At 61.6% G+C, this 54,799-nt stretch carries 57 protein-coding genes and 5 tRNA genes (1 of these 62 cut by a window edge); 47 read left to right on the top strand and 15 right to left on the bottom strand.

From position 1 onward, the window contains the following. The 6 genes from M5G11_RS01485 to M5G11_RS01465 form a co-directional block, all read left to right on the top strand. A protein-coding gene (locus M5G11_RS01485; protein WP_273911885.1) for a phage holin family protein crosses the window boundary here: on the top strand, positions 1 to 9 show its final stretch. 192 nt of this gene lie to the left of the window's left edge; only the last 9 of its 201 coding nucleotides appear in the window; its start codon lies beyond the left edge, outside the window; it ends in the stop codon at positions 7 to 9. Beyond that, positions 9 to 266, top strand: a complete 258-nt coding sequence (locus M5G11_RS01480; protein WP_137271131.1) for a DNA packaging protein — start codon at positions 9 to 11, stop codon at positions 264 to 266. Before M5G11_RS01485 ends, M5G11_RS01480 begins: the two co-directional genes overlap by 1 nt. 12 nt (positions 267 to 278) lie before the next feature. Next, positions 279 to 860 (top strand): lysis system spanin subunit, encoded by a 582-nt coding sequence (locus tag M5G11_RS27730; RefSeq protein ID WP_273911886.1) that lies wholly within the window; start codon positions 279 to 281, stop codon positions 858 to 860. Positions 861 to 898: 38 nt separating this feature from the next. Next, positions 899 to 2,608 (top strand): phage terminase large subunit, encoded by a 1,710-nt coding sequence (gene terL, locus M5G11_RS01470; RefSeq protein WP_273911887.1) that lies wholly within the window; start codon positions 899 to 901, stop codon positions 2,606 to 2,608. Between the two features lie 204 nt (positions 2,609 to 2,812). Then, on the top strand, positions 2,813 to 2,998 hold the full coding sequence (locus M5G11_RS27460; RefSeq protein WP_420793876.1) for a gp19.5 family protein: 186 nt from the start codon (positions 2,813 to 2,815) through the stop codon (positions 2,996 to 2,998). A gap of 317 nt (positions 2,999 to 3,315) precedes the next feature. Continuing rightward, positions 3,316 to 3,885 carry an elongation factor P gene (locus M5G11_RS01465; RefSeq protein ID WP_273911888.1) on the top strand — a complete coding sequence of 190 codons (570 nt, stop codon included), beginning with the start codon at positions 3,316 to 3,318 and terminating at the stop codon, positions 3,883 to 3,885. Between the two features lie 63 nt (positions 3,886 to 3,948). Here M5G11_RS01465 and M5G11_RS01460 read toward each other — a convergent pair whose 3' ends face one another. The 3 genes from M5G11_RS01460 to M5G11_RS01450 form a co-directional block, all read right to left on the bottom strand. Continuing rightward, positions 3,949 to 4,380, bottom strand: coding sequence for an organic hydroperoxide resistance protein (locus M5G11_RS01460; RefSeq protein ID WP_273911889.1), 432 nt, complete (start codon positions 4,378 to 4,380; stop codon positions 3,949 to 3,951). Positions 4,381 to 4,544: 164 nt separating this feature from the next. After that, positions 4,545 to 5,006, bottom strand: a complete 462-nt coding sequence (locus tag M5G11_RS01455) for a MarR family winged helix-turn-helix transcriptional regulator (RefSeq protein ID WP_273911890.1) — start codon at positions 5,004 to 5,006, stop codon at positions 4,545 to 4,547. 46 nt (positions 5,007 to 5,052) lie between these two features. Further along, on the bottom strand, positions 5,053 to 6,015 hold the full coding sequence (locus tag M5G11_RS01450; RefSeq protein WP_273911891.1) for a LysR family transcriptional regulator: 963 nt from the start codon (positions 6,013 to 6,015) through the stop codon (positions 5,053 to 5,055). Between the two features lie 108 nt (positions 6,016 to 6,123). On the opposite strand from M5G11_RS01450, the gene M5G11_RS01445 reads away from it, so the two are divergent. Beyond that, positions 6,124 to 6,873: a sulfite exporter TauE/SafE family protein gene (locus M5G11_RS01445; protein WP_273911892.1), complete on the top strand. Its 750-nt coding sequence runs from the start codon at positions 6,124 to 6,126 to the stop codon at positions 6,871 to 6,873. A 49-nt stretch (positions 6,874 to 6,922) separates the two neighbouring features. Here M5G11_RS01445 and M5G11_RS01440 read toward each other — a convergent pair whose 3' ends face one another. Next, positions 6,923 to 7,774 carry a LysR substrate-binding domain-containing protein gene (locus M5G11_RS01440; RefSeq protein WP_273911893.1) on the bottom strand — a complete coding sequence of 284 codons (852 nt, stop codon included), beginning with the start codon at positions 7,772 to 7,774 and terminating at the stop codon, positions 6,923 to 6,925. A 97-nt stretch (positions 7,775 to 7,871) separates the two neighbouring features. On the opposite strand from M5G11_RS01440, the gene M5G11_RS01435 reads away from it, so the two are divergent. Beyond that, complete coding sequence (locus M5G11_RS01435) at positions 7,872 to 8,105, top strand: DUF1127 domain-containing protein (protein ID WP_273911894.1); 234 nt, start codon at positions 7,872 to 7,874, stop codon at positions 8,103 to 8,105. 58 nt (positions 8,106 to 8,163) lie between these two features. Continuing rightward, positions 8,164 to 9,426 (top strand): winged helix-turn-helix domain-containing protein, encoded by a 1,263-nt coding sequence (locus tag M5G11_RS01430; protein WP_273911895.1) that lies wholly within the window; start codon positions 8,164 to 8,166, stop codon positions 9,424 to 9,426. On the opposite strand, the gene M5G11_RS01425 is transcribed toward M5G11_RS01430, so the two are convergent. Further along, entirely contained in the window at positions 9,363 to 10,715 is a 1,353-nt protein-coding gene (locus tag M5G11_RS01425) for a class II 3-deoxy-7-phosphoheptulonate synthase (protein WP_273911896.1), read from the bottom strand. The two genes, M5G11_RS01430 and M5G11_RS01425, sit on opposite strands and share 64 nt — an antisense overlap. 128 nt (positions 10,716 to 10,843) lie before the next feature. Between M5G11_RS01425 and M5G11_RS01420 the strand changes: the two genes are divergently transcribed. Both M5G11_RS01420 and M5G11_RS01415 read left to right on the top strand, forming a co-directional pair. After that, positions 10,844 to 11,599: a spermidine synthase gene (locus tag M5G11_RS01420; RefSeq protein WP_273911897.1), complete on the top strand. Its 756-nt coding sequence runs from the start codon at positions 10,844 to 10,846 to the stop codon at positions 11,597 to 11,599. A gap of 358 nt (positions 11,600 to 11,957) precedes the next feature. Beyond that, positions 11,958 to 13,625 carry a DEAD/DEAH box helicase gene (locus M5G11_RS01415; RefSeq protein WP_476453915.1) on the top strand — a complete coding sequence of 556 codons (1,668 nt, stop codon included), beginning with the start codon at positions 11,958 to 11,960 and terminating at the stop codon, positions 13,623 to 13,625. A 146-nt stretch (positions 13,626 to 13,771) separates the two neighbouring features. Here the strand turns inward: M5G11_RS01415 and M5G11_RS01410 are convergent, their stop codons facing one another. Next, the gene (locus tag M5G11_RS01410) at positions 13,772 to 14,539 is read right to left on the bottom strand and encodes a DODA-type extradiol aromatic ring-opening family dioxygenase (RefSeq protein ID WP_273911898.1); all 768 of its coding nucleotides are present in this window, start codon (positions 14,537 to 14,539) and stop codon (positions 13,772 to 13,774) included. Positions 14,540 to 14,641: 102 nt separating this feature from the next. Between M5G11_RS01410 and M5G11_RS01405 the strand changes: the two genes are divergently transcribed. After that, on the top strand, positions 14,642 to 15,292 hold the full coding sequence (locus M5G11_RS01405) for a thiopurine S-methyltransferase (protein WP_273911899.1): 651 nt from the start codon (positions 14,642 to 14,644) through the stop codon (positions 15,290 to 15,292). 47 nt (positions 15,293 to 15,339) lie between these two features. On the opposite strand, the gene htpX is transcribed toward M5G11_RS01405, so the two are convergent. Continuing rightward, positions 15,340 to 16,227 carry a protease HtpX gene (htpX, locus tag M5G11_RS01400; RefSeq protein WP_273911900.1) on the bottom strand — a complete coding sequence of 296 codons (888 nt, stop codon included), beginning with the start codon at positions 16,225 to 16,227 and terminating at the stop codon, positions 15,340 to 15,342. 216 nt (positions 16,228 to 16,443) lie between these two features. Then, the gene (locus M5G11_RS01395; protein WP_273911901.1) at positions 16,444 to 17,655 is read right to left on the bottom strand and encodes a pyridoxal phosphate-dependent aminotransferase; all 1,212 of its coding nucleotides are present in this window, start codon (positions 17,653 to 17,655) and stop codon (positions 16,444 to 16,446) included. Between the two features lie 163 nt (positions 17,656 to 17,818). Between M5G11_RS01395 and msrB the strand changes: the two genes are divergently transcribed. Next, positions 17,819 to 18,211, top strand: coding sequence for a peptide-methionine (R)-S-oxide reductase MsrB (gene msrB / locus M5G11_RS01390; RefSeq protein ID WP_273911902.1), 393 nt, complete (start codon positions 17,819 to 17,821; stop codon positions 18,209 to 18,211). 36 nt (positions 18,212 to 18,247) lie between these two features. After that, positions 18,248 to 18,733, top strand: coding sequence for a glutathione peroxidase (locus M5G11_RS01385; protein ID WP_273911903.1), 486 nt, complete (start codon positions 18,248 to 18,250; stop codon positions 18,731 to 18,733). Here the strand turns inward: M5G11_RS01385 and M5G11_RS01380 are convergent. Then, complete coding sequence (locus tag M5G11_RS01380) at positions 18,726 to 21,083, bottom strand: response regulator (RefSeq protein ID WP_273911904.1); 2,358 nt, start codon at positions 21,081 to 21,083, stop codon at positions 18,726 to 18,728. The two genes, M5G11_RS01385 and M5G11_RS01380, sit on opposite strands and share 8 nt — an antisense overlap. Positions 21,084 to 21,166: 83 nt before the next feature. Here M5G11_RS01380 and M5G11_RS01375 point away from each other — a divergent pair, with 83 nt between their 5' ends. Together M5G11_RS01375 and M5G11_RS01370 are read left to right on the top strand one after the other, a co-directional pair. After that, positions 21,167 to 22,054, top strand: coding sequence for an ATP-binding protein (locus M5G11_RS01375; RefSeq protein ID WP_273911905.1), 888 nt, complete (start codon positions 21,167 to 21,169; stop codon positions 22,052 to 22,054). Next, positions 22,054 to 22,536: a GAF domain-containing protein gene (locus M5G11_RS01370; protein WP_273911906.1), complete on the top strand. Its 483-nt coding sequence runs from the start codon at positions 22,054 to 22,056 to the stop codon at positions 22,534 to 22,536. The genes M5G11_RS01375 and M5G11_RS01370 overlap by 1 nt, the downstream gene beginning before the upstream one ends. A gap of 86 nt (positions 22,537 to 22,622) precedes the next feature. On the opposite strand, the gene M5G11_RS01365 is transcribed toward M5G11_RS01370, so the two are convergent. Then, entirely contained in the window at positions 22,623 to 23,390 is a 768-nt protein-coding gene (locus M5G11_RS01365) for a hypothetical protein (protein ID WP_273911907.1), read from the bottom strand. Between the two features lie 336 nt (positions 23,391 to 23,726). Here M5G11_RS01365 and M5G11_RS01360 point away from each other — a divergent pair. From M5G11_RS01360 to M5G11_RS01340, 5 genes are all read left to right on the top strand, one after another. Continuing rightward, positions 23,727 to 23,802 (top strand) — tRNA-Glu (locus M5G11_RS01360). Between the two features lie 5 nt (positions 23,803 to 23,807). After that, positions 23,808 to 23,883: transfer RNA gene (locus M5G11_RS01355), tRNA-Gly, on the top strand. A gap of 103 nt (positions 23,884 to 23,986) precedes the next feature. Beyond that, a tRNA-Glu gene (locus tag M5G11_RS01350) sits at positions 23,987 to 24,062 on the top strand. Positions 24,063 to 24,067: 5 nt separating this feature from the next. Continuing rightward, positions 24,068 to 24,143, top strand: a tRNA-Gly gene (locus M5G11_RS01345). A gap of 204 nt (positions 24,144 to 24,347) precedes the next feature. Then, a tRNA-Gly gene (locus M5G11_RS01340) sits at positions 24,348 to 24,423 on the top strand. A gap of 114 nt (positions 24,424 to 24,537) precedes the next feature. Here M5G11_RS01340 and M5G11_RS01335 read toward each other — a convergent pair. Together M5G11_RS01335 and M5G11_RS01330 are read right to left on the bottom strand one after the other, a co-directional pair. After that, a complete protein-coding gene (locus tag M5G11_RS01335; protein WP_273911908.1) occupies positions 24,538 to 24,948 on the bottom strand; it encodes a PA2817 family protein in 411 nt (136 codons plus the stop codon). 74 nt (positions 24,949 to 25,022) lie between these two features. Then, the gene (locus M5G11_RS01330; protein ID WP_273911909.1) at positions 25,023 to 27,470 is read right to left on the bottom strand and encodes an acyl-CoA dehydrogenase; all 2,448 of its coding nucleotides are present in this window, start codon (positions 27,468 to 27,470) and stop codon (positions 25,023 to 25,025) included. A gap of 184 nt (positions 27,471 to 27,654) precedes the next feature. On the opposite strand from M5G11_RS01330, the gene M5G11_RS01325 reads away from it, so the two are divergent. The 3 genes from M5G11_RS01325 (at position 27,655) to M5G11_RS01315 (ending at position 30,135) form a co-directional block, all read left to right on the top strand. Next, positions 27,655 to 28,278 carry a glutathione S-transferase family protein gene (locus M5G11_RS01325; RefSeq protein WP_273911910.1) on the top strand — a complete coding sequence of 208 codons (624 nt, stop codon included), beginning with the start codon at positions 27,655 to 27,657 and terminating at the stop codon, positions 28,276 to 28,278. 148 nt (positions 28,279 to 28,426) lie between these two features. Further along, positions 28,427 to 29,359 carry an ABC transporter ATP-binding protein gene (locus M5G11_RS01320; RefSeq protein ID WP_273911911.1) on the top strand — a complete coding sequence of 311 codons (933 nt, stop codon included), beginning with the start codon at positions 28,427 to 28,429 and terminating at the stop codon, positions 29,357 to 29,359. Continuing rightward, the gene (locus M5G11_RS01315) at positions 29,356 to 30,135 is read left to right on the top strand and encodes an ABC transporter permease (protein WP_273911912.1); all 780 of its coding nucleotides are present in this window, start codon (positions 29,356 to 29,358) and stop codon (positions 30,133 to 30,135) included. The genes M5G11_RS01320 and M5G11_RS01315 overlap by 4 nt, the downstream gene beginning before the upstream one ends. Here the strand turns inward: M5G11_RS01315 and M5G11_RS01310 are convergent. Next, complete coding sequence (locus M5G11_RS01310) at positions 30,103 to 30,642, bottom strand: DUF2062 domain-containing protein (RefSeq protein WP_273911913.1); 540 nt, start codon at positions 30,640 to 30,642, stop codon at positions 30,103 to 30,105. The genes M5G11_RS01315 and M5G11_RS01310 overlap by 33 nt on opposite strands. Positions 30,643 to 30,784: 142 nt before the next feature. On the opposite strand from M5G11_RS01310, the gene M5G11_RS01305 reads away from it, so the two are divergent. From M5G11_RS01305 to murB, 8 genes are all read left to right on the top strand, one after another. After that, positions 30,785 to 33,004 (top strand): DNA internalization-related competence protein ComEC/Rec2, encoded by a 2,220-nt coding sequence (locus M5G11_RS01305; protein ID WP_273911914.1) that lies wholly within the window; start codon positions 30,785 to 30,787, stop codon positions 33,002 to 33,004. A 62-nt stretch (positions 33,005 to 33,066) separates the two neighbouring features. Further along, on the top strand, positions 33,067 to 33,702 hold the full coding sequence (locus M5G11_RS01300; RefSeq protein ID WP_273911915.1) for a MotA/TolQ/ExbB proton channel family protein: 636 nt from the start codon (positions 33,067 to 33,069) through the stop codon (positions 33,700 to 33,702). Next, a complete protein-coding gene (locus M5G11_RS01295; RefSeq protein WP_273911916.1) occupies positions 33,699 to 34,130 on the top strand; it encodes an ExbD/TolR family protein in 432 nt (143 codons plus the stop codon). Before M5G11_RS01300 ends, M5G11_RS01295 begins: the two co-directional genes overlap by 4 nt. Then, on the top strand, positions 34,131 to 35,141 hold the full coding sequence (gene lpxK / locus M5G11_RS01290; RefSeq protein ID WP_273911917.1) for a tetraacyldisaccharide 4'-kinase: 1,011 nt from the start codon (positions 34,131 to 34,133) through the stop codon (positions 35,139 to 35,141). Between the two features lie 37 nt (positions 35,142 to 35,178). Continuing rightward, positions 35,179 to 35,364: a Trm112 family protein gene (locus M5G11_RS01285; RefSeq protein ID WP_003247142.1), complete on the top strand. Its 186-nt coding sequence runs from the start codon at positions 35,179 to 35,181 to the stop codon at positions 35,362 to 35,364. Further along, positions 35,361 to 36,125, top strand: coding sequence for a 3-deoxy-manno-octulosonate cytidylyltransferase (gene kdsB / locus M5G11_RS01280; RefSeq protein ID WP_273911920.1), 765 nt, complete (start codon positions 35,361 to 35,363; stop codon positions 36,123 to 36,125). The genes M5G11_RS01285 and kdsB overlap by 4 nt, the downstream gene beginning before the upstream one ends. Continuing rightward, positions 36,125 to 36,589, top strand: a complete 465-nt coding sequence (locus M5G11_RS01275) for a low molecular weight protein-tyrosine-phosphatase (RefSeq protein WP_273911921.1) — start codon at positions 36,125 to 36,127, stop codon at positions 36,587 to 36,589. Before kdsB ends, M5G11_RS01275 begins: the two co-directional genes overlap by 1 nt. Next, positions 36,586 to 37,605 (top strand): UDP-N-acetylmuramate dehydrogenase, encoded by a 1,020-nt coding sequence (gene murB / locus M5G11_RS01270; protein WP_273911922.1) that lies wholly within the window; start codon positions 36,586 to 36,588, stop codon positions 37,603 to 37,605. Before M5G11_RS01275 ends, murB begins: the two co-directional genes overlap by 4 nt. Before the next feature lie 107 nt (positions 37,606 to 37,712). Here the strand turns inward: murB and rne are convergent, their stop codons facing one another. Further along, positions 37,713 to 40,838, bottom strand: a complete 3,126-nt coding sequence (gene rne / locus M5G11_RS01265) for a ribonuclease E (protein WP_273911923.1) — start codon at positions 40,836 to 40,838, stop codon at positions 37,713 to 37,715. Between the two features lie 745 nt (positions 40,839 to 41,583). Here rne and rluC point away from each other — a divergent pair. From rluC to M5G11_RS01250, 3 genes are read left to right on the top strand one after another with little or no spacing between them, the layout of a single operon-like run. Further along, positions 41,584 to 42,540: a 23S rRNA pseudouridine(955/2504/2580) synthase RluC gene (gene rluC / locus M5G11_RS01260; RefSeq protein ID WP_273911924.1), complete on the top strand. Its 957-nt coding sequence runs from the start codon at positions 41,584 to 41,586 to the stop codon at positions 42,538 to 42,540. Next, a complete protein-coding gene (locus M5G11_RS01255; protein WP_273911925.1) occupies positions 42,530 to 43,207 on the top strand; it encodes an HAD-IA family hydrolase in 678 nt (225 codons plus the stop codon). Before rluC ends, M5G11_RS01255 begins: the two co-directional genes overlap by 11 nt. A 6-nt stretch (positions 43,208 to 43,213) precedes the next feature. Beyond that, positions 43,214 to 44,197 (top strand): S49 family peptidase, encoded by a 984-nt coding sequence (locus M5G11_RS01250; RefSeq protein ID WP_273911926.1) that lies wholly within the window; start codon positions 43,214 to 43,216, stop codon positions 44,195 to 44,197. 47 nt (positions 44,198 to 44,244) lie between these two features. Here the strand turns inward: M5G11_RS01250 and M5G11_RS01245 are convergent, their stop codons facing one another. Further along, on the bottom strand, positions 44,245 to 44,823 hold the full coding sequence (locus tag M5G11_RS01245; RefSeq protein WP_273911927.1) for a Maf family protein: 579 nt from the start codon (positions 44,821 to 44,823) through the stop codon (positions 44,245 to 44,247). A gap of 95 nt (positions 44,824 to 44,918) precedes the next feature. On the opposite strand from M5G11_RS01245, the gene M5G11_RS01240 reads away from it, so the two are divergent. The 12 genes from M5G11_RS01240 to M5G11_RS01185 all read left to right on the top strand — a co-directional run bounded on the left by M5G11_RS01240 (position 44,919) and on the right by M5G11_RS01185 (position 54,693). Further along, on the top strand, positions 44,919 to 45,446 hold the full coding sequence (locus M5G11_RS01240) for a YceD family protein (RefSeq protein WP_273911928.1): 528 nt from the start codon (positions 44,919 to 44,921) through the stop codon (positions 45,444 to 45,446). A gap of 13 nt (positions 45,447 to 45,459) precedes the next feature. Beyond that, the gene (rpmF, locus tag M5G11_RS01235) at positions 45,460 to 45,642 is read left to right on the top strand and encodes a 50S ribosomal protein L32 (protein WP_010223221.1); all 183 of its coding nucleotides are present in this window, start codon (positions 45,460 to 45,462) and stop codon (positions 45,640 to 45,642) included. A 3-nt stretch (positions 45,643 to 45,645) separates the two neighbouring features. Continuing rightward, positions 45,646 to 46,656 (top strand): phosphate acyltransferase PlsX, encoded by a 1,011-nt coding sequence (gene plsX, locus M5G11_RS01230; RefSeq protein WP_273911929.1) that lies wholly within the window; start codon positions 45,646 to 45,648, stop codon positions 46,654 to 46,656. A 126-nt stretch (positions 46,657 to 46,782) separates the two neighbouring features. Continuing rightward, positions 46,783 to 47,721 (top strand): ACP S-malonyltransferase, encoded by a 939-nt coding sequence (gene fabD / locus M5G11_RS01225; protein WP_273911930.1) that lies wholly within the window; start codon positions 46,783 to 46,785, stop codon positions 47,719 to 47,721. A gap of 16 nt (positions 47,722 to 47,737) precedes the next feature. Next, positions 47,738 to 48,478: a 3-oxoacyl-ACP reductase FabG gene (fabG, locus tag M5G11_RS01220; RefSeq protein ID WP_273911931.1), complete on the top strand. Its 741-nt coding sequence runs from the start codon at positions 47,738 to 47,740 to the stop codon at positions 48,476 to 48,478. Between the two features lie 206 nt (positions 48,479 to 48,684). After that, on the top strand, positions 48,685 to 48,921 hold the full coding sequence (acpP, locus tag M5G11_RS01215; RefSeq protein ID WP_016779952.1) for an acyl carrier protein: 237 nt from the start codon (positions 48,685 to 48,687) through the stop codon (positions 48,919 to 48,921). Between the two features lie 105 nt (positions 48,922 to 49,026). Further along, positions 49,027 to 50,271 carry a beta-ketoacyl-ACP synthase II gene (gene fabF / locus M5G11_RS01210; RefSeq protein ID WP_273911932.1) on the top strand — a complete coding sequence of 415 codons (1,245 nt, stop codon included), beginning with the start codon at positions 49,027 to 49,029 and terminating at the stop codon, positions 50,269 to 50,271. Next, positions 50,271 to 51,086: an aminodeoxychorismate lyase gene (gene pabC, locus M5G11_RS01205; protein WP_273911933.1), complete on the top strand. Its 816-nt coding sequence runs from the start codon at positions 50,271 to 50,273 to the stop codon at positions 51,084 to 51,086. Before fabF ends, pabC begins: the two co-directional genes overlap by 1 nt. Before the next feature lie 3 nt (positions 51,087 to 51,089). Continuing rightward, positions 51,090 to 52,223, top strand: coding sequence for an endolytic transglycosylase MltG (gene mltG / locus M5G11_RS01200; RefSeq protein ID WP_273911934.1), 1,134 nt, complete (start codon positions 51,090 to 51,092; stop codon positions 52,221 to 52,223). 21 nt (positions 52,224 to 52,244) lie between these two features. After that, entirely contained in the window at positions 52,245 to 52,877 is a 633-nt protein-coding gene (gene tmk / locus M5G11_RS01195) for a dTMP kinase (protein WP_273911935.1), read from the top strand. Beyond that, positions 52,870 to 53,856, top strand: coding sequence for a DNA polymerase III subunit delta' (locus M5G11_RS01190; RefSeq protein ID WP_273911936.1), 987 nt, complete (start codon positions 52,870 to 52,872; stop codon positions 53,854 to 53,856). The genes tmk and M5G11_RS01190 overlap by 8 nt, the downstream gene beginning before the upstream one ends. Before the next feature lie 42 nt (positions 53,857 to 53,898). After that, positions 53,899 to 54,693, top strand: coding sequence for a TatD family hydrolase (locus M5G11_RS01185; protein ID WP_273911937.1), 795 nt, complete (start codon positions 53,899 to 53,901; stop codon positions 54,691 to 54,693). The last annotated feature ends 106 nt before the right edge of the window (positions 54,694 to 54,799 follow it).

Genomic DNA, 54,799 nt, shown 5'->3' with positions numbered 1-54,799 from the left:
GAGGGTTAATGTCGCAATCCATTCTCGAACAACTACTTGAGGCAATCGACACAGAGACCGGTAAGAATCTATTGCGGGACCTAAAGAATCCCGAGTTACGAACCCCTCAACTGTACAACGCCATCGGCAAGTATCTCGACCGTCACAAGTTCACCATCGCTAAGTTGCAACCTGATGAGTCCCTCTTAGGTGACTTGGCGGCTGCGCTTAACGAAGTCCCCGAGTTGACCGACGAAGAACTCTACGGTCCAGCAACTCAACACTAAGGAGCCACAACCATGACATCCCTTACCAAGGGTCTCTTGGGGCTTCTGTGTGCCTGTCTGGTAGTCCTTGGCATTTACTTCAAGGGCTATCACGACTCTGACCAGAAACACCTCAAGGAGGACGCTGAGACAGCTTTAGTCTACAGACAGAAACAGGAGGAAGAACGTGAACTATCTCAAAAGGCGTTGGCAGATATTTCTTTGCAATGGCAAGCGTACCTTGCTGACCAGTCAAAACTGGCTCAAGGGACTATTGATAGGCTGCGTAATGATGGTGTCAGCCTGCGGGTCAAACTTGCAGATGCAACAGTGCGTTCAGTCACAAGTGCAGGTAGACCCGTCCCTGATGGTTACGCCGACTTATCAGAAGAAACTTCTCGATTCCTTGTCGAGCAAGCCCAGCGATGTGATGCCCAAGTAACGGGCTTACAAGGAGTAATTAAAGAACTGCAAGGGAGTAAGCAAATGATCATTAATTTTAAGGAGTACCGTGACAAGAAAAGAGAACAAGCTAAAGCAGAAGCTGAGCAAGCAGCCCTGGCTCGGATTCGGGAGCGCGCTAAACAGGTGAAGTGGCCGGGTGATCCTGAGTGACCCGAACTGTTCGCACTGGCGAGCAGGACATAGCGTTAATGAAAAGGTCCTTCGTGGCCTTTTTGTTTGTCCTGTGGCGCGCTCTAAACCTCCCTAAGCCCACTAAGTGCCAGATCGACATGGCACGTACCCTCAGCGACGGAAAGCAGCGACGGTTCATCCTGCAAGCCTTCCGAGGCATCGGCAAGTCCTTCATTACGTGCGCCTTTGTGGTCTGGAAGTTGTGGAACAACCCACAGCTGAAGTTCCTCATTGTGTCGGCCTCGAAGGAACGGGCAGACGCCAACTCCATCTTCATCAAGCGAATCATCGACCTGCTTCCGTTCCTTGCTGAACTGAAGACAGGACCCGGCCAACGGGATAGCTCCCTGAGCTTCGATGTGGGACCGGCCAAGCCCGACCACTCGCCCTCTGTAAAGTCTGTAGGTATCACCGGCCAGCTTGCGGGTTCCCGTGCTGACATCCTCATCGCGGATGACGTTGAGGTCCCGAACAACTCCGCTACACAGTCCGCAAGGGATCACCTGGGTGAACTGGTAAAGGAGTTCGATGCGATCCTGAAGCCGGGTGAGGCATCCACCATCATCTACCTGGGCACGCCCCAAACAGAGATGACCCTTTATCGTGAGCTGGAAAATCGTGGCTATGTCACCACCATCTGGCCTGCGAGATACCCGAAAGACCAGAAAGACCGTGAGAGCTACGGCCATCGTTTGGCACCAATGATTGCTAACGAGCTGGAAGCAGACGGCACCCTTTACTGGAAACCTACAGACCCTGTGCGCTTCGATGACACCGACTTGCGGGAACGTGAGCTGTCATATGGCAAGGGGGGCTTCGCTCTTCAGTTCATGCTTAACCCGAACCTTAGTGACGCCGAAAAGTACCCGCTGAAACTGCGTGACTTCATCGTTGGGCGTTTCAGTCTCGATACTGCCCCTACGACCTTGCAGTGGTTGCCTAACGGTAACAACGAAGCCAAGGGCCTTCCTAACGTGGGCCTCAAGGGTGATCGTTTCCACCGCTACGAGACTGTAGGTCAGGCGTCTGCACCTTACTCCGCGAAGATCCTTGTGATCGACCCAAGCGGACGCGGTAAGGATGAGACCGGCTACGCGGTCCTCTACATGCTCAACGGCTACATCTTCCTGATGGACTGGGGTGGATTCCGTGGTGGCTACGACGACAAGACCTTGCAGGCCCTGGCAGACATCGGCAAGCGCTTCAAGGTCAACGAGGTAATCATTGAAGGCAACTTCGGTGATGGCATGTACGTGAAGCTGTTCAGCCCTGTGATGACCCGTACGCATCGTTGTGCAGTCACTGAGGTGAAGTCTAAGGGCCAGAAAGAGCTACGCATCTGTGACGTGCTGGAGCCTGTGCTTGGCAGTCATAAGCTCGTGGTCTCCGAGGATGTCATTACGCGGGACTATGAGACTGCTCTGAACATCGACGGGACGACTGACATCAAGTACAGCGGTTTCTATCAGCTCTCAAGGATCACTAAGGAACGGGGCTCACTGGCCCATGATGACCGACTTGATGCTCTGGCAATCGGCGTTCAGTTCTTCACTGAGGCCATGGAGAAGGATTCTGAGGTTGGAGCCTCGGAGATGCTGGAAGAGTACCTAATGCATCACATGGAAGACCCGCTTGTGGGCTTCGAGGATCACCGGCAGATGATGATTGGTGACGTAATGATGCAGTACGAAACAGACGGAACGACCACCAACTATATGGGGTGGTGATTACTTACAGGGGCCTTCGGGTCCCTTATTTTTCAGTTTTGCCAGGGCTACAGACCACGTCCTGCAAGGGCTCCAAAAGCACCCACTATAACCATAGGGAGGCTTAAAGTTACTCTCTTAGAGATGCCTCTAAGACCTCCTGTGTGGGTGGTGGTTATCGCCATCTACCACCTTCTCTATTACCAGCTCAAAGGAGGCTGAAGCATGATCGTAATGACTACTCGCTGGCAGACCTTTGTGGCTGTCGCTAAGGCTCTGGCGAAGCACCGGGCCACATACAAATTCCTTGCGTTGCTCTTAGTGACTCTTGGGCTTACTAAAGGAGGGCCATTAGTAGAAGGCCTCGGGGACGTGGTCTGCGTTATAGTGACTGGCGGGTGTGCTGAATGACATCTTTAGGCCCTTTGAGAATCTGACAGAAAAATCTGAATGACCACCTCAACTGTTCTATGCCGCCAGTTCCCCCCCCCGTGGCCCTCCAGCCTCCTGGGGTCCTTATCGTGCGCCCAAGCGCCTCTGGATGTTGTGTTAGAGCCCTGCACCGAGTTTGGGCCAAGAGTGCGCCAAGGCTGGCACAAGGGCCTTTACGAGACCCAATGATCCCGCTACGATGGCCGCTCAGTTCTTTCATTGCCCAGTTTTACCGAAATTCGCTATGATACGCGGCCTCGATTTTTGTAAATCCATCCAAATTCGGATATCAAGCAATGAAAACTGGTAAAGAGCTGAAACCCGGTACCGTGATCCGGATCGACAACGACCCGTGGCTGGTCCAGAAAGCTGAGTTCACCAAGTCGGGCCGTAACAGCGCGATCATGAAGACCAAGCTGAAGAACCTGCTGACCGGCTACAAGACTGAAACCGTCTACTCGGCCGACGACAAGCTGGACGACGTGATCCTGGACCGTAAAGAAGCGACCCTGTCGTTCATCAACGGTGACACCTACACGTTCATGGACACCACCGACTACACCATGTACGAGCTGAACGCCGAAGACATCGAGGCCGTTCTGCCGTTCATCGAAGAAGGCATGACCGACGTCTGCGAAGCCGTGTTCTTCGAAGAGCGCCTGGTTTCGGTTGACCTGCCAACCACTATCGTTCGTCAGGTTGACTACACCGAAGGTTCCGCGCGCGGCGACACTTCGGGCAAGGTCATGAAGCCTGCCAAACTGAAAAACGGCACCGAGCTGAGCGTTGCTGACTTCATCGAAATCGGCGACATGATCGAGATCGATACCCGCGAAGGTGGTTCCTACAAGGGCCGCGCCAAGTAATCTTGGTGTTTCGCACAAAAAACCCGGCCTGAGCCGGGTTTTTTTATGCCTGCAATCTAGACTTCAGACGCTGACATGCAGGCGTACATCGACGTTGCCACGGGTGGCGTTGGAGTACGGGCAGACATGGTGGGCCGCGTCGACCAGTGCTTGCGCCTCGGCCTGATCCAGGCCTGGCAGGCTGATGCGCAGGTCGATATCCAGGCCGAAACCGCCAGGGATCTGGCCGATGCCGACTTCGGCAGTGATCGAGGTATCCGCTGGCAGCGCTTGTTTCTGCTGGCCGGCGACGAACTTCAGGGCGCCGATGAAACACGCCGAGTAGCCGGCGGCGAACAGTTGCTCAGGGTTGGTCGCCTCGCCACCGGCACCGCCCAGCTCTTTCGGCGTGGCCAGTTTTACATCGAGAATCTTGTTGTCTGAAACCGAGCGGCCATCACGACCACCGGTGGAAGTGACTTTGGCAACATAGAGCACTTGTGCTGGCTTGTTCATGGTGGAGCCTCTTGGTGATGGGGTAGCGCCGGCGGCGCTGGGTGAAGTACGAAATTAAATGTAGTGCGCAATTAGTTAGTGCGCAATATAAATTATCGTCTTTCTCCCGAACGGTCATCACGCCCCGGCCGCCAAGTTGGCCAGGGGTTGCGTGCTAGAGGCGTCTAGAGGCTTTTTTGCAGGTTGTCGCGCAGCGCGATCAATTCACTCTGCAGCTGTTGCAAACGCTCCAGCGACACGCCGCTGGCGCCGAGAATACACGGCGGAATGTTCTGTGCCTTTGCTTGCAGGGCGCGGCCTTGTTCAGTCAGCTCAACGATCACCACCCGCTCATCCTCGCGGCTGCGCGTGCGCTTGAGCAGGCCTTCGCCTTCGAGGCGTTTGAGCAGCGGGGTGAGCGAGCCGGGGTCGGTGAGCAGGCGATGGCTGATTTCACCGACGGTAAGGCCGTCACGCTCCCACAGCACGAGCATCGCCAGGTACTGTGGATAGGTCAGCCCGAGGGCTTGCAGCAAAGGCTTGTAGACCTTGGTCATGAGCAGCGAGGTGGAGTGCAGGGCGAAGCAGACCTGGTTGTCGAGCAGCAAGGTTTCGCAGTGGGCGGGAGTGTTGGCGTCGGCGTTCATGCGGGTCCTTTCTTCGGTGATCCTTGAAATGTTAGCACGCAGGCCTTTAGTGCGATTGCCAGCGCAGTTCGCTTTGCAGTGCCAGATCCCACGGCGGCACCGGGCTGAAACGGCTCTTGAGGAATTCGAGCAGCAAACGGCTGCGAGAGTTCGTTTCGTGTTCCAGTCGCAGTGCATAGATCCCGGCCGACTCGGCTGCGGGCAGGCCGTTGTCGCAGAACAGCGGCACCAGCTCACCGCGCAGCAGGTAGTCGCTGATCAGCCAGGTGGGCAGGTGGGCGATACCCAGCCCCGCGAGCACGCCGAACAGCAGCGCCTCGGCATTGTTCGCGCTCATGCGCAGGCGTTGCGGGCGGAACAGGCGCAGTTGGCCGTCTTGCTCGAAGCGCCAGGCGAACGGCGGCGCCAGGCCGTCCCAGTCGACCCCGTCGTGCGCCGGCAGTTCGCTTGGGCTGGCGGGCACCCCACGTTGCTGCAGGTAGGCCGGGCTGGCGCAGGCGATGCGCACCATTTTCGCCAGCGGCGTGGCCACCAGGCGGGTGTCGGCCAAGGGGCCGGCGCGCAGCACCAGGTCCACCTGGCCGAGGTTCGAGCCGTGCATGTCGACAAAACTGTCGATCAGGCGCAGTTGCACATCCAGGCCGGGGTAGGCGACCAGGAAGTCGGCAATGGCCGGGGCCAGGTGGCGTCTGCCGAAGGCGGCGGGGGCGTCGATGCGGATCAGCCCTTCGGGGGCGTTGCTCAGCGAAACCGCTTCGGCGCGGGCCAGGTGCAGCTCGCCGACGATACGCCTGGCGCGCTCGGCGAACGCATTGCCGGCCGGGGTAGGGCGCACCGCGTGGGTACTGCGCACAAACAGCCGGCTGCCGACGGCGTTTTCCAGGCTGTCGATGCGTCGGGCGACGGCCGAAGGCGTCAGCGGGTGGCGCCGGGCGGCGGCAGAGAAGCTGCCGGTTTCAAGGACATCAAGGAACAGCGACAGTTGTTCGGTCAGGGCATCGGGGTTCATGGCTAGCGCTGCTTATGCGAATTTGGCAAAGCCATTGTGCGTTGCTGTGCGTTTCCCCGCTAGCCTGTGCTGGGTAGCATGCGCCCATTGCGAAAAAGAGAGGCAGGCATGATCGAGTGGGTGATGTACATCGTATTGGGCGCGGCGCTGGGCACCGTGGGCGGCTTGTTCGGCATTGGCGGGGGCTTGATCGCCATTCCGGCGCTGGGCGTGCTGTTTGGCCTGGACCAGCAACTGGCCCAGGGCACGGCGCTGGTAATGGTGGTACCCAACGTGTTGCTGGCCCTGTGGCGCTACCACCAGCGCAACCGCATCGAGCTGCGTCATGCCTTGCCGCTGGCGCTGGCGGGCTTGGTATTTGCCTGGCTGGGTTCGATCTGGGCGGTGGGCGTGGATGCACAGGCGATGCGCCTGGGTTTTGTCGGCTTCCTGGTGGCGCTGGCCGTGTGGAACGTGGCGCGGATGTTCATGCGCACTTCGCCGCCGTCCACCGAACTGCGTCAGCCATGGCCGTGGTTGGGCGTATTGGGCAGCGGTGCCGGGGTGCTGGGTGGCCTGTTTGGTGTGGGTGGGGCGGTGGTGGCGACGCCGGTGCTGACCAGCGTGTTCGGCACCACCCAGGTGGTTGCCCAAGGGCTGTCGCTGGCGCTGGCTGCACCCAGTACGGCGGTTACCTTGCTGACCTATGGTGTGCATGGTCAGGTGCTGTGGAGCATGGGCCTGCCGCTGGCGGCGGGCGGGCTGATGAGTATCAGCTGGGGCGTGAAGCTGGCCCATGCGCTGCCGGAGAAGGTGCTGCGCTCACTGTTCTGCGGGTTCCTGGTGGTGTGTGCGGTGATGCTGGCATTCAAGGTCTGAAGCAACTCGGGGTGGCTGCTGCTCCCACAAGAGGCAGCAGCGTCTTTATCTACTTGAACCCTTCAATGATGTAATCGGCCAAGGAATCGGTCATTGGCGATTGCGTCTGTGCATTGCGCAGCAACATCACGTTGGCTACCGGTAGCTGTGGCAGCCCTTCGTTCTCGCCAAGGATGCGCAGGTTCGCCGTGACCAGGCTCTGCAACTGCGCCGTCACCGCCAACCCGGCACTCACAATCGCGAAAATCGCCGCGAGGCTCGGGCTGGTGTAGGCAATGCGATATTCCAGGCCCAGCGCCTCCAGCGCATTGCACGCCCACGACCGACAGAAGCAATCACTGTTGAACATTGCCAGCGGCATCGGCCGCTGTTCATGCGGGCAGAAGCCCTGTGCCGCTGCCCATACCAGGCGTTCCTGACGCAGCAACTGGCCCACCTCATACCCAGGCTCACGCGTGACGATGGTCAGGTCCAGGTCCTGGCGCATCATCAGTTGCTTGGACGTTTCACAATGCACCTCCACCTGGATCAGCGGGTACGCCTGGGCAAAGCTCGACAGAATCCCCGGCAGAAAGCGCATTGCATAGTCATCCGGCGTACCAATGCGCACCACGCCGACCATGTGCGGCATGCGCAAGGTGTTGAACACCTCCCCATGCAGTTTCAGGATGCGCCGGGCATAGCCGAGCAGCACCTGGCCCTCGGCAGTCAAGCGCACCTGGCGCCCATCGCGCTCGAACAGCTGGCGCTGGATGATGTCTTCCTCCAGGCGCTTCATCTGCATGCTCACCGCCGACTGGGTGCGGTTGACCACCTCCCCGGCACGGGTGAAGCCGCCTTGTTCGGCAATCGCGACAAAGGTGCGCAACACCTCTGAGTCGATACTCTGGTACTGGGACATTGCATCAATCTCCTAGATGCAAGACATAAGAAACATTCGTTGGATTGATCCTACGCCCGCGCTGAAACTACGGCTATCCCAAACGGAGGGCAAGAAGATGAAAGGTCAAATCAGCTCCATCCTGCACTTCAAGCACCAGCACCGGGACCTGTCCGTGCATCACGTCCTGGCTGACCTGGTCAATACGTTCGCGCGCTGGCGGCAACTGCGGTTGCAGCGCCGTGAACTGGCGAGCATGAGTGATGCGGCGCTCAAGGATATCGGTCTGAGCCGGGCCGATATCCTGATGGAAATCGAACGGCCGTTCTGGGACGACCCACTGAAAAAATGAGTCGCGATCAGGCACCACTCACCGCTACTGTAGTGGGGATGTTCACAAGGAGTCAGGCATGCCCACTGCAGCGTCTTTTTCCTCGGCACAGGCGCGGCGCCTGGCCTTGTCAGCACAAGGGTTCGGTACGCGTCAGCCGGCGTCGACGCTGACGGCCGCCCATCTCAATCGGGTGTTCCAACGCCTGGGCGTGGTGCAGATCGACTCGGTCAACGCCTTGGTACGCTCGCACTACCTGCCGCTGTTTTCCCGGCTTGGCGACTACTCGCAAGGGTTGTTCGACCAGTTGGCCTGGGGCCGTGGACGCCAACGCAAACTCTTCGAATACTGGGGGCATGAAGCCTCGCTGCTGCCGCTTGAACTCTACCCGCTGATGCGCTGGCGCATGCAGCAGGCGCAGCAAGGGCAGGGCATCTATCGCCAGCTCGCCCAGTTCGGCCGCGAGCAACAAGCAACCATCGCCCGCGTGCTGGCGGCCGTAACCGAGCAAGGCGCCCTGGGTGCTGGCAGCCTGTCTACCCGTCAGGAGCGTGCCGGGCCCTGGTGGGACTGGAGTGCAGAGAAGCACGCGCTGGAATGGCTGTTCGCTGCGGGCCAGGTGACAGTGGCAGGCCGGCGTGGTTTCGAGCGTCTGTACGACTTGCCGGAGCGCGTGCTGCCCGGCGCGCTGCTCAGCCAGCCTTGCCCGGGCGAACCGGCCGCCCAGCGCGGCTTGCTGCTGCATGCGGCCGGCGCGCTGGGGGTGGCAACCGAAAAGGACCTGCGTGACTACTTCCGCTTCAGCCCGGCCGAGAGCCGTGGGCGGTTGGAGGAGCTGGTCGAGGATGGGCAATTGCAACGCTGTTCGGTGCAAGGCTGGTCACAACCGGCCTATTGCCTGGGTGCGCCGCGAGTGCCGCGCACGGTGATTGCCAGTGCGCTGTTGTCGCCGTTCGATTCGTTGATATGGGACCGTGATCGCACCGAGCGCCTGTTCGGCTTTCGCTATCGATTGGAGATCTACACGCCCGCGCACAAACGGGTGTACGGCTATTACGTGTTGCCATTTCTGCATGGCGAGCGGATTGCCGCGCGGGTCGACTTGCGCGCTGAACGCGCCCACGACCGCCTGGCGGTGCATGCCTTGCACGAAGAAGAGCCTGGTCTGGACGAGGAAGGGATGGCCGCGTTGGCCGGCCAGCTTAACCAGTTGGCAGCCTGGTTGGGGCTGGCGCGGGTGCAGTTGAACTGCCCCCGCGTCGGCACCGAGCGCTTGCGTCAGGCCTTGGTGCGGGCTGACTTGAGCGTTTCGGCGATCAGGAAGGCCAGCTCCAGCGACTGATCCGCGTTCATGCGCGGGTCGCAGTGGGTGTGATAGCGATCGGAGAGGGCGTCTTCGGTAATCGGGCGTGCGCCGCCGATGCACTCGGTGACGTTCTGCCCGGTCATCTCGATGTGAATCCCGCCGGCATGGCTGCCTTCGGCCTGGTGCACCTGGAAGAACTGCTTCACTTCGCTGAGGATCTGCGCGAAGTCACGGGTCTTGTAGCCGCTGCTGGCCTTGATGGTGTTGCCATGCATCGGGTCGGAGCTCCACAGCACCTGGCGACCTTCACGCTCGACGCTGCGGATCAGCGCGGGCAGGTGGTCACCGACCTTGTCGGCGCCCATGCGCACGATCAGGTTGAGGCGGCCGGGGTCGTTGTCCGGGTTGAGGATGTCGATCAGGCGGATCAGGTCCTCGGTGTTCATGCTTGGGCCGACCTTGACCCCGATCGGGTTGTTCACCCCGCGCAGGAACTCGACATGCGCGCCATCGAGCTGGCGGGTACGGTCGCCAATCCACAGCATGTGCGCCGAACAGTCATAGAAGTCGCCGGTCAGGCTGTCGCGGCGCACGAAGGCTTCTTCATAGTTCAGCAGCAGCGCTTCGTGGGCGGTGAAGAAGCTGGTCTCGCGCAGTTGCGGCGAGCTGTCCATGCCGCAGGCGCGCATGAAGGCCAGGGTCTCGTCGATGCGATCCGCCAGCTGGCTGTATTTCTCGGCCAGGGCCGAGTTGGCGATGAAGTCCAGGTTCCACTTGTGCACCTGGTGCAGGTCGGCAAAGCCGCCCTGGGCAAACGCGCGCAGCAGGTTGAGGGTGGCAGTGGCCTGGTGGTAGGACTGCAGCAGGCGCTCCGGGTCTGGCACGCGGCTTTTTTCATCGAAGTCGATGCCGTTGACGATGTCGCCCCGGTAGGCCGGCAAGGTAATGCCGCCGATGGTTTCATCGTTGGATGAGCGCGGTTTGGCGAACTGCCCGGCCATGCGCCCGACCTTGACCACCGGGCATCCGGCGGCGAAGGTCATGACAATGGCCATCTGCAGCAGCACCTTGAAGGTGTCACGGATTTTCGCTGCAGAGAATTCGGCGAAGCTTTCCGCGCAATCGCCGCCTTGCAGCAGGAAGGCACGCCCCTGGGTGACTTCGGCGAACTGGCGGCGCAGTTCCCGGGCCTCCCCGGCGAAGACCAGTGGCGGGTAGCTGGCCAAGGTCTGCTCGACCTTGAGTACATGCGCGGCGTCGGGGTAGATCGGTTGCTGCTGGATCGGCAGGGCTCGCCAGCTGTCAGGGGTCCAGAGTTGGCTCATCATTGAACTCGATAGTTGTCTGAAAAAGGGCTTCGGTCATGCTACCACCTGGCACGCGCCTTGTTGCAGTGCGCGTATTGACGGACAATGGCGGTTTTGTTCGGGCACACAGGTTGCCGGGAGAGGGCATGACAGAGGAACGGGTAGAGCGACTGCTGGCGCAGGTGCACGACGCGTTCGGCACCATCAGCGTGCTGGAAGTCGAGGACTACCGCTTTCTCGAGTTTGGCGACGCGATCGAGCAGAGCTGCGTTTTTACCGCCGATCCGAGCTGGCTGGAGTACGACTACACCCGTGCCATGCTGGTCGGTGCGCTGTGCCATGCACTGCCGGAAAGCGCGCTGTTCCTCGGCCTCGGCGCCGGGACCCTGACCCAGGCCTGCCTGAAGTTCCTGCCGCTGGACGATGTCGAAGCCATCGAGCTGCGCGCGGATGTGCCGCGCCTGGCCATGGAGTACATGGGTCTGGACGACGATCCGCGCTTGTACATCCGTATCGGCGACGCGCTGGAACTGCTCAATACCGCCGAAATGGCTGACCTGATCTTTGTCGATCTGTACACCGACTATGGCCCGGGTGTCGGGCACCTGGCCTGGAAGTTCCTTGAGGACTGCCAGAAGCGCCTGAATCCTGGTGGCTGGCTGGTGATCAACCAGTGGGCCGCCGATGACGGCAAGCCATTGGGCGCCGCGTTGCTGCGCGGGCTATACCATCGGCACTACTGGGAGCTGCCGGTCAAGGAAGGCAATGTCATCCTGCTGGTGCCCCAGGACCTCGACCAGACCCTTGATCTGGACGGCCTCAAGACCCGTGCCGAAGCCCTGGCACCACGCCTGGGCTATTCGTTGAACCCGTTGATCGAGGTGCTCCGACCGGCGTCTTGAATAAAACGTTTCAGCTCCGGCTACGGTCGCCATTCGACGGGTGGGCCTCGGTTATCGACAAAGCGTGTCGTCCGAGGCCCCTGGGTGGCGTATTTCGATAAAAAAGTCTCACGCGAATCGGTAATTACAGGTATAGTACGCGCCGGTCTTTTACCGGACCTCGTTCAAGGTAGTGCAATTTCCCGAAGCCAGCTTCGGCTGCGCGTCCGCCCTGCGGACTCTTCCTTGACGTTCCCTTTTTTCTTCAATCGTTTTCGCAAATCCCCGCCGACAAAGCTGCCAGGGTGACCTTCGGGTCTTACAAGGCATGTGCAGCTTTGGAGCATGGGTCTTTGCGGATGCACTTAGAGGCAGACCCATGACCCAGGAAACCGGCGGCTTCGCCGCTCTCGATCTTCATCCAAGTATTGTTGCAGCTGTTCTGGCCACAGGCTACGAAGAGCCATCAGCCATTCAGCAGCAGTCGATCCCGATTATTCTTGCTGGTCACGACATGATCGGCCAGGCGCAGACAGGTACCGGTAAAACCGCCGCCTTCGCGCTGCCAATCCTGCACCGTATCGACCCGAGCAAGCGCGAGCCGCAAGCCCTGATCCTGGCGCCAACCCGTGAGTTGGCGCTGCAAGTAGCCACCGCTTTTGAAACCTACGCCAAGCAAATGCCGGGCGTTACCGTGGTGGCCGTGTACGGTGGTGCCCCAATGGGCCCACAACTGAAAGCAATCCGCAACGGCGCGCAAATCGTCGTGGCAACCCCGGGCCGTCTCTGCGACCACCTGCGTCGTGATGAGAAAGTCCTGGCAACCGTCAACCACCTGGTGCTCGACGAAGCCGACGAAATGCTCAAGCTGGGCTTCATGGACGACCTCGAAGTCATCTTCAAGGCCATGCCGGAAACCCGCCAGACCGTGCTGTTCTCCGCGACCCTGCCGGCTTCCATCCGCGCAATCGCCGAACGTCACCTGCGTGATCCGAAGCACGTCAAGATCCAAACCAAAACCCAGACCGTGACTGCCATTGAGCAGGCTCACCTGATGGTCCACGCTGACCAGAAGGTTTCTGCTGTTCTGCGCCTGCTGGAAGTCGAAGAGTTCGATGCACTGATCGCCTTCGTACGTACCAAGCAAGCCACCCTGGACCTGGCCAGTGCCCTGGAAGCCAAAGGCTACAAAGCCGCTGCGCTGAACGGTGACATCGCCCAGAACCAGCGTGAGCGCGTTATCGAGTCGCTCAAGGATGGCCGTCTGGACATCGTCGTCGCTACCGACGTCGCTGCCCGTGGTCTGGACGTTCCGCGCATCACTCACGTGTTCAACGTTGACATGCCGTACGACCCAGAGTCCTACGTTCACCGTATCGGCCGTACCGGCCGTGCTGGTCGCGAAGGTCGTGCACTGCTGCTGGTTACCCCGCGCGAGCGTCGCATGCTGCAGGTGATCGAGCGTGTAACCGGTCAGAAAGTTGCCGAAGTACGTCTGCCGAATGGCCAGGCCGTTCTTGATGCCCGCATCAAGAAGCTGACCAACAGCCTGGCGCCGCTGGTTGCTGATGCTGAAGCTACCCACGGTGACCTGCTGGACCGTCTGACTGCCGACATCGGTTGCAGCCCGCGTGCCCTGGCTGCTGCTCTGCTGCGCAAAGCGACCAACGGTCAGGCCCTGACCCTGGACGCGGTCGAGAAAGAGCAACCGCTGGTTCCTACCTCGGCACCGCGTGAGCGAACTGCTGGTGGTGATCGTCCAGACCGTGGCGAGCGTGAGCGTCGTGCGCCAATGCCGTTGGGCGAAGGCCGTGCACGTTGCCGTACCGCGCTGGGCGCGCGTGATGGTATCGCTGCCAAAAACCTGCTGGGCGCCATCCTCAACGAAGGTGGCCTGGCACGTGAAGCAATCGGTCGCATCCAGGTGCGTGACAGCTTCAGCCTGGTAGAGCTGCCGGAAGATGGTCTGGAGCGTCTGCTGACCAAGCTCAAGGACACTCGTGTTGCCGGCAAGCAGCTGAAGCTGCGTCGTTATCGCGAAGATTGATTCCTGAGTGAATAAAAAAATCCCCGACTGGTTCGGGGATTTTTTTTGCCTGTTCGGGCCCAATCGCCGGCAAGGCCGGCTCCCACAGATATCATGCCGAATGAACCCTGTGGGAGCCGGCCTTGCCGGCGATGAGGCCCTCAGGATCAATCAAAGCGGTAGATATCCATCCCCAGCGCGCCCATCGTGAACCCCTGGTGGGCAATCCCGAATCGCCCCCCGGCTCCGCGTGCAAAATACAGCGGCAACAAATGCTCATCGCTCGGATGGCTGCGCACCGCATAGGGCGCTTGCTGGCGGTAATCGAGTAGCGCCGCAGTGTCCCCGGCCGCAAGCTTCTCGATTATCCAGTCGCGAAATGCCAGCGCCCAGGGCTCCACGCTGTCCGGCCCGGCGCGCCAGTCCAGCTCGCCGAGGTTGTGGGTAATGCTCCCGGAGCCGATCAGCAGGACCCCTTCGCCACGCAGCGCCGCCAGTGCCTGGCCAACCTGCTCCTGCAGCTGTGGGCCGCTCTGGGTAGGCAGGGAGACCTGCACGATGGGAATGTCCGCCTCCGGATACATCAGCGACAGCGGCACCCATGCCCCGTGGTCAAGCGGCCGTTGCGGGTCCAGGCGTGCCGCGAGGCCCGCCTCGCCGAGCAGGCCGGCCACGCGCTCGGCCAGGGCCGGTTCACCCGGCGCCGGATACTGCACGGCAAACAGGGCTGCTGGGAAACCACCAAAATCGTGCCAGGTTCGCGGGTGTGCATTGCTCGACACCCAGAGTTCATGGCTTTCCCAGTGCGCCGACACCAGGACAATGGCTTTCGGTCGTGCCAGCTCGCTCGCCAGGCGCTTGAGTGCAGGCCCGCTGGCACCGGGTTCCAGGGCAAGCATCGGGGAGCCGTGAGATATAAACAGGCTGGGCAGCATGTAAGTGCTCCTGAAGTTAAGATGAGCTATCTTCAGGCAGAATATTGATCTAAATCTAATATAAGTTTTCGCAGTATTTGATCGAATTTATCGAGGTGAACCATGCAGGCAGAATTTTGGCATTCACGCTGGACGAGTAATCAGATCGCTTTTCATCAGCCGCAGGTCAACGCTTACCTGCAACAGTACTGGCCTGCGCTGGGGGTCCCAGCGGGCGCACGGGTGCTGGTGCCCTTGTGTGGCAAGAGCCTGGACATGCTCTGGCTGGCAGGGCAGGGCTTGCAGGTGCTCGGGGTCGAGTTGTCGGAGCGCGCGGTGGCGGACTTCTTCGACGAACATCAGTTGGTGCCGCAGATAGAGCAGCGTGGGGCGTTCAAGGTGTATCGCTGTGAAGACATCGAGATCTGGTGTGGGGATTTCTTCGCGCTGACAGCGCTGGACGTGGCCGGCTGCTCGGCGCTGTACGACCGCGCTGCGGTGATCGCGTTGCCGTTCGAGATGCGCACGCGGTACGCCGAGCATCTGCACACGCTGTTGCCAGCGGGCAGCCAGGGGCTGCTGATTACCCTGGACTACCCGCAGGAGCAGATCGACGGCCCGCCGTTCGCTGTCACCGCTCAGGAGGTGCAGCGCTTGTTCCCGGCCTGGCAGCCCCAGGAGCTTGCCGCGCATGACATCCTGCAGGACAGCCCGAAGTTTCTCCAGGCCGGTACCCATTGGTTGCTGGAGCGGGTCTACCGTGTGCAGCGCTGACAAAAAAAGGGCGACCCTGGGGTCGCCCTTTGTTGTCGCCTTGACGCTTAACCGCGACGGCGCAGCGCTTCGATACGGTCTTCCAGCGGTGGGTGGCTCATCAGCAGGCCAGCCAGGCCTTGCTTCAGGCCGCCGTTGATGCCGAAGGCATTCAGGGTGTCCGGCATGTGTACCGGCACGCCTTGTTCCGAACGCAGGCGCTGCAAGGCGCTGATCATTGCGCTGGTGCCGGCCAGGCGGGCACCGGCTTCGTCGGCGCGGTACTCGCGTTTGCGCGAGAACCACATGACGATGGTGCTGGCCAGGATACCCAGTACCAGCTCGGCGACGATGGTCGCGATGTAGTAGGCAATGCCTTGGCCGCCTTCGTTCTTGAAGATCACCTTGTCGACAAAATTGCCGATGATCCGCGCAAAGAACATCACGAAGGTGTTCACCACGCCCTGGACCAAGGCCAGGGTGACCATGTCGCCGTTGGCGACGTGGCCGATTTCGTGGGCCAGTACGGCACGCACCTCATCGGGCGAGAAACGCTCGAGCAGGCCCTGGCTGACCGCGACCAGCGCATCGTTACGGTTCCAGCCGGTGGCAAAGGCGTTGGCCTCGTAGGCCGGGAAGATACCCACTTCCGGCATCTTGATACCGGCCTCGCGGGACAGCTCTTCAACGGTCTGCAGCAGCCATTGCTCATGACGAGTGCGTGGCTGGCTGATGATCTGGGTACCCGTGCTCATCTTCGCCATCCACTTGGAGATGAACAGCGAGATCAGCGAGCCGGCAAAGCCGAACACGGCGCAGAAAATCAGCAACTGATCGAGCTTGAGGTCAACTCCGTTTGCCGCCATGAACCCGTTGAAGCCGAAAAGGCTCAGGGTAATGCTGGCAATCAGCACGACCGCAAGGTTGGTGGCCACAAACAGCAAAATGCGCATCATGGTTGTTTCGTTCTCCTGATGGACAGAAATCTAGCGTATGCGGGGTATATAAGGTGCGCGCCCGGTCTATTCAACTGATCGACTATTTCAAACTGTGTACATACCCGCGTTTTGGGCGCATCCAGCTAGCCCGCGCGCCAGAGCGGTGGGTAGGAAATGTCGGAAGGCTCCGCAGGACGAAGCCTGCGCCACGGACGGCGCAGGCTTGAGTGTAGGTTACTGCTGGTAGGTCTTCAGGAAGTTGCCGATGCGCCCGATTGCCTGCTCCAGCTCGTCGACCCGTGGCAGGGTGACGACGCGGAAGTGGTCCGGCCACGGCCAGTTGAAGGCGGTGCCTTGCACGATCAGGAGTTTTTCCGACAGCAGCAGGTCGAGGGCGAACTTCTCGTCATTGAAGATCGGGCAGACCTTCGGATCGATCCGCGGGAAGGCGTACAGGGCGCCCATCGGCTTCACGCAGCTGACGCCAGGGATGTCGTTGAGCAGTTCCCAGGTGCGGTTGCGCTGCTCAAGCAGGCGGCCAGGTGGCAGGACCAGGTCATTGATGCTCTGGTAGCCGCCCAGGGCGGTCTGGATCGCGTGCTGGCTTGGCACGTTGGCACACAGGCGCATGTTGGCCAGCATGTCGATGCCTTCGATGTAGCTCTGGGCATGCTGCTTGGGCCCGGAGATGGCCAGCCAGCCGGAGCGGAAGCCCGCCACGCGGTAGGACTTGGACAGGCCGTTGAAGGTCAGGCAGAGCAGGTCCGGGGCCAGCGAAGCGGTGCAGATGTGCACGGCATCGTCGTAGAGGATCTTGTCGTAGATCTCGTCGGAGAACACCACCAGGTTGTGCTGGCGGGCGATTTCCAGCATGCCCAGCAGCAGGTCGCGCGAGTACACGGCGCCGGTCGGGTTGTTCGGGTTGATCAGCACCAGGGCCTTGGTGTTCGGGGTGATCTTGGCCTTGATGTCGTCCAGGTCAGGGAACCAGTTGGCCTGCTCGTCGCACAGGTAGTGCACCGGGTTGCCGCCAGCCAGGCTCACGGCGGCGGTCCACAGCGGGTAGTCCGGGGCCGGGATCAGCACTTCGTCGCCATTGTTGAGCAATGCCTGCATCGACATCACGATCAGCTCGGAGACGCCGTTGCCCAGGTAGATGTCTTCGATGCCGACACCTTCGACCTGCTTTTGCTGGTAATACTGCATCACCGCCTTGCGCGCGCTGAACAGGCCCTTGGAGTCGCTGTAGCCTTGTGCGGTCGGCAGGTTGCGGATCACGTCCTGGAGGATTTCGTCCGGCGCTTCGAAACCAAAGGGTGCCGGGTTGCCGATGTTCAGCTTGAGGATACGGTGGCCTTCCTCCTCCAGACGCTTGGCGTGCTTGAGCACCGGGCCGCGAATGTCGTAGCAGACATTGGCGAGCTTGTTCGATTTGCTGACCTGCATGATGTGATCCCAATAAGAAAAGATCGCCGCGTTGCGCAGTGAAAAGGTTTGAAATGCGCGTAACACGGGTGCCAGACTGGCGTCTGATGAGGCGCAATAATACGTGCCACCCGCGCTGTGGAAAAGACACAGTGCGGGCTTTTTAGCTTGATGAGGCCTGCCAATGGAAAAGATCGAGAAAACCCTGGAAGAATGGCGCGCGATGCTCGACCCGGAACAGTACAACGTGTGCCGGCTCAAAGGCACCGAGCGCCCGTTCAGCGGTAAATACAATGGCACCAAGACCGATGGCGTCTACCATTGCATCTGCTGCAACGCGGCGCTGTTCGATTCCGCCAGCAAGTTCGATTCCGGCTGCGGCTGGCCGAGCTTCTATGAGCCGATCGCCGACAGTGCGATGGTCGAGATCCGCGACGTTTCCCACGGCATGATCCGCACCGAGGTCACCTGTGCCCAGTGCGACGCACACCTGGGCCATGTGTTCCCCGACGGCCCGCCGCCGACGGGCCTGCGTTACTGCATCAACTCGGTGTGCCTGGACCTGGTCCCGCGTTAACCACTGCCCCACGCCGAACAACCAAGGAGCGCCGTCATGGCTGATGCATTGCTGAATATCCCCTGCACCACGATGAAGGGCGAGCAAAAGACCCTGGCGGACTTCCCGGCCAAGGCCGTGCTGGTGGTCAATACAGCCAGCCAATGCGGTTTCACCCCGCAATACAAAGGGCTGGAGGCGCTCTGGGAGCGCTATCGCGCGCGTGGCCTGGTAGTGCTCGGGTTCCCCTGCAACCAGTTCGGCAAGCAGGAGCCGGGTGATGAGCAGGCGATCTCGCAGTTCTGCGAGCTGAACTTTGGTGTCAGCTTCCCGCTGTTCAAGAAGGTCGAGGTCAACGGTGGCGGTGCATCGCCGTTGTTCGTCGAGCTGAAGAAGCGCGCGCCGGGTCTGCTGGGCTCGCAGCGTATCAAGTGGAACTTCACCAAGTTCCTGGTCGATCCGAATACCGGCAAGGTCATGCGCTTTGCGCCGACCACCAAGCCCGAAGCGCTTAGCGACTTGATCGAGAAGTTGCTCAAGTAGGCGTCAACGGCACCCAGTGCTCGATCAGCGCCAGTAGCTCTTCGCGCCGGAAGGGCTTGGCCAGGTAGTCGCTCATGCCCGCCGCGCGGCAGCGTTCGCGCTCCTCGGGCATGGCGTTGGCGGTCAGGGCGACGATCGGCAGGTTCGGCCAACGTCCGCTCTGGCGGATCCGCCGGCTGGCCTCGTAGCCATCCATGACCGGCATGTTGCAGTCCATCAGCACCATGTCGAAGCTGCTGGTTTCCAGTAGCTCCAGCGCCTCGCCGCCATGCGCGGCCACACTCACTTCACAGCCCAGTTTCGCTAGCATGCCTTTGGCCACCAGTTGATTGACCGGGTTGTCCTCGACCAGCAGGATGTGCGCCCGGCGCTCATTCGTCAGGTTGTCGGCCTGTGCTGACGGGCTCAAGGCATCGCTGCCAAGCAGTGTGCGGCGCAGCGCCTGGTACAGGGCATTGCGCGCCAGGGGCCGGGCTTGCTGCTGCAAGGGGGCAAGGTTGGCTGCCTGTTCACCGGGCAGGAAGTTGCCGTAGGCAGTGACCAGCAGGATCGGTGCCTGAATGGCCGGACGCAGGCCGAACAGGCCATGGAGGTTGTCGGTGATCAACAGGTCCGGTTTTGCGTCGGCCAGGGTCTCGACGCTGTCATGCCGGATATAGTCCAACCCCCAACCCGGCAGCAGGGTTTGCAGCAGTTCGGCCAGGCCGCTGCTGGCATTGCTGATGGCGACGACCTTGCCTTGCAACTGCTGGGGCGCGATGGCCGGGGTATGGCAGGGGAGCGGCAGCTCGGCAATGAACTGGCTGCCGAAACCTGCTTCGGAGCTGATGCTCAAGCGCCCCTCCATGGCTTCGCAGAGGTTGTTGGTCAGTGCCAGGCCCAGGCCGGTGCCGCCGTACTGGCGGGTGATGCCGGCGCCCGCCTGGGTGAACGGCTGGAAAATCCGTACCTGGGCTTCCTGGGGGATGCCGATGCCGGTGTCGCGCACCTCCAGGTGCACGCTGCCCGTGTGCTTGAGCCGTACATCGACGCGGCCGAAGCGGGTGAACTTGAGGGCGTTGGACAGCAGGTTGCTGACGATCTGCCTGACCCGGGTCGGGTCGCCCAGCACCAGGGCGGGAAACTGCGGGTCGATCAGGCAAGTCAGCTCTACACTGGAAGCGGCATTCTGCGACAGCAGGTTGGCGGTGTCTTCGACCAGCGCGCCGAGGTCGAACGGGATGCGCTCCAGCTCCAGCTGGCCGGCATCGAACTTGGACAGGTCGAGAATATCGTTGAGCAGTTCCACCAGCACCTTGCCCGAGTCGTGGGCGATGGACAGTTGCTGGCGTTGCTCGGCATTCAGCGGGCTGTCCAGCGACAACGCGATCATGCCCAGCAAGCCATTGAGCGGGGTGCGGATCTCGTGGCTCATGTTGGCCAGGAACGCGGCGCGCGCCTGGGCCATGTCGAGCGCCCGGCTGCGGGCTTCTTCCAGCTCTTCATTGGATTGGCTCAGGCGCGTGTTGCTGGCCTTGAGCTCATTGGTGCGCGCGGAAACAATGTTCTCCAGCTCATTGAGGTAGTCGGTCAGACGGTTTTCGGCATTGCGTCGCTGCTGGATTTCGGTGGCCATGCTGACGAACTGCTGGTTGGCGACCTTGACCAGCACGCCGATCTCGTCGTGCTCGTGGCCAGGGGGGAAGGTCAGCTTGTTCTGGCTGGGCGAGCGCGTGTTGCTGGTGCTCAAGGCGCTGATCACCCGGACCAGCGGTTTGGTCAGCATCATGTAGAACAGCGCCAGGAGAATCCCGGTCAGTACCAGGCTGCGCACAAAGCCGTTGAGCAGGGTCACTTCGGCCCGGTTGAGAAAGCGGCTGCCGAAGGCGAACGTGTCCACTTCGATGAACAGGGTGCCCAGGTACTCGTCGGGCATGTGGCTCAAGGCCAGGCGATCCTTGAACTGCCGGCTGTCACCAAACAGGAAGTCGCTGATTACCCGATAACCGCTTTCCTGGCGTGGGCGCTGGACGTCGGCGAGTACCGTGTCGTTGTTGTCGATCAGGCGGGCGCGGGTGATGGCGGGGGAGCGCAGCAGGCCGCCGGTGAGTTCCTTGGCCAGCTCCGAATCGATGTTGTAGGCGATGCGCGAGGCGGTGTTGTGGCTGATTTCCAGCAGCGCCTGCATCTCCCGGTTGATAGAGGCGTCTTCACTGGCATAATCGATACCGATCTGGATGAGGCTAAGCAAGGTCCCCAGGATGAAGCCGACCAGCACCGTCAGGCGGGCTTGCTTGTAGGACAGACGATTGGTGAACTTGATATCCATGTGTCCCGAGCCAGTTCCACGTTCCATGCGCTGCGCAAGCATAGCCGATCAACCCCGGCTGCTGGCACGTACTGTCGCACATTCAGTTTGCCCCGATACCCTTGAATCTGTCTTGAGGACTTAACGTGGACTCCCGTTTGAATGCATTTCTCGAGCGTGCCGAAACGGTGCTGGCACGACTGGAACCCCTGCTACCGGCACTGCGTACCGACATCGACTGGAACCACAGCCTGGCGGCCCGCTGGCAACGTGAAGGTCGAAGCGGCTTCCTGATGCCATTGGAGGTCAGCCTGGACATGCGCCTGTCTGACCTGATCGGCGTCGACAAGCAGCGCGAGCAGCTGGGCCGCAACACCCGCCAGTTTCTCGATGGCATGCCGGCGAACCACGCGCTGCTCTGGGGTTCGCGTGGCACCGGTAAATCCTCGCTGGTGCGAGCCTTGCTTGCCGAGCATGCCGAGGCGGGCCTGCGCCTGATCGAGATCGAGCGCGATCACCTGGCGGATCTGCCGCGGGTGGTCGAGCAACTGCACAAGCTGCCACAGCGTTTTGTATTGTTCTGCGACGACCTTTCATTCGAAGCGGGCGAGGGCGACTACCGCGTGCTCAAGAGCGTGCTTGATGGCTCCCTGGAGCAGGCGCCGGACAACGTGCTGCTGTACGCCACGTCGAACCGCCGGCACCTGGTGCCGGAGAAGCAGAGCGATAACGAACACTGGAAAATGATCGATGGCGAGCTGCACCCAAGCGAAGCGGTGGAAGACAAGATCGCCTTGTCCGACCGTTTCGGCTTGTGGCTGTCGTTCTATCCCTTCACCCAGGAGCACTTCCTCGATGTGGTCGAGCATTGGATCGGTCAGCTTGCCGCGCGAGCGGGGCTGGCCTGGGTGCGCGATGAAGAACTGGAAAAGGCGGCCATTCGCTGGGCAACCGGGCGGGGCAACCGTAACGGCCGCTGTGCTTATCAATTCGCCCGTTACTGGGTAGGACTCAAATTGCTGGAGCAACACTGATGATCGATTTGAACGCGACGGGCGCCGGCCTGGCCGGTTATGGCCTGCTGGCCGCCCAGCTGGAAGCGCTGCTGGCAGGTGAGCGAGACTTCATCGCCAACGCCGCGCAGTTCTCCGCCTTCCTTTATACCCAGGTCGAAGACCTGAACTGGGCGGGCTTCTATCTGAATCGCGATGAGCAACTGGTGCTTGGGCCGTTTCAGGGGCAGGTGGCGTGTGTGCGGATCCCCTTCGGGCGGGGCGTGTGTGGTGCAGCGGCGCAAGCGCGCGAGACCCAGCGGGTCGAGGACGTGCATGCGTTCCCGGGGCACATTGCCTGTGACAGCGCCTCGAACAGCGAGCTGGTGATTCCGTTGGTCAAGGACGGTCGCCTGATTGGCGTGCTGGATCTGGACAGCCCGAAGCTGGCGCGCTTCAGCGTTGAGGACCAGGCCGGGATCGAGCGCCTGGCGCAGATATTCCTGCAATCGACTGACTGCTGAAATAGAAGAGGGGGCCTTGATGGCCCCCTCCGCTTTGACGCTCACAACCCTGTAGGAGCCGGCCAGCGACCCAGCTACAAAGATTGTCAGTCGTAGATAACCTTCTTCTTCCAGTCATCCGACGGGTCAGCCTTCAGCCCTTCGGTCAGTTCGTTGACCTCGTCTGCGGCCGGCTCGATCTTGTCCAGCACCATGGCATTGGCGCGAGCCAGCAACTTCTCCATGTACTCGAGCTGTTCACGGTACTGCACCGGGTCTGGCTGTTTACGCAGGTACTGCACCCCGCGTTCGAACGCCAGGCGTGCATGCCCAGGCTGGTTCTGCTGCAAGGCTGCCTGGCCGAGGTTGTTGAAGAACTCGATATGCAGCAGCACCAGGATGTGGCGGATTTCCTTGACCCAGTACTTGGCTTCGTTGTGCGCCAGGAAACCTTCCTGGGAAGCACGTACCACCTGGCTGTGCAGCGCTTCGAGCAGGAAGCGCACATCCTTGGCCCGTGCTTCGGTCTGGATCGGGCCCGGCGGGTTGTTCACCGGCAGCGACTCACCCTTGGCGATCAGGCCTTCCAGCTCGGCAATGCGCGAACGAATGCTGCTGCTGTTCTTGTCCAGGCTCAGTTGACGCTGGTTGAGGTTCAACTCCAGGCGGGTCAGCAGCAGCTTGAGGGCAGGCGTCATCAACTGGCCGGGGAAGGTTTCGGTGATTTCACCGCAACGGCGCAGGCGCTCTGCCAGTTCGACCTTGAGACGGGCGCGTTCCAGCTTGTTGTTCTCGACCACGTTGTTCAGGTAGCCGATCACGATCAATAACGCGATACCCGCTACTATAAGCAGGGTAATCAGAAGTGGTGTCACCGTTAACGCCTCATCAAGGTAGGTTTACTTGATTGAGTGTAGTGGCTTCGCATTTGCCCGGATAGAGGCGTTTGGCGGTTGCCGACAGGGCACTGATGGCAAAAAGCCTTGAAGTGCCCGATTGTGCGGGCTCGCCTTGAAGCGCGGGCGTCAGAAATAAATCGTCAAAGGACAGGCGCTGCATTGGCTGCCCTACAGCCTGAAAGCAGGGCGAAGTCATTGATTTAAATAAATTTATATCTAGGGGTTGACGACTCTTCAAAGCATCCCTAGAATGCGCGCCACTTACAGCGTAAAGCACACAGCGAAACGCGGTAGGGAGTGAAGTTGTAGTGTGTCCCCTTCGTCTAGTGGCCTAGGACACCGCCCTTTCACGGCGGTAACAGGGGTTCGAGTCCCCTAGGGGACGCCATATTTGCGGGAATAGCTCAGTTGGTAGAGCACGACCTTGCCAAGGTCGGGGTCGCGAGTTCGAGTCTCGTTTCCCGCTCCAGTTTACACAGGCTTTGCTCTCGGGCAGGGCTGGTAAAAATCCAGGGTTTAGCCTTAAGGTTTTATCCTGGTCTCTGAAGCATGTTTTGCATGTTTCGGGCGTCGTCCCCTTCGTCTAGTGGCCTAGGACACCGCCCTTTCACGGCGGTAACAGGGGTTCGAGTCCCCTAGGGGACGCCATATTTGCGGGAATAGCTCAGTTGGTAGAGCACGACCTTGCCAAGGTCGGGGTCGCGAGTTCGAGTCTCGTTTCCCGCTCCAAATTTAAAAAACGTCGTTCAATTGAACGGCGTTTTTTTTTTGCCTGTTTTTGGCGGGTGCAGGTTTTTGCCGTGTCATGCAGAAAAAATCCCACTTGGGGCTTGGCAAATGTGCAGAACAGGTTCAGAATAGCGCCACTCCAAACGAGCAATAAGTTGTTTTAAATCAACAGCTTGCTGGTCGATAACGGAGTAGCTTCACTTTGCGGGAATAGCTCAGTTGGTAGAGCACGACCTTGCCAAGGTCGGGGTCGCGAGTTCGAGTCTCGTTTCCCGCTCCAGATACAAAAACGCCGTTCAATTGAACGGCGTTTTTTTTTGCCTGAAGAAAGTGCCCGGCGATCTGGCACTGCCAACCCTGCGGTAGCCGGCAGTGCCGGCTACCTGGGCGGTGATCAGTGCTTGCTGTCTTGCGCCGACATGCTCAGCAGTTGTTTTTCCTGATGCCAGTCGAACGGCTCGTCATTCTGTTCGGCTTCGAAGCGACGCTCTTCCAGGGCCTGGTACAGGTCCAGCTCTTCGTCAGGCATGAAGTGCAGGCAGTCGCCACCGAAGAACCACAGCAGGTCGCGCGGTACCAGGTGGGCGATCTGTGGATAACGCTGGATCACCTGGCACATCAGGTCCTGGCCCAGGTACTGGCTTTCCAGCGGATCAACCGGCAATTCGGCGCGCAGCTCATCGAAACGTTCCAGAAACAGCGCATGGCTCTCTTCAGGAACCTGCTCAGCCTCGCCCAGGGCGACCAGAATGCTGCGCAGGTGATCGAGCAGTTGGAGGTGATACTCCAGATGTGGGGTGGCCATGGGGTGGTCCTCTTTGAGCAAAAACGGGCGCAGGAGTATACGGCTCCACGCGCCCGATGTCCCGGCTGATTGGCTTAGCGGACCTTGCCGTGCACCGGCAGCAGTTCCTCCTTGGTGAAGGCGTCCACGTCGATGACCCGACGCCGCGCTGCCTCGGCCTCATGCAGGCTTCGCGCTTCTTCCGCCTGCAGCACGCCGGCATGCAAGGCTGCATCGATCAGCGATTGGCCCGGCGTTGTTGTCAGTTGGCCGCCCTTGCTTGCCTGGTGCAGCTTCTTGTGCAAAGGCGCGCTGGCGCTGAGCAGGTCGCTGGCGTGTTGCAGGGCGCCCACCGGGTCGTCTTGCGCCGTTGGGCGATAACAGCCGGCAAGCAGCTCTTCCAATGCTGGGTCGCCTTTGCCGCGACCAATCAGCGCCGCTACCTCGGCATCCAGTGCATCGGAAGGGCCGGTGTGCTGGCGACCGAGCGGGAACACTACCAGGCGCAGGGCGCCCCCGATAAAGCGGTTGGGGAAGTTGTCGAGGATGCGGTCCAGGGCTTTCTCGGCCTGGCCCAGGCTTTCTTCCATGGCCCAGCTGAGTAGCGTGCGCATGTGTTCGGGCGAACCGAGGTCGTGGTAGCGCTTGAGCGCCGCCGAACCGAGGTAAAGGTTGCTCAACACATCGCCCAGGCGTGCGGACAGTCGCTCACGGCGTTTCAGTTCGCCGCCCAGCAGCATCATGCTCAGGTCCGCCAGCATGGCAAATGCCGCAGCCTGGCGGTTGAGGGCGCGGAAGTAGCCCTGGCTGAGCGAATCGCCCGGCGCTTTCTCCAGATGCCCCAGGCCAAGCCCCAGTATCAAGGTGCTGGCTGCGTTGCCGACTGCGAAGCCGATGTGCTTCATCAGCAATTGGTCGAACTCCTTGAGCGCCTGGTCGTGGTCTTCGCGACCGGCCAGGGCCATTTCCTTGAGCACGAACGGATGGCAGCGAATGGCGCCCTGGCCGAAAATCATCAGGTTGCGTGAAAGGATGTTCGCCCCTTCGACGGTGATGAAGATCGGCGCACCTTGCCAATTGCGGCCCAGGTAATTGTTCGGGCCCATGATGATGCCCTTGCCGCCGTGCACGTCCATGGCGTGCTGGATGCATTCGCGGCCGCGCTCGGTCAGGTGGTACTTGAGGATCGCCGACAACACCGATGGTTTTTCGCCCAGGTCGACGGCCTTGGCCGTCAACAGGCGGGCGCTGTCCATCAGCCAGGCGTTGCCGCCAATGCGTGCCAGGGATTCCTGAATGCCTTCGAATGCCGCCAGCGGCACATTGAACTGCTCGCGCACCTGCGCATATTGCCCGGTCACCAGGCTGGTGTACTTGGCCGCCCCGGTGCCGACCGCCGGCAGCGAGATCGAGCGCCCGACCGACAGGCAGTTCATCAGCATCATCCAGCCTTTGCCGAGCATCTCCTGGCCACCGATCAGGAAGCTCAGGGGCACGAAGACATCCTTGCCCGAATTGGGGCCGTTCATGAAGGCAGCGCCCAGCGGCAGGTGACGCTTGCCGATTTCAACGCCCGGGGTGTCAGTGGGGATCAGCGCAAGGCTGATGCCCAGCTCTTCTTCCTCGCCCAGCAGGTGGTCGGGGTCGTGGGCCTTGAACGCCAGGCCGAGCAGGGTGGCCACCGGGCCAAGGGTGATATAGCGTTTTTCCCAGTTCAGGCGCAGGCCGAGGACTTCCTCGCCTTGCCATTGCCCCTTGCAGATCACCCCGGTGTCGGGCATCGCGCCAGCATCGGAGCCGGCCAGCGGGCCGGTGAGGGCGAAGCAGGGGATTTCATCGCCACGGGCCAGGCGCGGCAGGTAATGATTGCGTTGCTCGTCGGTGCCGTAATGCAGTAGCAGTTCGGCGGGGCCCAGGGAGTTGGGCACCATCACCGTGGAGGCCAGGTCGCCGCTGCGGGTGGCCAGTTTCATCGCGACCTGCGAATGGGCGTAGGCACTGAAGCCTTTGCCGCCGTACTCCTTGGGGATGATCAGGGCGAAGAAGCCGTGTTCCTTGATATGCGCCCAGGCGGTGGGCGGCAGGTCCAGGTCCTGGCCGATCTGCCAGTCACTGACCATGGCGCACAACGCTTCGGTCGGGCCATCAATAAAGGCTTGTTCCTCTTCGGTTAGTTGCGCCTTGGGATACGCCAGCAGGGTGTTCCAGTCCGGGCGGCCGCTGAACAGCTCGCCGTCCCACCAGACGGTGCCGGCGTCGATGGCCTCGCGCTCGGTTTGTGACATGGGTGGCAGAGTGCGTTTGAACCATCCGAACAACGGGCCGCTGAGCACCTTGCGGCGCAGGTCGGGAATCAGCACCAGGGCAAACTTGATCGCCAGCACCACCCAGAAGATCGCCAGCAACCAGCCGGGCGCGCGACTGAAAATACTCATCGCCAACACATACACGGCCACGATGCTCAATGCCGGCAGGGCATCGACACGTCGGTGGGCGAGGTAGGCCGCACCGATGACCAGGACCACTAACCACAACAGCAACATAATCTTTCCTCCGTGAAACCTTGGGGCATGGCGCCATCCATCAGAGCGTAGTCGGCATCTGCTAAACGGCCTCGTCAGAACAGTGACAGGGCATGAACAGGGGAGTTCGTTTCGACGGCAACGATTGCCTGGTCGGTGCGCTGGGGTAGACTGGCCGTCCAGCGCATTCAGTCAGGGAGTCGTCATGCTCAAGATCTGGGGTCGAAAGAACTCGTCCAATGTCAGGAAAGTACTGTGGTGCGCCCAGGAGCTGGGCGTTGAGTACGAGGCCATTGATGCCGGCGGCGCCTTTGGCGTGGTCAACGAGCCGCGTTACCGTGAACTCAACCCCAACGGCCTGGTGCCGATGATCGAAGACGACGGGCTGGTGCTCTGGGAGTCCAACGCCATCGTGCGTTACCTCGGCGCCAAGCACGCGCCAGGCACGGCCTGGTACCCGAGTGACCCGATCGAACGCGCCAAGGCAGATAAATGGATGGACTGGACCACCTCGTCCTTCGCCACGCCGTTTCGGCCTCTGTTCTGGGGCCTGCTGCGCACGCCGCCGGAGCAGCAGGACTGGGTCGCGATCAACGCCGCGCAGAAAGCCTGCGCGCAATTGCTGTCGATAGCCGACCAGACCCTGGCCTCCCAGCCGTTTCTTTCCGGTCAGGAGCCGGGCATGGGCGACGTGCCGCTAGGCAGCTTTGTCTACGCTTGGTTTGAAATGCCGATCGAACGGCCAGAGATGCGCCATTTGCGCGCCTGGTACGAACGGCTGCAGGAGCGCCCGGCCTATCAGGCGGCAGTCATGACTGCGCTAACTTGATCGCTTCGCTAATCCTGATAGGTAATATCGATACACTTGACTGTACATGTGTGGCCTGGGCAAGCACCATGGCTACACTTCGCCACGGCTGAGCCTAGACCGGCCGTGCCCTGACCGTAATTAATCCAATCTGGTGCGTAGACCCGTTATGAGTTCTGCTCTGTCCATCCGGCAGCTAACCAAGACCTACGGCAATGGCTTCCAGGCCCTCAAGGGCATCGACCTGGATGTCGCCGAAGGTGACTTCTTTGCCTTGCTCGGCCCCAATGGTGCCGGCAAATCCACAACCATCGGCATCCTCTCGACCCTGGTCAACAAGACCAGCGGCAGCGTGAACATCTTCGGCCACGACCTGGACCGCAACCCGGCCCAGCTCAAGCGCAGCATTGGCGTGGTGCCGCAGGAGTTCAACTTCAACCAGTTCGAGAAAACCTTCGACATCGTCGTGACCCAGGCGGGTTATTACGGCATCCCGATGAAGGTGGCCAAGGAACGCGCCGAGCAATACCTGACCCAGCTGGGCCTGTGGGACAAGCGCGATGTGCCGTCGCGGTCGCTGTCTGGCGGCATGAAGCGCCGGTTGATGATCGCCCGGGCGCTGATCCACGAACCGCGCCTGCTGATTCTCGATGAGCCGACTGCGGGCGTGGACATCGAGCTGCGCCGCTCGATGTGGACCTTCCTCACCGAACTGAACCAGCAAGGCATCACCATCATCCTCACCACGCATTACCTGGAAGAGGCCGAGCAGTTGTGCCGCAACATCGGCATCATCGACCACGGCACCATCGTCGAGAACACCAGCATGCGTGCCTTGCTCGGCCAGCTGCATGTCGAGACCTTCCTGCTTGATCTCAAGCAGGACCTGGCCGCGGCGCCGGAGCTGGTCGGCTATCCGGCCCGGCTGATCACGCCGCATACCCTGGAAGTCCAGGTAGACAAGGATGTGGGCATCACCGCGTTGTTCGGCCAGTTGGCCCTGAAGAACATCGAGGTGCAGAGCCTGCGCAACAAGACCAATCGACTCGAGGAGCTGTTCGTGTCCCTGGTGGAAAAAAACCTGGCAAAGGTGGCGGTATGAGTTCGGAACTGCGCCCCAATCTGGTCGCCCTGAGCACCATCGTCTATCGCGAAGTCCGGCGCTTCATGCGCATCTGGCCGCAAACCCTGCTGCCGCCGGCGATCACCATGGTCCTGTACTTCGTGATCTTCGGTAACCTGATTGGCCGGCAGATCGGCGACATGGGTGGCTTCACCTACATGGAGTACATCGTGCCGGGCCTGATCATGATGTCGGTGATCACCAACTCCTACGGCAACGTGGTCTCGAGCTTCTTCGGTAGCAAGTTCCAGCGTTCGATCGAAGAGCTGATGGTGTCGCCGGTGTCGCCGCACACCATCCTCATCGGCTACACCCTGGGTGGCGTGCTGCGCGGCCTGGCGGTGGGGGTGATCGTGACCATCCTGTCGTTGTTCTTCACCCATCTGCAGGTGCATCACCTGGGGGTGACCATCCTGGTGGTGGTGCTGACCGCGACGATCTTCTCGCTGCTGGGGTTCATCAACGCCGTGTTTGCGCGCAACTTCGATGATATCTCGATCATCCCGACCTTCGTGCTGACCCCGCTGACCTACCTGGGTGGCGTGTTCTACTCGATCAACCTGCTGCCGCCGTTCTGGCAGACGGTGTCGATGGCCAACCCGGTGCTGCACATGGTCAACTCGTTCCGCTACGGCATCCTTGGGGTGTCGGACATCAAGATCGGCACCGCGATCACCTTCATGCTGGTGGCAACCGCCGTGCTGTATATCGGCTGTGTGCGCCTACTGGTCAGCGGTCGGGGCATGCGTAGCTGACCGCTGCTTGCGCCGGCGCCACTGCCTGCCCACCCACCAGCGCCAATAGAGCATGGTCAGGCAGTACGCCAGCGCACCCAAGATCACCCCGCACACCACCGAGCCCAGCAGGAACGGCTGCCACAGCGTTGACAGCTGGTCGGTGATCCATTGGAACGTCAGTTCATCGGGCAACGTGCGGGCCGGGATGCCCATCAGCCAGGCACCCATCTGGTAGGTACAGAAAAACACCGGCGGCATGGTGATCGGGTTGGTCAGCCAGACCAGGCTGACCGCGATCGGCAGGTTGCCGCGCACCGGAATCGCCAGGCTGGCCGCCAGCAGCATCTGCATCGGAATGGGAATGAAGGCCGCGAAGATGCCCACGGCCATGGCACGCGCTACCGAATGGCGATTGAGATGCCACAGGTTGGGGTCGTGCAGTAGCCGCCCGAGAAAGCGTAAGGATTTGTGCTCCCGGATACTCGTCGGATCGGGCATGTAGCGTTTGAAAAGTCGACGCGGCATGTGGGGTCTCGGCGCTTTTAAGGGGGCCAGTATGCACGGATTCCAAACAGCGCCAATTTAGACTTTGTGACAATTAATAAGTGAGCGTCGGCCGGCAGTGATCTAAGCCTCATGAGTGAGGTTGGCTCAGGAGTGGCGGATTATGCGCGCAGGGATGTTCGCGCTTGCACTCGGGCTGTTGAGCCTGGGGTGGTTGCCCGTGTTGCCGTCGGTCGGTTGGCTTGTGTTGCTGGCGGCGCTCGGGGTGGTTTGTTTAGGTGTCCGTCGGTACGTGGTGGGGTTGTTCCTGCTGGGTTTGTGTTGGGCATGTGTCTCGGCGCAGGGCGCGCTGGATGAGCGTTTGGGCGCGCAGCTGGACGGTCGCACCCTGTGGCTGGAAGGGCTGGTGGTGGGGCTGCCGACGCAAGACGTTGGTTCGGTGCGCTTCGAGTTGGCCCAGGCCAGTTCGCGGCGGGCGCAGTTGCCCGCGCGTATACGCCTGAGCTGGTATGGCGGGCCGCCAGTGCAGAGTGGCGAGCGCTGGCGCCTGGCAGTCAATCTGAAGCAGCCGCAGGGGCTGCTCAATCCGCACGGCCCGGACTTGCAGGCCGGCCTGCTGGCGCGACGTATCGGTGCCCTTGGCAGCGTGAAGGCCGGGGAACGGCTGGCGCCGGCCTCGGCGGCCTGGCGTGATGGTCTGCGCCAGCGGCTTTTGGGTGTTACTGCGTTTGGTCGCGAGGGTGCGCTGGCCGCCTTGGTACTGGGGGACGGCGCTGCGCTTTCGCGTGAAGATTGGCAGGTACTGCAGGCTACCGGCACCGTGCACCTGATGGTGATCTCGGGTCAGCATGTCGGGCTGCTGGCGGGGCTGGTCTATGCGCTGGTGGCCGGCTTGGCGCGGGTTGGCGGGTGGCCGCGAAGGTTGCCGTGGTTGCCTTGGGCCTGCGGCTTGGCGTTTGCGGCGGCGCTGGGCTACGGCCTGCTGGCCGGGTTCCAGGTGCCGGTGCAACGCGCCTGCATCATGCTCGCAGTGGTCCTGTTGTGGCGTTTGCGCTTTCGTCATCTCGGCTTCGGCCTGCCGTTGTTGATCGCGCTGAATGGGGTTTTGCTGGTGGAGCCGCTGGCTAGCCTGCAACCCGGGTTCTGGCTTTCATTTACGGCGGTGGGCGTGCTGATTGTGGTGTTCAGCGGCCGGCTTGGGCGCTGGGCGCCCTGGCGGGCCTGGACGCGGGCGCAAGGCTTGATCGCCATCGGGCTGTTGCCGGTGCTGCTGGCTTGGGGCCTGCCGATCAGCCTCAGTGCGCCGCTGGCCAACCTGGTGGCCGTGCCGTGGATCAGTGTGATGGTGGTGCCGCTGGCCTTGCTGGGTACGCTGCTGTTGCCGGTGCCCTGGCTTGGCGAGAACCTGCTGTGGATAACCGGCGGCCTGCTTGAGCTGTTGTTCGTCTTTCTCGGCTGGGTAGCCGCCTGGCAACCCGCCTGGATTCCCATTGCCTTGCCGACCTGGTCCGGGTTGCTGGTGTGCCTGGGCGCCGCACTGGTTTTGCTGCCCCGTGGCCTGCCCATGCGTGTTCTGGGTATCCCGCTATTGTTGTTTGCCGGGTTCACGCCGCGAGATGAAGTGCCACAAGGTCAGGTGGATATCTGGCAGCTGGACGTGGGGCAGGGGCAAGCTTTTGTGTTGCGAACCCGTGACCACGCGATGCTGTACGACGCCGGGCCGGCATTGGCGAACATCGACCTGGGCGAGCGCATCGTCGTGCCGACGCTGCAGCGCCTCGGCGTTCGCCAGCTGGACCTGATGCTGATCAGCCACTCGGATGCTGACCACGCCGGAGGTGCGCTGGCTGTTCAGCGAGACATGCCGGTTGCTCGGGTGATGGGGGGCACGCACGACCTGCCGGATGCGTTGCAGGCACGGCCCTGTGAAGGCGATGAGCAATGGCAGTGGAATGGTGTGCGCTTCAGCGTCTGGCGCTGGCAGGGTGCCGGTGACAGCAATCAGGGCTCCTGCGTGCTGCGGGTAGAGGCGGGTGGTGAAACCCTGCTGTTGACCGGCGATATCGATGCCCGCGCCGAGGCCGCCTGGCTGCGCGGGCCGATGGCCGGCCCGGTGGACTGGCTGCAAGCACCGCACCACGGTAGCCGCACGTCATCCAGTCAAGCCTTTGTTGAGGTGACGGCCCCCAGGGCTGTGCTGATCTCCCGTGGCCGCTACAACAATTTCGGCCACCCGCATCCGCAGGTACTCGCGCGTTATGCTGCCCAGGGCATTGCGGTCTATGACAGCGCGCACCTGGGAGCCATTCACCTGCGCCTGGGCAGCGGTGAATCCGCACAGGGGCTGCGCCAACAGCGCCGATTCTGGCGTGAGCCGACATGACGCTGTTCGGCCGAACGGCCCCCTATGGTAGAGTGGCGAACTTTTTCGAGGGGATCCGAACCGTGTGGGAATTGGTCAAGTCCGGTGGCTGGATGATGCTGCCGATCATCCTGAGTTCCATTGCTGCGATGGCAATTGTTGCCGAACGCCTGTGGACCCTGCGCGCCAGTCGCGTGACGCCGCCCCACCTGCTGGGGCAGGTCTGGCGCTGGATCAAGGACAAGCAGCTCACCAGCGACAAGCTCAAGGCCCTGCGCGCCGATTCGCCGCTGGGCGAGATTCTCGCGGCCGGCCTGGCCAACTCCCGCCATGGTCGCGAGATCATGAAGGAGTGCATTGAAGAGGCCGCCGCGCGAGTGATCCACGAGCTGGAGCGCTACATCAATGCACTGGGCACCATTGCCGCGATGGCACCGCTGCTGGGCCTGCTAGGTACCGTGCTGGGCATGATCGACATCTTCAGTGCGTTCACCGGCTCTGGCATGACCACCAACGCGGCAGTGCTGGCCGGTGGTATCTCCAAGGCGCTGATCACCACGGCCGCAGGCCTGATGGTCGGTATTCCGGCAGTGTTCTTCCACCGTTTCCTGCAGCGTCGCATCGACGAGTTGGTGGTGGGCATGGAGCAGGAAGCGATCAAGCTGGTCGAAGTGGTCCAGGGTGATCGTGATGTCGACCTGGGCGAGGGCAAGGCGTGAAATTCCGGCGCAAGCCACGGGAGACCGTGGACATCAACCTGGCGTCGCTGATCGACGTGGTGTTCATCCTGTTGCTGTTCTTCGTGGTGACCACTACCTTCACCCGCGAAACCCAACTGCGCGTCGAACTGCCCGAAGCGGTCAGCGGCGCGCCCGCCCCGGACAGCGAGCAGAAGCAGCTGGAAATCACCATCAGTGCCGAAGGCGTGTACTCGATCAACAACCATCTGCTGCCCAAGAGCGACCTGGCCACGCTGACCGAAGCGCTGGCCAAGGAATCGAACGGCGACACCAAGATGCCCTTGTCGATCAGCGCCGATGGCAAGACGCCGCACCAGGCGGTGGTAACCGCCATGGACGCGGCCGGCAAGCTGGGCTTCAGCCAGCTGCGCATGACCACGGTCGAGGCTGCGCCGGGGGCACCTTAAATGGCATTCGCCGATCGTCTGCTGGAGGCCTGGTATACCGGCCATCCAACCCTCAACCTGCTGCGTCCGCTGGAAGCGCTGTACCGCCGTGTCGTGCGCGGCAAGCGTGAGCGCTTCCTGGCGGGGCAGGGCGAGATCTACCGTGCGCCGGTGCCGGTGCTGGTGGTGGGCAATATCACGGTGGGCGGCACCGGCAAGACCCCGCTGATCCTGTTCCTGATCGAACACTGCCGTCAGCGTGGCCTGCGCGTGGGAGTGGTCAGCCGTGGTTATGGTGCCACGCCGGCGCAGTTCCCCTGGCGGGTGCGGGCTGACCAGTCAGCTGCCGAGGCCGGTGACGAACCTTTGCTGATCGTGCAGCGCACCGGTGTGCCGCTGATGATCGACCCTGATCGCGGTCAGGCCGTGCGCGCCCTGCTTGCGGCCGAACCACTGGACCTGATCCTGTGTGATGACGGCATGCAGCACTACCGCCTGGCCCGCGACCTGGAGCTGGTACTGATCGACGCGGCGCGTGGGCTGGGCAATCGCCGTTGCCTGCCGGCGGGGCCACTGCGTGAGCCGGTCGAGCGCCTGGCTGAAGTCGATGCGGTGCTCTACAACGGCGCCCAGGCAGACTGCGACGACGGTTTCGCCTTCACCTTGCAGCCCACCGCACTGGTCAATCTGCGCAGCGGTGAGCGCCGCGCGCTGGCGCATTTCCCGCCTGGCCAGGCGCTGCACGCCGTGGCCGGCATTGGTAACCCGCAGCGTTTCTTCAACACCCTGCAAGGGCTAGACTGGCGGCCTGTGCCACACGCATTCGCCGATCACGCGGTGTTCAGCGCCGAAGCCCTGAGTTTCACACCGGCGCTGCCGCTGGTCATGACGGAGAAGGACGCGGTGAAATGCCGGGCCTTCGCGGCCGATGACTGGTGGTACCTGGCGGTCGATGCACGGCCTTCACAGGCGTTTGTCGACTGGTTTGACGCCGCACTGCAACGCCTGCTGCCGGCACCGCCGCAGCCCTGACTCTTTCTTTTTCCGGCCACAGGCCTGAGGAATTTCCATGGACACCAAATTGCTCGATATCCTCGCTTGCCCGATCACCAAGGGCCCGCTGAAGCTCAGCGCCGACAAGACCGAGCTGATCAGCAAGGGCGCCGGCCTGGCCTATCCGATTCGCGACGGCATCCCGGTGATGCTGGAAAGCGAAGCGCGCACCCTGACCGACGACGAGCGTCTGGACAAATGAGCCTGACGTTCACCGTGGTCATTCCGGCGCGTCTGCGTTCGACCCGCCTGCCCGGCAAGCCGCTGCTGCCGATTGCCGGCAAGCCGATGATCCAGCATGTCTGGGAACAGGCACGCAAAAGCAGCGCCTCGCGCGTGGTGATTGCCACCGACGATGCCAGCATCGTTGCAGCCTGCGAGGCGTTTGGCGCCGAAGTGTTGCTGACCCGTGACGACCACGAGTCGGGCACCGACCGCCTGGCCGAAGTGGCCGCCAAGCTGGGCCTGGCGGCAGACGCCATCGTGGTCAACGTGCAGGGCGACGAGCCGCTGATTCCGCCGATGATCATTGATCAGGTCGCCGCCAACCTCGCCGCTCACCCGGAAGCGGGCATCGCGACCCTGGCCGAGCCGATCGAACACATCGACGTGCTGTTCAACCCCAATGCCGTCAAGGTCACCAGTGACAGCAATGGCCTGGCACTGACCTTCAGCCGTGCACCGTTGCCGTGGGCGCGTGATGCGTTCGCGCAGAGCCGTGACCAACTGCCGGCGGACGTGCCATATCGCCGCCACATTGGCATGTATGCCTACCGTGCCGGGTTCTTGCAGGACTTCGTTGGCTGGGGCCCGTGCTGGTTGGAAAAAACCGAGGCGCTGGAGCAGTTGCGTGCCCTGTGGCACGGCGTGCGCATTCACGTGGCAGATGCCCTGCAAGCCCCGCCTGTGGGTGTCGACACCCCGGAAGACCTGGAGCGCGTTCGGCGCTTGCTGGAGGCCTGATGCGGGTTTTGTTTGTCTGTCTGGGCAACATCTGCCGCTCGCCGACGGCTGAGGGCGTACTGCGCCATCAGTTGCAGGCAGCGGGCCTGGCCGATCAGGTCGAGGTTGCGTCGGCCGGGACTGGTGACTGGCACGTCGGCAAGCAGCCGGACAGCCGTACCCGGCGTGCCGCGCTGTTGCGTGGCTATGACCTGTCGGCGCAGCGCGCCCAGCAGGTGAGTCGCGACGACTTCAATTCCTATGACCTGATCCTGGCCATGGACAAGAGCAACCTGCGCGACCTGAAGGCCTTGCAGCCTTCTACCGGCAAGGCCGAGCTGGACCTGTTCCTGCGTCGGTACGACGGCGCAGTGGAGGAGATGCCAGACCCTTACTACGGTGGCGAGCAGGGCTTCGAGCGGGTACTGGACCTGGTCGAAGCAGCATGCGAACGCCTGGTTATCGAATTGAAGGGGCGGCTATGAGCGCGCAAGTGCAGTCCGATGTTTCGCTCAAACCGTTCAATACTTTCGGCATCGAGGTCAAGGCGCAGCATTTCGCCCAGGCCCACAGCGATGACGAAGTGCGCGAGCTGCTGGCCCACGCGGCAGCACGGCAATGGCCGGTACTGGTCATTGGCGGTGGCAGCAACCTGCTGTTGACTGCTGATATCCAGGCGCTGGTATTGCGCATGGCCAGCCGCGGAATTCGCGTGGTGGCCGATGACGGGCAGCAGGTCATCGTTGAGGCCGAGGCAGGTGAGCCTTGGCACCCGTTTGTGCAGTGGACCCTGGACCACGGCATGGCCGGGTTGGAGAACCTCAGCTTGATCCCCGGTACCGTAGGCGCTGCGCCCATGCAGAACATCGGTGCCTACGGGGTCGAGATCAAGGATGTGTTCGTTGGCCTGACGGCGTTGGACCGGCAGACCGGTGAAGTGTGCGAGTTCGATCTTCAGGCCTGTGGCTTTGCTTACCGCGACAGCGTGTTCAAGCGTAGTCCGGGTCGCTGGTTGATCTTGCGCGTGCGTTTTGCGTTGAGCCGCGTGACGCAGTTGCACCTGGACTATGGTCCGGTGCGTCAGCGCTTGAGCGAGCAGGGTATCGATCAGCCGAGCGCGCAGGATGTGAGTGCGGCGATCTGCAGTATTCGTCGGGAGAAGTTGCCCGACCCTGCCGAGTTGGGCAATGCCGGGAGCTTCTTCAAGAACCCGGTGGTACCGGCGGTGTTGGCTGAGCACATTCGCCTGACGCATCCGGCGCTGGTGGGTTATCCACAGGCCGATGGGCAGGTGAAGCTGGCGGCTGGCTGGTTGATCGAACAGGCGGGCTGGAAAGGCTATCGCGATGGCGATGCCGGGGTGCACCAGAAGCAGGCCCTGGTGTTGGTCAATTATGGCCAGGCTAGTGGTGGGCAGTTGCATGGGCTGGCGCAGAAGATTCAGCGCGACATCCTTGAGCGCTTTGGCGTTGCGTTGGAGATGGAGCCGAACCTGTACTGACAGGAAAATGTGTCTGTGGGAGCGGGCTTGTCCCGCGATGAGGCCCGCAAGGCATAAAAAAGCCCCGCCAGTTTGCACTGGCGGGGCTTTTTATTCAGCCGTTGGAATCAACCCAGAGGTTTAGGCTCTTCGGTGGTTTCCAGGGCTTTTTCTTCTACCGCTTCAGCCGACTTTGCAGCCGCTTCCGCTTCACGCTTGCGACGACGCACTTCACGTGGGTCGTTCGGTGCGCGACCGTTTGCCAGCATCACAACCGGGGCTTCAACCACTTCCGGCTCGACGGCCGGGGCTGCTTCCTCAACGACTGGTGCAGGCTCGGCAACGACCGGCTGGGCTTCTTCGACGACGACTGCGGCAGGCGCTTCAACAACCACTTCTGGCTCGCGTGGCGCTTCAACAACCGGCTCGGCAACAACAATCGCTTCAACAGCCGCTTCAACCGGGGCAGCTTCTACCACTGGCTGCGGTGCGATTTCGACCACTGGCTCGAAGCTCGGTTCGAACGCTGCAACAGGCTCGCTGACCGGCTGCTCGACCACAGGGGCGATGAACACCTCTTCGGCGATAGCGACAGCTTGAACGATCTCGACTTCGGCGACTGGCTCGGCAGGGGCTGCCTCGACAACGGCTTCGACGATCTCGCTGCGCTCGACCACTTGCAGTGCTTCGACGGCAACAACCGGTGCAGTCTCTTCAACCGCAGCAGTAGCGCGTTCGGCTTGAACGTTGGCTTGGGCTTCGGCATCGGCGCTGATGTTGCTGGTCGCAACAGCAGCAGTCACGGCCAGGCCGGCAGCCAATTCAACGCCAGTTGGTTCGTTGTCTTCTTCGGCGCCATCTTCGGAGCCTTCAACAACGTTGCCGTTGGCATCACGCTGACGCTCACGACGGTTGCTGCGACGACGCTGACCGCGGGAGCGACGACGAGGGCGATCGCCTTCGGCGCCTTCCTGGTTCTCGTCCTGCAGCAGTTCTTCGTTTGGCAGTTGCTCTTCAACAGTCTCGTCGACCGGTTCGGCCGGACGTGGCTGGCGCTCTTCGCGTGGTGGGCGCGGTGCGCGTTCTTCACGAGGCGCGCGCTCTTCACGTGGTGCACGTTCTTCACGAGGAGCACGCTCTTCACGCGGTGCACGCTCTTCGCGTGGTGCGCGTTCTTCACGTGGAGCACGTTCTTCGCGCGGAGCGACCGGTGCTACGGCGTCCAGTGGCTCACGCAGTTCACGGACCGGACGGTCTTCGCGGGAGCGACGGTCTTCGCGAGGGGCGCGTGCTGTGCGCTCTTCACGCGGTGCACGTTCTTCGCGAGGGGCACGTTCTTCACGTGGCGCACGCTCTTCGCGAGGGGCACGCTCTTCACGTGGTGCGCGCTCGGCACGTTCTTCACGCGGCTTGCGATCGTCATCACGACGGCCATTGCGGTTGCGGCTCTGCTGGCGACCGTTGCGGCGTTCTTCATTGCGCGCAGGGCGCTCGCTGGCAGGCTTCTCGGCAACCACGGGAGCAGCAGGCTCTTCCTTGCCGGCGAACAGGCTGACCAGCGACTTCACCAGGCCTTTGAACAGGCTTGGCTCTGGAGCAACGTGAACGACCGGTGCGGCTGGCTGAACGGCTTCCGGTGTAGCTGGAACCGGTGCGTTGGCGCGGGCCGGAGCGGTCTTGACCGCGGCTTCCTGGCGAACCAGGGTGCGGGTAGCGGCCGTCGGCTGGACTTCTTCGGTTTCGGTCGAAGCGATTTCGTAGCTGGACTGGCTGTTCAGCGCTTCCGGGCTGTCGTCGCGCAGACGCTGCACTTCGAAGTGCGGGGTTTCCAGGTGGTCGTTCGGCAGAATGACGATACGGGCCCGGGTACGCAGTTCGATCTTGGTGATCGAGTTGCGTTTTTCGTTGAGCAGGAACGCCGCGACCGGGATCGGCACCTGGGCGCGGACTTCGGCAGTGCGGTCCTTCAGGGCTTCTTCTTCGATCAGGCGCAGGATCGCCAGCGACAGCGATTCGACGTCACGGATGATGCCGGTGCCGCTGCAGCGTGGGCAGACGATGCCGCTGCTTTCGCCCAGGGAAGGACGCAGGCGCTGACGGGACATTTCCAGCAGGCCGAAGCGCGAGATGCGGCCCACTTGAACGCGGGCACGGTCGGCTTCCAGGCACTCGCGGACTTTCTCTTCCACGGCGCGCTGGTTCTTGGCTGGGGTCATGTCGATGAAGTCGATCACGATCAGGCCGCCGATGTCGCGCAGACGCAGTTGGCGGGCGATTTCCTCAGCCGCTTCCAGGTTGGTCTGCAGGGCGGTTTCCTCGATGTCGCTACCTTTGGTGGCGCGCGCCGAGTTGATGTCGATGGAGACCAGGGCTTCGGTCGGGTCGATCACGATCGAGCCGCCGGACGGCAGGTCAACGACGCGCTGGAAGGCGGTCTCGATCTGGCTTTCGATCTGGAAACGGTTGAACAGCGGAACGCTGTCTTCGTACAGCTTGATCTTGCTGGCGTACTGCGGCATCACCTGGCGGATGAAGGTCAGGGCTTCTTCCTGGGCATCGATGCTGTCGATCAGCACTTCGCCGATGTCCTGGCGCAGGTAGTCGCGGATGGCGCGGATGATGACGTTGCTTTCCTGGTAGATCAGGAATGGCGCGGCACGATCCAGCGAGGCTTCCTTGATGGCGGTCCACAGTTGCAGCAGGTAGTCCAGGTCCCATTGCATCTCTTCGCTGCTGCGGCCCAGGCCGGCAGTGCGAACGATCAGGCCCATGTCGGCAGGCGCGACCAGGCCATTGAGGGCTTCGCGCAGTTCGTTGCGCTCTTCGCCTTCAATGCGACGCGAGATGCCACCGGCACGTGGGTTGTTCGGCATCAGGACCAGGTAACGACCGGCCAGGCTGATGAAGGTGGTGAGGGCTGCGCCTTTGTTGCCGCGCTCTTCTTTCTCGACCTGGACGATGACTTCCTGGCCTTCGCTGAGCACTTCCTTGATGTTCACCCGGCCTTCAGGTGCCTTCTTGAAGTATTCGCGGGAGATTTCCTTGAGGGGCAGGAAGCCATGACGCTCGGAGCCGAAGTCGACGAAAGCGGCTTCCAGGCTAGGTTCGATGCGAGTGATCCGGCCCTTGTAGATGTTGGCCTTCTTCTGCTCGCGGGCACCCGATTCGATGTCCAGGTCGTAAAGGCGCTGGCCATCTACCAGAGCAACACGCAACTCTTCGGGTTGAGTTGCGTTAATCAGCATTCTTTTCATGTAATACCGTCGGTTTCCGGGCTGCCGGAAACGGCGTTCGGCACACACGACTTCTCACGGTCGGTGTCAGGGTGCGTCAGGGGTGGCGGGGCCATCCCGTGTCCAGCGGCTTGCGGTGGCCTGGTAAACCAGAACTGCCGAAGTCGCGACGACGCGTCCTGCTAGCTGTGGTGTCAAATGCACTCAGTCAGGAGGAGGAATCAGCCTTCGGCCGTGGATACCCACCGGGCATCTTGATCAAGACCGGGTTCGGTCGCGGGGCCAGGGGCCTGTGGACTGAACGCAGTACTACACGGTCCGACGGTTGTGCATCTCCACCCTACACGTATCCCTGATAATTCGGGTGCTGCCGCGCGCTGAATCCGCAACGGGTTGCATTTATCGCCAGCTCCGTACGAGAGCTCGCGCATTTATGGCTAAGGCTTGTATTTCCGAAGCATCCGCCACGACTGCGTGAAAGCGACTGCACTGAAAGAGTGGGCATCGAAAAAAACGAAAGGGGAGGGCCAAACACCGCTCTTTTTTCTTTTTTATCGGTCTTCTCTCATCGGCGCTGGTGGCGATTCCAGGCAATTCTGTAAACTGGCAAAAGCCCCGTCGGACGGCCTCGCGTCCTGGAGAATTGCGTAGGTCAGGGCCGGCTCAAAGCCATTGGTCCGCTGGCCAGCCGCTTTTGGCGGCGTTCGCGACTATAGCAGCAATCATTAAGTGCTTCAAATCCATAAAAAATTGTTATGATTCGCAAATGACGACTACTGCCCCTCCGACCTCCGGCGTCCAGCTGATCGAGGTCGCGCCGGAACTTGCCGGCCAACGAATCGATAATTTCCTCATCACCAAACTCAAGGGTGTTCCCAAGACCTTGATTTATCGCATTTTGCGCAAAGGCGAAGTGCGGGTGAACAAGGGAAGGATCAAGCCCGAATACAAACTGCAGGCCGGCGACATCGTGCGCGTGCCGCCCGTTCGTCTGCCCGAACGCGATGAACCGGCGCCGGTGGCGCAAGGTTTGCTTCAGCGTCTTGAAGCGGCCATTGTCTATGAAGACAAGGCCCTGATTGTGCTGAACAAACCTGCCGGTATCGCCGTGCATGGCGGTAGCGGCCTGAATTACGGGGTGATCGAAGCCTTTCGTCAGATGCGTCCGGATGCCAAGGAACTGGAGCTGGTACACCGGCTTGATCGCGACACGTCCGGCCTGCTGATGATCGCCAAGAAACGCAGCATGTTGCGCCACCTGCATGCCGCCCTGCGCGGTGACGGCGTCGACAAGCGCTACATGGCGTTGGTGCGTGGCAACTGGGCGACCGCCAAGAAGCAGGTCAATGCGCCGTTGCTCAAAAGCAACCTGCGTTCCGGTGAGCGCATGGTCGAGGTGAATGACGAGGGCAAGGAAGCGCTGACCCTGTTCCGCGTGCTGCGCCGCTTCGGCGATTTCGCCACCATGGTCGAGGCGCGTCCGATCACCGGGCGTACTCACCAGATTCGCGTGCATGCCCTGCACGCCGGGCATTGCATTGCCGGCGACAGCAAGTACGGCGACGAAGACTTCTCCCGTGAAATTCGCGACCTGGGCGGCAAGCGCCTGTTCCTGCATGCCTACGCACTCACCGTGCCGCTGCCGGATGGTGGCGAGATCAAGCTTGAGGCGCCGGTCGACGAAATGTGGGCAAAAACCGTGGAGCGTTTGAGTGCGCCGTGATTACGACCTGCTGATCTTCGATTGGGACGGCACGCTGGCGGATTCGATCGGCCGTATCGTCGAGGCGATGCATCGCTCGGCTGAGCGTGCCGGCTACCCGCTGTGCAGTGATGAGGCCATCAAGGGCATTATCGGCCTGGCCCTGCCGGAGGCAATCAGTACGTTGTATCCGCAGTTGGATGAAGTGCAGGTCATGGCCTTCCGTCAGCACTATGCTGACATCTATATGGCCTTGGATGTCGAGCCATCGCCGCTCTATCCCGGCGTTGCCGAGGCACTGCAGGCGTTTCGTGACGAGGGTTACCGGCTGGCCGTGGCCACTGGCAAGGCGCGTCGCGGGCTTGATCGAGTGTTGCGGGCCAATGGCTGGGAAGACTTTTTCGACATCACCCGTGCTGCCGATGAAACACGTGGCAAGCCACATCCGCTGATGCTCGAGGAAATCATGCTGCACTGCCAGGTGTCGGCTGCGCGCAGCCTCATGGTGGGTGATTCGGCATTCGACTTGATCATGGCAAGCAATGCGGGTGTTCACTCGGTTGCCATCGGTCATGGTGCAATGTCGCTCGATGCGTTGAGCGTTTATGCACCACAGTTGTCCATTGAACACTTTTCCCAGCTGCACCCCTGGTTGAACCGGGCGGCGGCTGGAATCATTCCAGGGTAGGTGAGCATGACTGACGAGTGGAAGGCGCCAAGCGCCGAAAACAACGAAGATCAAAAAAGCTGGAAGCTGCTGGAAAAAACGCTTCTGGCAGGCGTCCAGGAGCAGCGCCGTGCGCGGCGCTGGGGGATCTTCTTCAAGCTGCTGACCTTTGTTTACCTGTTTGGCATGATCGCGTTGTTCACGCCGCTGATGGATGTGGAGAAGTCGGCTGCGCGCAGCGCCAGCCACACCGCTGTCATCGATGTGGCGGGGGTGATTGCCGACAAGGAGCCCGCCAGTGCCGAGAATATCATTGCCAGCCTGCAGGCCGCCTTCAAGGACCCCAAGACCAAGGGTGTGATCCTGCGGATCAACAGTCCGGGCGGCAGCCCAGTGCAGTCAGGTTATGTCTACGATGAAATCCGTCGTCAGCGTGCCGAGTATCCGGCGATCAAGCTGTACGCGGTTATCAGCGACCTGGGTGCCTCGGGTGCGTACTACATTGCCAGTGCCGCTGATCAGATCTACGCCGACAAGGCCAGCCTGGTCGGCTCCATCGGTGTGACGGCGGCCGGCTATGGCTTTGTCGGTACGATGGAGAAGCTGGGGGTTGAGCGTCGTACCTACACCTCGGGTGAGCACAAGTCGTTCCTTGATCCGTTCCAGCCAGAAAAGCCGGAGGAAACCCGTTTCTGGCAAAGCGTGCTGGACACTACCCATCGTCAGTTCATCGCCAGCGTCAAGCAGGGGCGTGGCGAGCGCCTGAAGGACAAGGACCATCCGGAGCTGTTCAGTGGCCTGATCTGGTCGGGTGAGCAGGCGCAGCAGTTGGGGTTGGTGGATGGCCTGGGCAGCACCGACTACGTGGCGCGTGAAGTGATTGGCGAGAAAACGCTGGTGGACTTCACTGTGGAGGAGTCGCCGTTTGATCGCTTCTCCAAGCGCCTGGGTGCCAGCGTTGCCGAGCACCTGGCGATGTGGATGGGTTTCCAGGGCCCGACATTGCGCTGATCCATGCGTGATGAGAAAGCCGGCCCATGGGCCGGCTTTTTTGTGGCTCAGGGAATGCTCACGCCTTCGTGCAGGAGCATGTCCACCAGGCGGATCAGTGGCAGGCCTACCAGGCTGGTGGCGTCACAGCCGTGGGTGGACTGGAACAGGCTGACCCCTAGGCCTTCGCACTTGAAGCTGCCAGCGCAGTCGTAAGGCTGCTCGGCGAGCAGGTAGCGTTCAATGCGCGCCAGGTCGAGCTCGCGCATGTGTACGGTAAACGGCACGCAGTCGACCTGGCACAGCCCTGTGCTGCTGTTGAGCAGGGCTACGCCGGTGAGGAAGGTGACCTGGTTGCCGCTGGCCGAGAGCAATTGCTCGCAGGCCTTGTCATGAGTGTGCGGTTTGCCGAGAATCTGCTCGCCGAGCACCGCGACCTGGTCCGAGCCGATGATCAAGTGGTTGGGGTGGCTGGCCGCGAGGGCCTGGGCCTTCTCCCGTGCCAGGCGCTTGACCAGCTCAAGCGCGGGCTCTTCGCCGATGCGTCGCTCGTCAATGTCGGGTGCGGCCCAGTCGAAAGGCAGTCGCAGGCGTGCCAGCAATTCGCGCCGATAAGGGGAGCTGGAAGCCAGTAATAAAGGCAGCATAATGAACTCCTGAGCAGGTCCGGCGATTCTAACATGCTGAACGGGACGGAATTTCCTTTGACAGAGGCGGGGGGCATCCCTAGAATGCTGCGCCTATGTTGAATGACCCGATTCCACCTCACGTTGACCCGCGCAAATTGGCCGATCGTGGCGTTTCTCTCGAAGGAACGTTGCAGCTCGCCGATTTGGAGAGACTCTGCGACCCGCTTTCCGATAATGTCGGTACGGTGCAGGCTAAATTCGATTTTGAGCGAGACGAGCAGAAGGCTGTGATTATTCACACCGAACTCGACGTCGAGGTCAAAATGGTTTGCCAGCGTTGTCTTGAGTTGGTCACCCTGCCGATCCACAGCGAAAGTACTTACGCTGTGGTGAAGGAGGGTGCGAATACCCAGTCGTTACCGAAAGGTTATGACGTGCTGGAACTGGGCGAAGATCCTTTGGATCTGCAGGCCTTGGTCGAGGAAGAGCTTCTGCTCGCCTTGCCTATCGTGCCTGCTCATCATCCGGAAGAATGCCAGCAGCCGGCGGGCGCCGACGAGCCCGAACCGAGCAAGGACGAGGTACCACGGTCCAACCCGTTCAGTGTATTGGCGCAGTTAAAGCGTGACCCAAACGTTTAGGAGTTAATCAATTATGGCTGTTCAGCAGAACAAAAAATCCCGCTCTGCCCGTGACATGCGCCGTTCGCACGACGCCCTCTCGGAAAACGCTCTGTCCGTAGAGAAAACCACTGGTGAAGTGCACCTGCGTCACCACGTATCGCCAGAAGGCGTATACCGTGGTCGTAAAGTGATCGACAAGGGCGCTGACGAGTAATCCTTGTCCGCTCAGATCATCGCGATTGACGCAATGGGCGGGGACTTCGGTCCCCGCAGCATTGTTCAGGCAAGTATTGCTTGTCTGTCGGCTACCCCCTCGCTACACCTGACCCTCGTCGGTCAACCCTCCCTCCTTGAAGATCTGATCGCTGGCCAATCGGCAGCGGATCGCGCGCGCCTGCACATTGCACCGGCCAGCGAAGTGATCGGCATGGACGAGCGGCCCTCCCAGGCGTTGCGTGGCAAGCCCGATTCGTCAATGCGCGTGGCCCTCGAGTTATTGCGTGATGGCAAGGTTCAGGCCTGCGTCAGTGCCGGCAACACCGGTGCGTTGATGGCCCTCTCGCGTTATGTGCTCAAGACCCTGCCGGGTATCGACCGGCCAGCAATGGTCGCAGCCATTCCAACCCAGACCGGCTATTGCCAGTTGCTCGACCTGGGCGCGAATGTCGATTGCAGTGCCGAGCACCTGTATCAGTTTGCCGTGATGGGCTCGGTCGCCGCCCAGGCGCTGGGTATTGCCCGGCCGCGTGTGGCGCTGCTCAATGTCGGCACCGAAGACATCAAGGGTAACCAGCAGGTCAAGCTGGCCGCCAGCCTCTTGCAGAACGCCCGTGGCCTCAACTACATCGGCTATATCGAAGGCGATGGCGTGTACCGTGGCGAGGCGGATGTGGTGGTGTGCGACGGCTTTGTCGGCAATATCCTGCTCAAGTCCAGCGAAGGCCTGGCAACCATGATCGGCGCACGCATCGAGGCGCTGTTCAAGGGTGGCCTGGGCGCGCGCATGGTCGGCGCCATGGCCATGCCCCTGCTCAAGCGCCTGCAGGCAGACCTCGCGCCGGCGCGACATAACGGCGCAAGCTTTCTGGGGTTGCAGGGGATTGTGATAAAAAGCCACGGCTCGGCCGGCGTGCAGGGTTTCCAGAGTGCCATTCAGCGTGCGCTGATCGAAATTCAGGAGAACCTGCCGCAGCGTTTGCACGGGCGCCTGGAGGACTTGCTCCTTTAGGTATCCGGTGCGGGAAGTGGTTAAATGTGACTGCTCGGTTCTCGTTACCATCCAACTGTCAGTTTCTGGTGCTCAGCCTAGGCTGGGCGCTTATTTCCGACGACAAGATCATTAGGGGCTTGTTCAATGTCTGCATCCCTCGCATTCGTCTTTCCCGGTCAAGGTTCGCAGTCGCTTGGCATGCTTGCCGAGCTGGGCGCCCAGTACCCGCTGGTAATCGACACCTTCCGTGAGGCCTCCGAGGCTCTGGGCTATGACCTCTGGGCCCTGACCCAGAACGGCCCGGAAGAACAACTGAATCAAACCGACAAAACCCAGCCTGCCATCCTGACCGCCTCCATCGCCCTGTGGCGCTTGTGGCTGGCCGAAGGCGGCGCGCGTCCGGCATTCGTTTCCGGCCACAGCCTGGGTGAGTACAGTGCCCTGGTGGCTGCTGGCAGCTTGAGCCTGGCCGATGCGGTCAAGCTCGTCGAACGCCGCGGTCAACTGATGCAGGAGGCCGTACCGGCCGGGCAGGGCGCCATGGCGGCGATCCTCGGCCTGGACGATGCTGATGTCGTCGCCATCTGCGCCGAAGCGGCGCAGGGTGAAGTGGTCAGTGCGGTGAATTTCAACTCGCCGGGCCAGGTGGTCATCGCCGGTGCCAAGGCCGCTGTCGAGCGCGCCATGGAAGCCTGCAAGGCCAAGGGCGCCAAGCGCGCGCTGCCATTGCCGGTCAGCGTGCCGTCGCACTGCGAGCTGATGCGTCCGGCCGCCGAGCGTTTTGCCGAGTCGGTCAATGCGATTGACTGGCAGGTTCCGCAAATTCCGGTAGTGCAGAACGTCTCTGCGGCAGTGTCGGCGGATCTGGCCACGCTCAAGCGCGACCTGCTGGAGCAGCTGTACAAGCCGGTCCGTTGGGTCGAATGCGTCCAGGCGCTGGCTGCGCAAGGCGCGGTGAACCTGGTCGAGTGTGGCCCGGGCAAAGTCCTGGCCGGCCTGAACAAGCGTTGTGCCGATGGTGTGACCACCTACAACCTCAATACCCCGGATGCTTTCGCCGCCGCCCGTGTGGCGCTGGCCTGAATTAGGAGATGCTTGCATGAGCCTGCAAGGTAAAGTTGCACTGGTCACCGGCGCAAGCCGTGGCATTGGCCAGGCGATTGCCCTGGAACTGGGTCGTCTGGGCGCTACCGTCATCGGTACCGCTACCTCCGCCTCGGGCGCCGAGCGTATCGCCGCGACCCTGAAGGAACACGGCATTGCCGGTACCGGCCTGGAACTCAACGTCAACAGCGATGAGTCGGTTAGTGCCACGTTGGCAGTCATCCAGGAGCAGTTCGGTGCGCCGACCATCCTGGTCAACAACGCCGGCATTACCCGCGACAACCTGATGATGCGGATGAAGGACGACGAGTGGTTTGATGTCATCGACACCAACCTGAACAGCCTCTACCGTCTGTCCAAGGGCGTGCTGCGTGGCATGACCAAGGCACGCTGGGGTCGTATCATCAGCATCGGCTCTGTAGTGGGTGCTATGGGCAACGCCGGCCAAGTCAACTATGCTGCGGCCAAAGCTGGCCTGGAAGGCTTCAGCCGCGCCCTGGCGCGTGAAGTCGGCTCCCGTTCCATCACGGTCAACTCGGTAACCCCGGGCTTTATCGACACCGATATGACCCGCGAGCTGCCGGAAGCGCAGCGTGAAGCGCTGCAAACCCAGATTCCGCTGGGCCGTCTGGGCCAGGCTGATGAGATCGCGAAAGTGGTTGCATTCCTGGCTGGCGACGGTGCAGCTTACGTGACCGGCGCTACTATCCCGGTCAACGGCGGGATGTACATGTAATTAACCTGCAGCTTAATGTGACGGATTGCTTCAAAAAAATGTCATACGAGCGGTCTAAAATCCGTTATAAAGCTGCAACCAGATTCTAGTCAGCAGGTGGGTGTTGGGTTCGAGGGGCGCGTTACGCTTGAAAAGCAGGCGTCTTTCTATAAACTTACACACCGGCCAGCTGCCTGACTTATGTCCATTAGGAGTGAAAACAAGGTATGAGCACCATCGAAGAACGCGTCAAGAAAATCGTCGCCGAGCAACTGGGCGTTAAAGAAGAAGAAGTGACCAACGCTGCTTCGTTCGTTGAAGACCTGGGTGCCGATTCCCTTGACACCGTTGAGCTGGTGATGGCTCTGGAAGAGGAATTCGAGACCGAAATCCCTGACGAAGAAGCCGAGAAGATCACTACTGTTCAAGCTGCTATCGACTACGTCACCAGCCACCAGGCTTAAGACGTTGTAGTCGTCGCTTCTTGTCATGGAAAAACCGCACTGCCTTTGCCGGCGTGCGGTTTTTTCTTTGCAAGAGATGTAGACATTCAGAATAAGGAGAGTGCTGTGTCGCGTAGACGCGTCGTGGTCACCGGTATGGGTATGCTGTCGCCATTGGGCACGGATGTGCCAAGCAGTTGGCAAGGCATTCTGGCTGGCCGCAGTGGCATTGGTCTGATTGAGCACACGGACCTGTCTGCCTACTCCACCCGTTTTGGCGGCTCGGTCAAGGGCTTCGAAGTTGAGCAGTACCTGTCGGTCAAGGAAGCCCGCAAGCTCGATCTATTTATTCAGTACGGCCTGGCAGCCGGGTTTCAGGCCATGCGTAACTCAGGCCTGGAAGTCACCGACGCCAACCGTGAGCGCATCGGCGTGGCCATGGGTTCGGGCATTGGCGGCCTGACCAATATCGAAGAAACCAGCCGGACCTTGCATGATCAAGGCCCGCGGCGCATTTCGCCGTTCTTCGTGCCAGGTTCGATCATCAACATGATTTCCGGCTTCCTGTCCATCCACCTGGGTGTACAAGGGCCTAACTACGCTATCGCCACGGCGTGTACCACCGGTACGCACTGCATTGGCATGGCGGCGCGCAACATTGCCTTCGGCGAAGCCGATGTGATGATTGCCGGCGGCGCCGAAATGGCGGCCTGCGGCCTGGGCATGGGGGGCTTTGGTGCTTCCCGTGCGCTGTCGACCCGCAATGACGAGCCTACCCGTGCCAGCCGTCCGTGGGACAAGGGCCGTGATGGTTTCGTGCTGTCCGACGGTGCCGGTGCGCTGGTGCTTGAAGAACTCGAACATGCCAAGGCACGTGGCGCGACCATCTATGCCGAGCTGGTTGGCTTTGGCATGAGTGGCGATGCGTACCACATGACCTCGCCACCGGACACCGGTGCCGGCGCAGCGCGCTGCATGGCCAATGCCTTGCGTGATGCTGGCGTCAATGCGGGCGAGGTGAACTACATCAATGCCCACGGTACCTCCACCCCTACGGGTGACTTGGCCGAAGTGGCAGCGATCAAGTCGGTGTTTGGCGAGCATGCCTACAAGTTGGCGGTCAGTTCGACCAAGTCGATGACCGGTCACCTGCTGGGTGCTGCCGGCGCGGTCGAGGCGATCTTCAGCGTGCTGGCAATCAACAGCCAGGTGGCTCCGCCGACCATCAACCTGGATGAGCCAGACGAAGGCTGCGATCTGGACTTCGTACCGCATTCGGCGCGCAACATGCCGATCGATGTGGTGCTGTCCAACTCCTTCGGCTTTGGTGGTACCAACGGTTCGCTGGTGTTCCGCCGGTTCGCTGATTGATGCACAGCTGGATCGATGGCCTGCCGGCAGACGCAATCGCGTTGCAAAGCCGGGGGCTGGCCTATGGCGATGGTCTATTTGAGACCATCGGCGTGGTTGCCGGTCGGCCATCGCTGCTCGAGTATCACCTCGAGCGCCTGGCGCTGGGTTGCCAGCGCCTGGCGATCAGCGCGGACCACGCGCTGGTTCGCGCAGAGCTTTGTCGTTACGCCCAGCTACTGGGCGATGGCGTGCTCAAACTGATTCTTACCCGTGGCGACAGCCAGCGCGGCTATGCCGCTGCGGCGGGCGCTGCGCCACGGCGTATCCTGCAAGCCAGCCCTTTCCCTGCGTACCCTGCGGCCCATGCTGAACAGGGCGTACGCCTGTTTGCGTGTCGTACGCGTCTGGCGGAGCAGCCATTGCTTGCTGGCTTGAAACACCTGAACCGCCTGGAGCAGGTGCTGGCCCGCAACGAGTGGCAAGACCCGGCCTACGCCGAAGGCTTGATGTGCGATCAGTCAGGGCGGGTCATTGAGGGGGTCTACAGCAATCTGTTTCTGCTCAAGGACGGTGTGCTGCTCACGGCTGGCCTGGCCCGTTGCGGGGTTGCCGGCGTGATGCGCGCTGCCTTGCTGGACTCTGCGCCGGATCATGGCATTGCGACACAGGTTCGCGACTTAACCCTGCAAGACCTGGCTCAGGCGGATGAAGTCTTCCTCTGCAACAGCGTCTATGGCCTTTGGCCGGTTCGTGCATTTGAGTCGCTGAACTGGTCGCCGGGCCCGCTCACCCGTAAACTGCAGGCCATTGCCCGTACGCTACTGGATACCTGATTCGTGAGACGTAAATTATTGCTGCTGCTGGAAGCCGGGTTGATCCTGGCCGGCCTCGCATTGGGGTTCTCGGCCTGGAAGGTGTACTCGGCCCTTGAGCAGCCGCTTAAAGTGTCCCAGGAGCAATTGCTCGACGTGCCGACCGGCACCAACCCCAACCGCATGTTCTACAGCATGCAGGCCCAAGGCCTGGTGGATGACGCATTCTGGTTGCGCCTGTACTGGCGCTTCAATATGGCGGGTGTGCCGTTGCACACCGGTGAATACCGGCTGCAGCCAGGCATGAACGTGCGTGAGCTGTTTGAAACCTGGCGCCGTGGCGATGTGGTGCAGTACAACCTGACGCTGGTCGAGGGCTGGAATTTCCGCCAGGTGCGCGCGGCGTTGGCCAAGCATGAAAAAATCGAGCACACCATCGATGGCCTGAGCGACAGCGAAGTAATGGACAAGCTCGGCCACCGCGGTGTGTTCCCTGAAGGGCGGTTCTTCCCGGACACCTATCGATTTGTGCGTGGCATGAGCGATGTCGAGTTCCTGCAGCAGGCCTATACGCGCCTGGAAGACGTGCTGGCCAAGGAATGGAGCGCGCGCCCGGCCGAGTTGCCGTACCGCGACCCCTACCAGGCGCTGATCATGGCATCGCTGGTCGAGAAGGAAACCGGCGTGCCGCAGGAGCGTGCGCAGATCGCCGGGGTGTTCGTGCGTCGCATGCAGATCGGCATGCTGCTGCAGACCGACCCGACCGTGATCTACGGCATGGGCGAGCGCTACAACGGCAAGATCACCCGCGCCGACCTGCGCGAAGCGACCCCCTACAACACCTATGTCATATCCGGCCTGCCGCCGACGCCGATTGCCATGGTCGGTCGTGAAGCGATTCACGCCGCGCTCAATCCGCAACCCGGCAGCAGCCTGTATTTCGTCGCTCGTGGTGATGGCAGCCATGTGTTCTCGGATGACCTGGACGGGCACAACTCGGCCGTGCGCGAGTACCAGCTCAAGCGCCGCACTGACTATCGGTCGAGCCCGGCACCGGCACCGGCACCTGATGCTGCGCCCGTCGAGTCTGCTGCTCCCGAGCAGCCGACAGAAGCGGCGCCTGCTGAGCCAACCCCCGACGATTCCACCGCGCAATAACCCAAAGAGTAAGGACTGCCTGTGAGCGGCTTGTTTATCACCCTGGAAGGCCCGGAAGGCGCCGGCAAAAGCACCAATCGCGAGTACCTGGCCGAGCATCTTCGTCAGGCGGGTCTGGATGTGCTGCTGACCCGCGAGCCGGGCGGCACGCCGCTGGCTGAGCGTATCCGCGAGCTGCTGTTGGCCCCCAGTGACGAAAAAATGGACGCCGACACCGAGCTGTTGCTGGTGTTTGCTGCGCGTGCCCAGCACCTGGCTGAAGTCATTCGCCCGGCCCTGGCGCGGGGCGCGATTGTCCTGTGCGACCGTTTCACCGATGCGACCTACGCCTACCAGGGTGGCGGTCGTGGCCTGAGTGTCGAGCGTATCGCGATGCTTGAGCAGTTTGTCCAGGGCGCCTTGCGTCCGGACCTGACCCTGGTCTTCGACCTGCCGGTCGAAGTGGGCCTGTCCCGCGCGGCGGCCCGTGGCCGGCTGGACCGTTTCGAGCAGGAAGGCCAGGCATTCTTCGAGGCAGTGCGCCAGGCTTACCTGGAGCGCGCCAAGGCTGAACCGGCGCGCTATCGCCTGGTCGATGCCGCGCAGACCCTGGCGCAGGTCCAGCAGTCGCTGGATCGCCTGTTGCCGGAGATTCTGGAGCGTTGCCGTGGCTGAGGCCTACCCGTGGCAGGAGGGGCTCTGGCAGCAATTGGCCGGACGTACCCAGCATGCCCACGCCTATCTGCTGCATGGCCCGCAAGGCATTGGCAAGCGAGCGCTTGCCGAGCGCCTGATGGCCCTGCTGCTATGCCAGCGGCCGCAAGGCCTGCATGCCTGCGGGCAGTGCAAGTCGTGCATGCTGCTGGCGGCTGGCAGCCACCCGGACAACTATGTATTGGAGCCTGAAGAGGCAGACAAGCCGATCAAGGTCGACCAGGTTCGTGACCTGGTCTCGTTCGTGGTACAGACGGCCCAGTTGGGAGGCCGCAAGGTCATCCTGATCGAACCCGTCGAAGCGATGAACATCAATGCGGCCAACGCCTTGCTCAAGAGCCTTGAGGAGCCGTCGGGCAACACCGTGCTGTTGCTGGTCAGCCACCAGACCAGCCGTTTGCTGCCGACCATCAAGAGCCGCTGCCAGCAGATTGCCTGTCCACTGCCCAGCCTTGCGCAGAGCCAGGCCTGGTTGGCGGGCGCATTGCCTGAGAGCGACGAGCAGACGCGAGACGAGTTGCTCACGCTGGCTGCCGGCTCGCCATTGATGGCGCTCAGTTTGCAGGCCCAGGGTGTGCGCGAGCAGCGGGCACAGGTAGTTGAAGGGGTGAAAAAGCTGCTCAAGCAACAGCAGTCGCCGACGCAATTGGCGGAGTCGTGGAATGCCATTCCGTTGTTGCTGTTGTTCGACTGGTTTTGCGACTGGTCGAACCTGGTACTGCGCTATCAATTGACCCAGGACGAAGACGGGTTAGGCTTGAGCGATATGCGCAAAGTGGTGCAGTACCTTGCGCAGAAAAGCCCGCAGGGCAAGGTGCTGGAGATCCAGGACTGGATTCTCGGCCAGCGCCAGAAGGTCTTGTCCAAGGCCAACCTCAATCGCGTGTTGCTGCTTGAAGCGCTGCTGGCCTCCTGGTCGATGTTGCCCGGCCAGCGTTGAGTTGGCCGTTTTCCTTATTTCTTCACAGTGTTGTCAGAAACCATGCTTGTAGATTCCCATTGCCACCTGGACCGCCTCGACCTCGCCGCGCATGACGGCTCACTGGATGCTGCACTGGATGCGGCGCGGGCCAAGGGTGTCGGGCACTTCCTGTGCATCGGCGTCAGCGCCGACAACGCCGCCCAGGTCAAGGCGCTGGCTGAGCGCTATGCCGATGTCGATTGTTCGGTGGGTATCCATCCGCTGGACCTGGCGCCCGGAGAGGCGCCAGCGCTGGATTGGCTGCTGACCGAGCTTGACCACCCCAAGGTGGTAGCGATTGGCGAGACCGGCCTGGATTACCATTACGAACCGGAAGCGGCCGAATTGCAGCAGGCCTCTTTCCGTCTGCACCTGGAGGCTTCACGGATTACCGGCAAGCCGGTGATCGTGCACACCCGCGCGGCGCGGGCCGACACCTTGGCGCTGTTGCGTGAGGCGTCGCTGCCACAGGCGGGCGTGTTGCATTGCTTCACTGAAGACTGGGACATGGCCAAGGCTGCGTTGGACCTTGGCTATTACATCTCGCTGTCGGGCATTGTCACGTTCCGCAATGCCGATGCCTTGCGCGATGTTGCGCGGCAGGTGCCGGCGGATCGCTTGCTGGTGGAGACCGACTCGCCCTACCTGGCGCCGATTCCTTATCGCGGCAAGCCGAACCTGCCGGAGTACGTGCGTGAGGTGGCGGAATTTGTCGCCATGGTGCGTGGGGAAAGTTTCGAGCAGTTGGCGGCGCAGACCACGGCGAATTTCCAGCGGCTGTTCCCGTTGGCGCACGTGGTCGCCTCACGAGGCTAGCCCCTCGGTAGCCGCTGCCGCAAGGCTGCGCTCGCCTGCAACGCAGGCGCGGCTTTTTTGGAGCCCTACGGACTCCAGCGCAGCCTGCGGCAGCGGCTTGTATCTC

Source organism: Pseudomonas fontis (assembly GCF_028656955.1).
Lineage (GTDB): Bacteria > Pseudomonadota > Gammaproteobacteria > Pseudomonadales > Pseudomonadaceae > Aquipseudomonas > Aquipseudomonas fontis.
Note: the sequence above shows the minus strand (reverse complement) of the source record. Positions and strands in the feature narration are given on the sequence as shown.

Coding starts and splice junctions, on each gene's coding strand:
- M5G11_RS01285 (WP_003247142.1), top strand. CDS start 35,179: ATGGACACCAAATTGCTCGATATCCTCGCTTGCCCGATCACCAAGGGC.
- M5G11_RS01320 (WP_273911911.1), top strand. CDS start 28,427: ATGAGTTCTGCTCTGTCCATCCGGCAGCTAACCAAGACCTACGGCAAT.
- M5G11_RS27730 (WP_273911886.1), top strand. CDS start 279: ATGACATCCCTTACCAAGGGTCTCTTGGGGCTTCTGTGTGCCTGTCTG.
- M5G11_RS01315 (WP_273911912.1), top strand. CDS start 29,356: ATGAGTTCGGAACTGCGCCCCAATCTGGTCGCCCTGAGCACCATCGTC.
- M5G11_RS01460 (WP_273911889.1), bottom strand. CDS start 4,380: ATGAACAAGCCAGCACAAGTGCTCTATGTTGCCAAAGTCACTTCCACC.
- M5G11_RS01435 (WP_273911894.1), top strand. CDS start 7,872: ATGAAAGGTCAAATCAGCTCCATCCTGCACTTCAAGCACCAGCACCGG.
- M5G11_RS01275 (WP_273911921.1), top strand. CDS start 36,125: ATGCGGGTTTTGTTTGTCTGTCTGGGCAACATCTGCCGCTCGCCGACG.
- M5G11_RS01250 (WP_273911926.1), top strand. CDS start 43,214: ATGACTGACGAGTGGAAGGCGCCAAGCGCCGAAAACAACGAAGATCAA.
- M5G11_RS01480 (WP_137271131.1), top strand. CDS start 9: ATGTCGCAATCCATTCTCGAACAACTACTTGAGGCAATCGACACAGAG.
- M5G11_RS01455 (WP_273911890.1), bottom strand. CDS start 5,006: ATGAACGCCGACGCCAACACTCCCGCCCACTGCGAAACCTTGCTGCTC.
- M5G11_RS01335 (WP_273911908.1), bottom strand. CDS start 24,948: ATGGCCACCCCACATCTGGAGTATCACCTCCAACTGCTCGATCACCTG.
- rpmF (WP_010223221.1), top strand. CDS start 45,460: ATGGCTGTTCAGCAGAACAAAAAATCCCGCTCTGCCCGTGACATGCGC.
- M5G11_RS01385 (WP_273911903.1), top strand. CDS start 18,248: ATGGCTGATGCATTGCTGAATATCCCCTGCACCACGATGAAGGGCGAG.
- terL (WP_273911887.1), top strand. CDS start 899: ATGAAAAGGTCCTTCGTGGCCTTTTTGTTTGTCCTGTGGCGCGCTCTA.
- M5G11_RS01450 (WP_273911891.1), bottom strand. CDS start 6,015: ATGAACCCCGATGCCCTGACCGAACAACTGTCGCTGTTCCTTGATGTC.
- M5G11_RS01395 (WP_273911901.1), bottom strand. CDS start 17,655: ATGCAGGTCAGCAAATCGAACAAGCTCGCCAATGTCTGCTACGACATT.
- fabD (WP_273911930.1), top strand. CDS start 46,783: ATGTCTGCATCCCTCGCATTCGTCTTTCCCGGTCAAGGTTCGCAGTCG.
- M5G11_RS01240 (WP_273911928.1), top strand. CDS start 44,919: ATGTTGAATGACCCGATTCCACCTCACGTTGACCCGCGCAAATTGGCC.
- M5G11_RS01310 (WP_273911913.1), bottom strand. CDS start 30,642: ATGCCGCGTCGACTTTTCAAACGCTACATGCCCGATCCGACGAGTATC.
- M5G11_RS01415 (WP_476453915.1), top strand. CDS start 11,958: ATGACCCAGGAAACCGGCGGCTTCGCCGCTCTCGATCTTCATCCAAGT.
- M5G11_RS01380 (WP_273911904.1), bottom strand. CDS start 21,083: ATGCTTGCGCAGCGCATGGAACGTGGAACTGGCTCGGGACACATGGAT.
- acpP (WP_016779952.1), top strand. CDS start 48,685: ATGAGCACCATCGAAGAACGCGTCAAGAAAATCGTCGCCGAGCAACTG.
- htpX (WP_273911900.1), bottom strand. CDS start 16,227: ATGATGCGCATTTTGCTGTTTGTGGCCACCAACCTTGCGGTCGTGCTG.
- M5G11_RS01425 (WP_273911896.1), bottom strand. CDS start 10,715: ATGAGCCAACTCTGGACCCCTGACAGCTGGCGAGCCCTGCCGATCCAG.
- M5G11_RS01185 (WP_273911937.1), top strand. CDS start 53,899: ATGCTTGTAGATTCCCATTGCCACCTGGACCGCCTCGACCTCGCCGCG.
- msrB (WP_273911902.1), top strand. CDS start 17,819: ATGGAAAAGATCGAGAAAACCCTGGAAGAATGGCGCGCGATGCTCGAC.
- rne (WP_273911923.1), bottom strand. CDS start 40,838: ATGAAAAGAATGCTGATTAACGCAACTCAACCCGAAGAGTTGCGTGTT.
- M5G11_RS01410 (WP_273911898.1), bottom strand. CDS start 14,539: ATGCTGCCCAGCCTGTTTATATCTCACGGCTCCCCGATGCTTGCCCTG.
- M5G11_RS01370 (WP_273911906.1), top strand. CDS start 22,054: ATGATCGATTTGAACGCGACGGGCGCCGGCCTGGCCGGTTATGGCCTG.
- lpxK (WP_273911917.1), top strand. CDS start 34,131: ATGGCATTCGCCGATCGTCTGCTGGAGGCCTGGTATACCGGCCATCCA.
- M5G11_RS01330 (WP_273911909.1), bottom strand. CDS start 27,470: ATGTTGCTGTTGTGGTTAGTGGTCCTGGTCATCGGTGCGGCCTACCTC.
- M5G11_RS01430 (WP_273911895.1), top strand. CDS start 8,164: ATGCCCACTGCAGCGTCTTTTTCCTCGGCACAGGCGCGGCGCCTGGCC.
- M5G11_RS01305 (WP_273911914.1), top strand. CDS start 30,785: ATGCGCGCAGGGATGTTCGCGCTTGCACTCGGGCTGTTGAGCCTGGGG.
- pabC (WP_273911933.1), top strand. CDS start 50,271: ATGCACAGCTGGATCGATGGCCTGCCGGCAGACGCAATCGCGTTGCAA.
- rluC (WP_273911924.1), top strand. CDS start 41,584: ATGACGACTACTGCCCCTCCGACCTCCGGCGTCCAGCTGATCGAGGTC.
- M5G11_RS01420 (WP_273911897.1), top strand. CDS start 10,844: ATGACAGAGGAACGGGTAGAGCGACTGCTGGCGCAGGTGCACGACGCG.
- fabG (WP_273911931.1), top strand. CDS start 47,738: ATGAGCCTGCAAGGTAAAGTTGCACTGGTCACCGGCGCAAGCCGTGGC.
- M5G11_RS01465 (WP_273911888.1), top strand. CDS start 3,316: ATGAAAACTGGTAAAGAGCTGAAACCCGGTACCGTGATCCGGATCGAC.
- kdsB (WP_273911920.1), top strand. CDS start 35,361: ATGAGCCTGACGTTCACCGTGGTCATTCCGGCGCGTCTGCGTTCGACC.
- M5G11_RS01245 (WP_273911927.1), bottom strand. CDS start 44,823: ATGCTGCCTTTATTACTGGCTTCCAGCTCCCCTTATCGGCGCGAATTG.
- M5G11_RS01405 (WP_273911899.1), top strand. CDS start 14,642: ATGCAGGCAGAATTTTGGCATTCACGCTGGACGAGTAATCAGATCGCT.
- murB (WP_273911922.1), top strand. CDS start 36,586: ATGAGCGCGCAAGTGCAGTCCGATGTTTCGCTCAAACCGTTCAATACT.
- M5G11_RS01325 (WP_273911910.1), top strand. CDS start 27,655: ATGCTCAAGATCTGGGGTCGAAAGAACTCGTCCAATGTCAGGAAAGTA.
- M5G11_RS01445 (WP_273911892.1), top strand. CDS start 6,124: ATGATCGAGTGGGTGATGTACATCGTATTGGGCGCGGCGCTGGGCACC.
- M5G11_RS27460 (WP_420793876.1), top strand. CDS start 2,813: ATGATCGTAATGACTACTCGCTGGCAGACCTTTGTGGCTGTCGCTAAG.
- M5G11_RS01440 (WP_273911893.1), bottom strand. CDS start 7,774: ATGTCCCAGTACCAGAGTATCGACTCAGAGGTGTTGCGCACCTTTGTC.